General features: G+C 54.3%; 55 protein-coding genes and 1 tRNA gene (1 of these 56 running past the window's edge). 30 read left to right on the plus strand and 26 right to left on the minus strand.

The window, feature by feature from the left end; all coding sequences use genetic code 11:
* The 3 genes from rpoD to DXY10_RS14505 all read left to right on the plus strand — a co-directional run.
* Nucleotides 1–951 carry the 3' portion of an RNA polymerase sigma factor RpoD gene (rpoD, locus tag DXY10_RS06105; protein WP_115017154.1) on the plus strand. Its footprint begins 645 nt before the window's first position, so 951 of the gene's 1,596 nt are visible here — the last part of the coding sequence; the start codon falls outside the window, past its left edge; it ends in the stop codon at nucleotides 949–951.
* Between the two features lie 869 nt (nucleotides 952–1,820).
* A complete protein-coding gene (locus DXY10_RS06110; RefSeq protein ID WP_115017156.1) occupies nucleotides 1,821–2,696 on the plus strand; it encodes a hypothetical protein in 876 nt (291 codons plus the stop codon).
* Between the two features lie 462 nt (nucleotides 2,697–3,158).
* Complete coding sequence (locus DXY10_RS14505) at nucleotides 3,159–3,416, plus strand: hypothetical protein (protein ID WP_115017157.1); 258 nt, start codon at nucleotides 3,159–3,161, stop codon at nucleotides 3,414–3,416.
* A 685-nt stretch (nucleotides 3,417–4,101) separates the two neighbouring features.
* On the opposite strand, the gene DXY10_RS06125 is transcribed toward DXY10_RS14505, so the two are convergent.
* Nucleotides 4,102–4,590: a hypothetical protein gene (locus tag DXY10_RS06125; RefSeq protein WP_115017162.1), complete on the minus strand. Its 489-nt coding sequence runs from the start codon at nucleotides 4,588–4,590 to the stop codon at nucleotides 4,102–4,104.
* Nucleotides 4,591–5,668: 1,078 nt separating this feature from the next.
* Between DXY10_RS06125 and DXY10_RS15125 the strand changes: the two genes are divergently transcribed.
* Nucleotides 5,669–6,169: a DUF3104 domain-containing protein gene (locus DXY10_RS15125; RefSeq protein ID WP_371411126.1), complete on the plus strand. Its 501-nt coding sequence runs from the start codon at nucleotides 5,669–5,671 to the stop codon at nucleotides 6,167–6,169.
* Nucleotides 6,170–6,281: 112 nt separating this feature from the next.
* Here DXY10_RS15125 and DXY10_RS14235 read toward each other — a convergent pair whose 3' ends face one another.
* Nucleotides 6,282–6,704: a hypothetical protein gene (locus DXY10_RS14235; RefSeq protein WP_136989074.1), complete on the minus strand. Its 423-nt coding sequence runs from the start codon at nucleotides 6,702–6,704 to the stop codon at nucleotides 6,282–6,284.
* Nucleotides 6,705–7,412: 708 nt separating this feature from the next.
* On the opposite strand from DXY10_RS14235, the gene DXY10_RS06145 reads away from it, so the two are divergent.
* From DXY10_RS06145 to DXY10_RS06155, 3 genes are all read left to right on the plus strand, one after another.
* A complete protein-coding gene (locus DXY10_RS06145; protein ID WP_115017168.1) occupies nucleotides 7,413–7,778 on the plus strand; it encodes a hypothetical protein in 366 nt (121 codons plus the stop codon).
* Nucleotides 7,779–7,856: 78 nt separating this feature from the next.
* On the plus strand, nucleotides 7,857–8,039 hold the full coding sequence (locus DXY10_RS06150) for a hypothetical protein (protein ID WP_115017171.1): 183 nt from the start codon (nucleotides 7,857–7,859) through the stop codon (nucleotides 8,037–8,039).
* A 239-nt stretch (nucleotides 8,040–8,278) separates the two neighbouring features.
* On the plus strand, nucleotides 8,279–8,617 hold the full coding sequence (locus DXY10_RS06155; RefSeq protein WP_115017172.1) for a hypothetical protein: 339 nt from the start codon (nucleotides 8,279–8,281) through the stop codon (nucleotides 8,615–8,617).
* 49 nt (nucleotides 8,618–8,666) lie between these two features.
* Here the strand turns inward: DXY10_RS06155 and DXY10_RS06160 are convergent, their stop codons facing one another.
* On the minus strand, nucleotides 8,667–9,140 hold the full coding sequence (locus DXY10_RS06160; RefSeq protein WP_115017175.1) for a DUF6561 domain-containing protein: 474 nt from the start codon (nucleotides 9,138–9,140) through the stop codon (nucleotides 8,667–8,669).
* A gap of 83 nt (nucleotides 9,141–9,223) precedes the next feature.
* On the opposite strand from DXY10_RS06160, the gene hemC reads away from it, so the two are divergent.
* On the plus strand, nucleotides 9,224–10,174 hold the full coding sequence (gene hemC / locus DXY10_RS06165; protein WP_115017177.1) for a hydroxymethylbilane synthase: 951 nt from the start codon (nucleotides 9,224–9,226) through the stop codon (nucleotides 10,172–10,174).
* A 9-nt stretch (nucleotides 10,175–10,183) separates the two neighbouring features.
* Here hemC and DXY10_RS06170 read toward each other — a convergent pair whose 3' ends face one another.
* On the minus strand, nucleotides 10,184–10,711 hold the full coding sequence (locus tag DXY10_RS06170) for a L,D-transpeptidase (protein WP_115017179.1): 528 nt from the start codon (nucleotides 10,709–10,711) through the stop codon (nucleotides 10,184–10,186).
* Nucleotides 10,712–10,839: 128 nt separating this feature from the next.
* A complete protein-coding gene (locus tag DXY10_RS06175; RefSeq protein WP_115017236.1) occupies nucleotides 10,840–11,427 on the minus strand; it encodes an inorganic diphosphatase in 588 nt (195 codons plus the stop codon).
* Nucleotides 11,428–11,612: 185 nt separating this feature from the next.
* Here DXY10_RS06175 and DXY10_RS06180 point away from each other — a divergent pair, with 185 nt between their 5' ends.
* Nucleotides 11,613–11,792: a hypothetical protein gene (locus DXY10_RS06180; protein ID WP_115017238.1), complete on the plus strand. Its 180-nt coding sequence runs from the start codon at nucleotides 11,613–11,615 to the stop codon at nucleotides 11,790–11,792.
* A 45-nt stretch (nucleotides 11,793–11,837) separates the two neighbouring features.
* Complete coding sequence (locus DXY10_RS06185) at nucleotides 11,838–12,194, plus strand: YbjQ family protein (protein ID WP_115017241.1); 357 nt, start codon at nucleotides 11,838–11,840, stop codon at nucleotides 12,192–12,194.
* A 176-nt stretch (nucleotides 12,195–12,370) separates the two neighbouring features.
* Here the strand turns inward: DXY10_RS06185 and DXY10_RS06190 are convergent, their stop codons facing one another.
* The gene (locus DXY10_RS06190; protein ID WP_115017244.1) at nucleotides 12,371–12,709 is read right to left on the minus strand and encodes a phenylpyruvate tautomerase MIF-related protein; all 339 of its coding nucleotides are present in this window, start codon (nucleotides 12,707–12,709) and stop codon (nucleotides 12,371–12,373) included.
* Between the two features lie 39 nt (nucleotides 12,710–12,748).
* Between DXY10_RS06190 and DXY10_RS06195 the strand changes: the two genes are divergently transcribed.
* The gene (locus DXY10_RS06195) at nucleotides 12,749–13,771 is read left to right on the plus strand and encodes a hypothetical protein (RefSeq protein WP_136989076.1); all 1,023 of its coding nucleotides are present in this window, start codon (nucleotides 12,749–12,751) and stop codon (nucleotides 13,769–13,771) included.
* Complete coding sequence (locus tag DXY10_RS06200; protein ID WP_115017248.1) at nucleotides 13,771–14,427, plus strand: phosphoribosylanthranilate isomerase; 657 nt, start codon at nucleotides 13,771–13,773, stop codon at nucleotides 14,425–14,427. The genes DXY10_RS06195 and DXY10_RS06200 overlap by 1 nt, the downstream gene beginning before the upstream one ends.
* Before the next feature lie 311 nt (nucleotides 14,428–14,738).
* Here DXY10_RS06200 and DXY10_RS14510 read toward each other — a convergent pair whose 3' ends face one another.
* Nucleotides 14,739–14,903: a hypothetical protein gene (locus tag DXY10_RS14510; RefSeq protein WP_170955714.1), complete on the minus strand. Its 165-nt coding sequence runs from the start codon at nucleotides 14,901–14,903 to the stop codon at nucleotides 14,739–14,741.
* An 84-nt stretch (nucleotides 14,904–14,987) separates the two neighbouring features.
* Here DXY10_RS14510 and DXY10_RS06205 point away from each other — a divergent pair, with 84 nt between their 5' ends.
* The 7 genes from DXY10_RS06205 to DXY10_RS06235 all read left to right on the plus strand — a co-directional run bounded on the left by DXY10_RS06205 (nucleotide 14,988) and on the right by DXY10_RS06235 (nucleotide 19,052).
* Nucleotides 14,988–16,010, plus strand: a complete 1,023-nt coding sequence (locus DXY10_RS06205) for a Zn peptidase (protein ID WP_136989079.1) — start codon at nucleotides 14,988–14,990, stop codon at nucleotides 16,008–16,010.
* Nucleotides 16,011–16,212: 202 nt separating this feature from the next.
* Complete coding sequence (locus tag DXY10_RS14995; RefSeq protein WP_256359472.1) at nucleotides 16,213–16,338, plus strand: hypothetical protein; 126 nt, start codon at nucleotides 16,213–16,215, stop codon at nucleotides 16,336–16,338.
* A gap of 23 nt (nucleotides 16,339–16,361) precedes the next feature.
* A complete protein-coding gene (locus DXY10_RS06210; RefSeq protein WP_115017253.1) occupies nucleotides 16,362–16,772 on the plus strand; it encodes a YccF domain-containing protein in 411 nt (136 codons plus the stop codon).
* Between the two features lie 152 nt (nucleotides 16,773–16,924).
* On the plus strand, nucleotides 16,925–17,224 hold the full coding sequence (locus DXY10_RS06215; RefSeq protein WP_115017255.1) for a hypothetical protein: 300 nt from the start codon (nucleotides 16,925–16,927) through the stop codon (nucleotides 17,222–17,224).
* A gap of 83 nt (nucleotides 17,225–17,307) precedes the next feature.
* The gene (locus DXY10_RS06220) at nucleotides 17,308–17,487 is read left to right on the plus strand and encodes a hypothetical protein (RefSeq protein ID WP_115017258.1); all 180 of its coding nucleotides are present in this window, start codon (nucleotides 17,308–17,310) and stop codon (nucleotides 17,485–17,487) included.
* A gap of 647 nt (nucleotides 17,488–18,134) precedes the next feature.
* The gene (locus tag DXY10_RS06230; RefSeq protein WP_115017262.1) at nucleotides 18,135–18,509 is read left to right on the plus strand and encodes an AbrB family transcriptional regulator; all 375 of its coding nucleotides are present in this window, start codon (nucleotides 18,135–18,137) and stop codon (nucleotides 18,507–18,509) included.
* A gap of 204 nt (nucleotides 18,510–18,713) precedes the next feature.
* Entirely contained in the window at nucleotides 18,714–19,052 is a 339-nt protein-coding gene (locus DXY10_RS06235; protein ID WP_244281956.1) for a hypothetical protein, read from the plus strand.
* A 1,128-nt stretch (nucleotides 19,053–20,180) separates the two neighbouring features.
* Here DXY10_RS06235 and DXY10_RS06245 read toward each other — a convergent pair.
* A complete protein-coding gene (locus tag DXY10_RS06245; protein WP_115017266.1) occupies nucleotides 20,181–20,465 on the minus strand; it encodes a hypothetical protein in 285 nt (94 codons plus the stop codon).
* Nucleotides 20,466–20,841: 376 nt separating this feature from the next.
* Nucleotides 20,842–20,979 (minus strand): high light inducible protein, encoded by a 138-nt coding sequence (locus tag DXY10_RS06250; protein WP_115017269.1) that lies wholly within the window; start codon nucleotides 20,977–20,979, stop codon nucleotides 20,842–20,844.
* A gap of 220 nt (nucleotides 20,980–21,199) precedes the next feature.
* On the opposite strand from DXY10_RS06250, the gene DXY10_RS15000 reads away from it, so the two are divergent.
* Complete coding sequence (locus DXY10_RS15000; protein WP_256359473.1) at nucleotides 21,200–21,328, plus strand: hypothetical protein; 129 nt, start codon at nucleotides 21,200–21,202, stop codon at nucleotides 21,326–21,328.
* A 546-nt stretch (nucleotides 21,329–21,874) separates the two neighbouring features.
* On the opposite strand, the gene DXY10_RS06255 is transcribed toward DXY10_RS15000, so the two are convergent.
* Nucleotides 21,875–22,681 (minus strand): hypothetical protein, encoded by an 807-nt coding sequence (locus DXY10_RS06255; protein WP_115017271.1) that lies wholly within the window; start codon nucleotides 22,679–22,681, stop codon nucleotides 21,875–21,877.
* 350 nt (nucleotides 22,682–23,031) lie between these two features.
* On the opposite strand from DXY10_RS06255, the gene DXY10_RS14515 reads away from it, so the two are divergent.
* On the plus strand, nucleotides 23,032–23,169 hold the full coding sequence (locus DXY10_RS14515; RefSeq protein WP_170955715.1) for a hypothetical protein: 138 nt from the start codon (nucleotides 23,032–23,034) through the stop codon (nucleotides 23,167–23,169).
* 87 nt (nucleotides 23,170–23,256) lie between these two features.
* On the opposite strand, the gene DXY10_RS14855 is transcribed toward DXY10_RS14515, so the two are convergent.
* Nucleotides 23,257–23,748: a hypothetical protein gene (locus tag DXY10_RS14855; RefSeq protein ID WP_244281957.1), complete on the minus strand. Its 492-nt coding sequence runs from the start codon at nucleotides 23,746–23,748 to the stop codon at nucleotides 23,257–23,259.
* A gap of 13 nt (nucleotides 23,749–23,761) precedes the next feature.
* Here DXY10_RS14855 and DXY10_RS06275 point away from each other — a divergent pair, with 13 nt between their 5' ends.
* Nucleotides 23,762–24,004, plus strand: a complete 243-nt coding sequence (locus DXY10_RS06275) for a hypothetical protein (RefSeq protein WP_115017279.1) — start codon at nucleotides 23,762–23,764, stop codon at nucleotides 24,002–24,004.
* Between the two features lie 101 nt (nucleotides 24,005–24,105).
* Here the strand turns inward: DXY10_RS06275 and DXY10_RS06280 are convergent, their stop codons facing one another.
* Nucleotides 24,106–24,540: a hypothetical protein gene (locus DXY10_RS06280; RefSeq protein WP_115017282.1), complete on the minus strand. Its 435-nt coding sequence runs from the start codon at nucleotides 24,538–24,540 to the stop codon at nucleotides 24,106–24,108.
* A 644-nt stretch (nucleotides 24,541–25,184) separates the two neighbouring features.
* On the opposite strand from DXY10_RS06280, the gene DXY10_RS06285 reads away from it, so the two are divergent.
* From DXY10_RS06285 to DXY10_RS06295, 5 genes are all read left to right on the plus strand, one after another.
* Nucleotides 25,185–25,535 carry a hypothetical protein gene (locus DXY10_RS06285; protein WP_115017284.1) on the plus strand — a complete coding sequence of 117 codons (351 nt, stop codon included), beginning with the start codon at nucleotides 25,185–25,187 and terminating at the stop codon, nucleotides 25,533–25,535.
* Nucleotides 25,536–25,772: 237 nt separating this feature from the next.
* Complete coding sequence (locus DXY10_RS06290) at nucleotides 25,773–26,687, plus strand: hypothetical protein (protein WP_136989081.1); 915 nt, start codon at nucleotides 25,773–25,775, stop codon at nucleotides 26,685–26,687.
* A gap of 291 nt (nucleotides 26,688–26,978) precedes the next feature.
* Nucleotides 26,979–27,131: a hypothetical protein gene (locus DXY10_RS14520; protein WP_170955716.1), complete on the plus strand. Its 153-nt coding sequence runs from the start codon at nucleotides 26,979–26,981 to the stop codon at nucleotides 27,129–27,131.
* Nucleotides 27,132–27,361: 230 nt separating this feature from the next.
* A complete protein-coding gene (locus tag DXY10_RS14240) occupies nucleotides 27,362–27,817 on the plus strand; it encodes a hypothetical protein (RefSeq protein ID WP_170955717.1) in 456 nt (151 codons plus the stop codon).
* A gap of 831 nt (nucleotides 27,818–28,648) precedes the next feature.
* On the plus strand, nucleotides 28,649–30,136 hold the full coding sequence (locus tag DXY10_RS06295; protein WP_170955718.1) for a triacylglycerol lipase: 1,488 nt from the start codon (nucleotides 28,649–28,651) through the stop codon (nucleotides 30,134–30,136).
* A gap of 509 nt (nucleotides 30,137–30,645) precedes the next feature.
* Here the strand turns inward: DXY10_RS06295 and DXY10_RS14245 are convergent.
* A complete protein-coding gene (locus tag DXY10_RS14245; RefSeq protein WP_136989086.1) occupies nucleotides 30,646–31,026 on the minus strand; it encodes a hypothetical protein in 381 nt (126 codons plus the stop codon).
* A gap of 264 nt (nucleotides 31,027–31,290) precedes the next feature.
* On the opposite strand from DXY10_RS14245, the gene DXY10_RS14250 reads away from it, so the two are divergent.
* Nucleotides 31,291–31,557, plus strand: coding sequence for a hypothetical protein (locus DXY10_RS14250; RefSeq protein ID WP_170955719.1), 267 nt, complete (start codon nucleotides 31,291–31,293; stop codon nucleotides 31,555–31,557).
* 155 nt (nucleotides 31,558–31,712) lie between these two features.
* Here DXY10_RS14250 and DXY10_RS06305 read toward each other — a convergent pair.
* The 6 genes from DXY10_RS06305 to ftsH form a co-directional block, all read right to left on the minus strand.
* Nucleotides 31,713–31,785 (minus strand) — tRNA-Ala (locus DXY10_RS06305).
* A 79-nt stretch (nucleotides 31,786–31,864) separates the two neighbouring features.
* Nucleotides 31,865–32,482, minus strand: coding sequence for a transcriptional repressor LexA (gene lexA / locus DXY10_RS06310; protein ID WP_115017292.1), 618 nt, complete (start codon nucleotides 32,480–32,482; stop codon nucleotides 31,865–31,867).
* 18 nt (nucleotides 32,483–32,500) lie between these two features.
* The gene (locus tag DXY10_RS06315; protein WP_244281958.1) at nucleotides 32,501–33,370 is read right to left on the minus strand and encodes a carboxylesterase; all 870 of its coding nucleotides are present in this window, start codon (nucleotides 33,368–33,370) and stop codon (nucleotides 32,501–32,503) included.
* Between the two features lie 55 nt (nucleotides 33,371–33,425).
* Nucleotides 33,426–34,157 carry a putative 2OG-Fe(II) oxygenase gene (locus DXY10_RS06320; protein WP_115017458.1) on the minus strand — a complete coding sequence of 244 codons (732 nt, stop codon included), beginning with the start codon at nucleotides 34,155–34,157 and terminating at the stop codon, nucleotides 33,426–33,428.
* A gap of 101 nt (nucleotides 34,158–34,258) precedes the next feature.
* Nucleotides 34,259–35,215, minus strand: coding sequence for an ornithine carbamoyltransferase (argF, locus tag DXY10_RS06325; RefSeq protein WP_115017295.1), 957 nt, complete (start codon nucleotides 35,213–35,215; stop codon nucleotides 34,259–34,261).
* Between the two features lie 379 nt (nucleotides 35,216–35,594).
* Nucleotides 35,595–37,460 carry an ATP-dependent zinc metalloprotease FtsH gene (gene ftsH / locus DXY10_RS06330; protein ID WP_115017297.1) on the minus strand — a complete coding sequence of 622 codons (1,866 nt, stop codon included), beginning with the start codon at nucleotides 37,458–37,460 and terminating at the stop codon, nucleotides 35,595–35,597.
* 52 nt (nucleotides 37,461–37,512) lie between these two features.
* Here ftsH and DXY10_RS06335 point away from each other — a divergent pair, with 52 nt between their 5' ends.
* Nucleotides 37,513–38,394, plus strand: a complete 882-nt coding sequence (locus tag DXY10_RS06335; RefSeq protein WP_115017299.1) for a hypothetical protein — start codon at nucleotides 37,513–37,515, stop codon at nucleotides 38,392–38,394.
* Nucleotides 38,354–39,097 carry a potassium channel family protein gene (locus tag DXY10_RS06340; RefSeq protein ID WP_115017301.1) on the plus strand — a complete coding sequence of 248 codons (744 nt, stop codon included), beginning with the start codon at nucleotides 38,354–38,356 and terminating at the stop codon, nucleotides 39,095–39,097. Before DXY10_RS06335 ends, DXY10_RS06340 begins: the two co-directional genes overlap by 41 nt.
* A gap of 18 nt (nucleotides 39,098–39,115) precedes the next feature.
* Here DXY10_RS06340 and DXY10_RS06345 read toward each other — a convergent pair whose 3' ends face one another.
* The 7 genes from DXY10_RS06345 to DXY10_RS14525 all read right to left on the minus strand — a co-directional run.
* Entirely contained in the window at nucleotides 39,116–40,387 is a 1,272-nt protein-coding gene (locus DXY10_RS06345; protein WP_115017304.1) for a flotillin family protein, read from the minus strand.
* Entirely contained in the window at nucleotides 40,387–41,697 is a 1,311-nt protein-coding gene (locus DXY10_RS06350; RefSeq protein WP_244281959.1) for a flotillin family protein, read from the minus strand. The genes DXY10_RS06345 and DXY10_RS06350 overlap by 1 nt, the downstream gene beginning before the upstream one ends.
* A gap of 52 nt (nucleotides 41,698–41,749) precedes the next feature.
* On the minus strand, nucleotides 41,750–42,283 hold the full coding sequence (locus DXY10_RS06355) for an NfeD family protein (RefSeq protein WP_115017310.1): 534 nt from the start codon (nucleotides 42,281–42,283) through the stop codon (nucleotides 41,750–41,752).
* A gap of 64 nt (nucleotides 42,284–42,347) precedes the next feature.
* On the minus strand, nucleotides 42,348–43,475 hold the full coding sequence (ribD, locus tag DXY10_RS06360; protein ID WP_170955724.1) for a bifunctional diaminohydroxyphosphoribosylaminopyrimidine deaminase/5-amino-6-(5-phosphoribosylamino)uracil reductase RibD: 1,128 nt from the start codon (nucleotides 43,473–43,475) through the stop codon (nucleotides 42,348–42,350).
* Nucleotides 43,475–43,972: a DUF3122 domain-containing protein gene (locus DXY10_RS06365; RefSeq protein ID WP_170955720.1), complete on the minus strand. Its 498-nt coding sequence runs from the start codon at nucleotides 43,970–43,972 to the stop codon at nucleotides 43,475–43,477. The genes ribD and DXY10_RS06365 overlap by 1 nt, the downstream gene beginning before the upstream one ends.
* A gap of 152 nt (nucleotides 43,973–44,124) precedes the next feature.
* Nucleotides 44,125–48,471: an autotransporter outer membrane beta-barrel domain-containing protein gene (locus DXY10_RS06370; protein ID WP_115017312.1), complete on the minus strand. Its 4,347-nt coding sequence runs from the start codon at nucleotides 48,469–48,471 to the stop codon at nucleotides 44,125–44,127.
* A 441-nt stretch (nucleotides 48,472–48,912) separates the two neighbouring features.
* The coding region (locus tag DXY10_RS14525) for an autotransporter outer membrane beta-barrel domain-containing protein (RefSeq protein WP_170955721.1) at nucleotides 48,913–50,286 on the minus strand (1,374 nt) is incomplete at its 5' end.

Genomic DNA, 50,286 nt, shown 5'->3' on the forward strand with positions numbered 1-50,286 from the left:
CGCGAACCCGACAACAAAGAGTGGGCGGCCTTGGTCGAAATGCCCCTGATTCGCTTCCGCCGTCGCTTGATGCTGGGCCGTCGGGCCAAGGAAAAGATGGTGCAGTCGAACCTGCGCCTGGTGGTGTCGATTGCCAAGAAGTACATGAACAGAGGCCTGAGCTTCCAGGACCTGATTCAGGAAGGCAGCCTTGGCCTCATCCGTGCCGCTGAGAAATTCGATCACGAGAAGGGCTACAAGTTTTCCACCTACGCCACCTGGTGGATTCGTCAGGCCATCACCCGTGCGATTGCCGACCAGTCCCGCACGATCCGTCTTCCGGTGCACCTCTACGAGACGATCTCTCGGATCAAGAAAACCACCAAGGTGCTCAGTCAGGAGTTCGGCCGCAAACCGACCGAGGAGGAGATTGCCGAGTCGATGGAAATGACTATCGAGAAGCTGCGTTTCATCGCCAAGAGCGCCCAGCTGCCGATCTCGCTCGAGACTCCGATCGGCAAGGAAGAGGACTCTCGTCTCGGCGACTTCATCGAAGCGGACATTGAAAACCCTGAACAGGATGTCGCCAAGAACCTGCTCCGCGAAGACCTTGAGGGAGTGCTGGCCACACTCAGTCCACGCGAGCGCGACGTGCTCCGCCTGCGCTATGGCCTGGACGACGGTCGCATGAAGACCCTTGAGGAGATCGGCCAGATCTTCGATGTCACCCGCGAGAGGATCCGCCAGATCGAAGCCAAAGCGCTGCGCAAGTTGCGTCACCCGAATCGCAACGGCGTCCTGAAGGAATACATCAAGATAATAGCGGGGAGCATGGCAAACCCTCTAAAGCCATCAGGCAACAGGGGGTTCAGCAAAGCACTGAATGTGCGTGGGATGCATCTTTCAGAGACCAGTCCCAGTGGTCATCACTTCGGTCGACCTCCGAGTCGCCTCTACTCAGAGAGTACATAAGCCGTAGCTTATGGAAGCGAAAGCTGGGCAAGGGACAACGCTGATCCAGCACACAAGATCAGCTCACTGTGGCCTGAGTATTTGCAGGAACAGGATGCTTTCGTGGTGGTTCGGTTGAATTATTCGGACGCTCAATACTAGGAACAGCCGGAGCAGCAGCACTTGCTGTGGCATCTATGTCGATGAGCATGTGCCCACATCAGCGAAGTGGCAGGCCTAAAAAGAACAGATATTGACCTAAAAGGAGGAGTTATTAACATCACCCCAACCAAAGAGCTGCCACTGAAGAGAAAGCTCCACGAGAGAGTCATCACAATTCAGAAGTATCTATTAACCAAACTCGAGAAGATCCAAGACAAGCTCCAAACAAAGGACACCTAATCCCCTTGGTTTTCAACGCTGAGCGGTACAGATGGCGTGAGGGCATCCAATGGGAACGGAGGCTCGGAATCACACCCAAAGAAACTCTGGAAACGGTAGCTACTTGCCGGGGGGGAAGGAGATTAATGAGCGCACTATCGGCAAGCTCTTCGGTCACAGCCCAAGCAAGGACTCAATGACTGATGGCTAGGCTCAGCCGATCCCGACTCTCTGAGGAGGGCGGCAAAGCAGCTTGGCCGAGACCTTGTGGAGAGTCTCGGCACAGGGGGCTTCACAGTGATGGTGATGCCCTTGAAACAAGTTCCAGCAGTTCGCATGACGGCGGTTGATTCACCCTCAACAGCAGCTCTGAATGAAATCTTCTCAGACATACACCAGGCAACCGAGTTGCCAGCGGAAGACAGCTGAACTACACTGAACTTAAGAAAGATAGAATTTTCCAAGACAATTCTCTTTCGCTCCAGAATTAATTGGGTTGAGGCAAGGCTATGCTTCGCAGAACGTTTATTGGACTGACGACGACAGCAGGCCTTGCGCTTGCAAGTTTGGGCCGAGTCAAGCATGCCAAGGGAGAAGAGGATCATGATTCTGATCAAGACTGCTATATCAATCTTCAGGCTGTTCAAACACGCGACGAATTGATCAAGTACTTCAAAGAAAATGGCTACCACTCGATCAACCCTTTACCTCTGGTCACCGGAGTTGAATTTAATGGCGGCCTTCAATTTGATGACGACAGCTTGCGAATAGGCGCCAGAGACTATTCCATTCAAGCTTCCGCAAGAGTGGAGGATCTCAGCGAAAAAAACAAACCAGGAGCGCTGCCACTCTTCCACGTGATGGCACTCAGTCCTGCAGGCGGGATACAGCCAAATCAAAGCATTGACCTCAGCCTGAAGTTTCTCATCAATCAACTGGGCATTGTTCATGACCGATTGCGTGTCACAGGGACAAATCACCTCTCAGCTCATTTGCCGCTGCTTCAGCAGTATGGAATTCAAGAATCACAGATCCGCTTCGTTGACTTAAAAGAGGCTAGGATAGCTGGGAAAGGTTCAGGCTACTTTGAGCCTAAAGGCCATCCACGCTCACCATCTCTAGAGACATACTCGATCGAATATGTCTTACCAAGCGGTCAGGAAATTGAAATTGTCGAAATCGGCCTCGATGGAATTGGGCTTGGCCTTGGCATCGAGCGATTGACGATGGCACGTCACAATCAGTTGCTGACCTGGAAGCAAGGACTGAAAAGTTTCAGAGATGCAGTACAGGCAAGTGCCCAGCGGCAGGACCTGCCATTGCCCAGAGGGTACTTCGAAATCCTTGGACTCCCGCAACCGGATTCAGACACTGGCGATGCCTAGACACAGCGATACCCAGGGCCAGCGATCCATAATTTGCCCACCACCTGCTCCATGCCCACCTAAAGGACGACGACAAGCGGGAGTGCCAAATCAAGACCCGGCCAGCCGGGGCCATACCTTCGCGAGGTCCACATGCATGGCCTGAGATGCCATCCAAACTCACTCCCTTAGGGGATCTTATTTGGCATTGACCCTCCTCCAATGGAAACCACACCCCAAACTCAGAGCGTCCAGCGCTTTTGAGGCTGAAGGCAAGCCCCCTACTTGGGGGTTTTTTAATGGTCAATCCGGCGATGATCCCAGCACCGGAGCTCCAGCAAAGTCTTCAAAGCAATTGAGTGGAGGACTGCAGCTCGAGCACCCCAATAGCCCCCCTCAGTCGTTTGATACCGATCAACAACTCATTTGGAGAGTCAACGCAAGGCAGAAACCCCTATGACACTGAAGCGAAACTGCCGATGAATGGAATTAAGCCGCGTCGACCGCATCTCCCTGGCGCATCGCTGGCTCCCGAGACAGGACATTGTCCTCATGCTGGAGTGCGCTTACAGAGGCATCTCAGAAGACTGCCAAGATGGTGAATTATTGATGAAGATGGAGAGTTGGATCGAAGGGGCATGTCGACTCTCAGAACACAACATGAAAAACCTTCTGGCGCGAGTGAAAGAGTTTGCAGTAGAGGAGTGCGAAGACAAGTCATCAACAAAACGATTGAGCTGATGTGCACAGACATCCATACGCAATAGAGAGTTCACCTCAAAGTCTTTTGATACCAGCGAGCAGGTCATTTGCAGGAGAGAGTAAGCAAAAGAACCGTTATGAGTGGAGGATAGGATCAATCGCCAATGAAACCGAATCGAGTCGTCCGCATCGCACAGGCTCACCCATGGTTGGCAAGGAAAGACATCTGTCTCATGCTCCACCAGGCGTACGACACATTTTCAGAAGACTACAAAGGCGGGGAAATACAGATCAAGATGGAGAAGTGGACAAGTAACTTGTGCAAACTATCCGAACATGAAGCGAGAAACCTTCTTGCACTAGCAAAAGAGTTCTCTGTTGAAGGAATTGAATACAGTCAATATCCATAACGAAGAGAGACTCACCAGCCCAGCCAAAACACCCTCAAGCAAGCAGGCCCAGACAGCAAGCTTTACATTTGCTAATGAAGTTCGGTGAGAGTCCGTAGACAAGTGCTCACCAGCGCATAGGTTGGCCAATATGGAGTTTCCCTATGACGAGCTTAATTCATCTGGATGCCCCGCTTCACGACGAGATCCTTGATTGGTGGCAAGAAAGAGTTGTAGAACTTGCCCAAAAAAAGATGAACCATGATGCCGTTGCTTTGTTTGCAGAGTTTGAATTAGACAACCGGCTTCTCCTCACAGACCTGAGCGACTAGCGCTTAGCCATCGATCCCTACAGCAGAAAAACCACCTGCAATCCACTCCTCTTCCAACCGATAAAAGTCCAAGAACCATTCCTTTTTCCAATCCTCTGGGATGTCCAGACTCCAGAAATGAGGGACGACAAGGCAGGTCACTAGATGGCCTGTGTGTCGCGTGAGCTGACCAGTTTCTTCCAGATAGGGCTTGTCCTCTGGCTCGGGCAAGAGGTGACGGCACTGAGGGAGCACCACGAACTGAAACAAGCGCTCCTTATCTCCACCCGTTGCAATATCTGCTTCGGCGGCCTTGGTGAAGTCCTCTATGAATTGACTATTGACGTAATCAAGGATGGTCTCCCTACTCCATCGCTGATCAGGGTGGAAGTGATCCAAGCAGTCACCACTGTCCTCCAGGTAGCCACAGACATTCGTAAAGAGCCGGACCTTCTCATCATCAGGAAGGGCTTCAATCCAGTAAGGGTGGAGACTGAATCGCTGAGTTGTCATAAGCCTCAGTCTATTTTCCAGAGCATTGCCTCTACGGCTGTAAGACACACGCCGGAGATAACATCCGCCCCTCTGCCTGACCTTGCTTCGGCGTTGGCATGGATCACGGGGCCTTTGGCGTTACCTCAGCCACGCCCCCCTGTGAAGCACCGGAGCAAAACAAGGTTCTTGGTGTCAGCTCAACAGCTGGACTCCTTCTCCATGAACCCCATTGCCTGCTCGATGGAGCCGGGTATAAATGCGCCAGGTGCAGACAAAAAGACCGCCCCTTATGGAGCGGTCAGATCAGCCAAGTAATCCCCATCACCCGGCCCTTGTCTGCGCCACATATGTGGTACATGGCTTGAATGGTACAAGCTGAACCTTATAGATGGTGTAGCTAAAGCTGCTCTAAAGGTTTGGGTGAACTTTTAATTGGAAGCCAGCCAGCAAGGTCCAAAGCACTGCATGTAGCGGTCATCGGATGTAAGTTTGGAGACCCCATCACCCGGCCTGCCCAAAGAGGCAGGCTTTTTCTTTGGGAGACACCAGTGGTAGTGGTGCCTCCAAGGAATCAGACGCTGGATCAGAAGCGAGAGGTCACAGGGGCGAGTCGTCAGGATCACTAAATGCAGCGGATGCACGCAGACAGAGCGACGCAAACAAGAGAGACATCAGGAGTGTCACCGCGAATTCCATGCCCAACAAGCGAATTTGGCAAGAGTTTCGCCCTGCCAACAAGAAACGTTTGTGGGATTAACAACCAGACGGAGAACAGCATCGAAACCTGACACCCTTCCCTTTGCAGCTGACTTGGAACGCGAGGCGCACTCGATCAGGAGCACGAGTCCGGCTCCAGCGCATGAAAGTTGGTTGCATACGGATAGCCAAAACCCCGTTCAAGCTCTCGAACGATCTCTTCAGCCTTGTAGAGGCCAGAGACCAATTGACAGTTGTGACCTTGGTCGCAGACGCGGTATTCACCCTCTCCGATCCGATGGATCGAGGACCCTCTTGGAGTCAGGGCGATCAGGCAACTCGGTGACGTCATGGCTTGCGTTCAACTTGAGATAGAGAGCAGACAGCAGTGGAGAGGGACGTGGGGCAACCAACTTCCCTCAACTCCGCATCCCAAAGCCATGCAGGACTCGGGACCCCTCTTGTCATGACCCTGGCCGGCTTGGCGATGTCGTATCAGTTGCCACATCTGGAGCGCTCAGCCTGCAAAGACTTGGACTCCTTGCCGACGAACGGATTGCCAGACCAGCGAACACCGCTAGAACTAGCCAATTGGTACAAACGTTCTATGCCCACCAAAAAGGCTGCGGCCGCCTTGGGTCCCACGGCCGCTCGACCAGCGCCCCTTTTTCTCTCGGTGACGCCCGGTGATTTCGTCATCGTGAATCACCAGGCTGACTCCGCCCAACCCCAGAACAGCGATTGGTGGATGGGCCAAGTCATCTTCTGCGAAGGAGGCGCCAGGGACCCCAGCGCGAACAGCCTGTTTCAAATCGCCGATGTCGATGACGGGAGCATCCGATGGGTGAATGCAGACCAGGTTTCCCATATCCTGCACGGACTAGACGGGCTGAACCCATAGGCCAGGACGCCTTGCCGATGGATCGGCGCCAGATCAGGCCAGCTCACGACGTTCTCCTCACACCGCACCTGAGAAGAGCGCGCGGCTTCAATGTCTCCAGAGCCATGGAGGCCTACTGATACCAAAGATCATTGACATGGGTGACACATTCTCTGATCTGCTGTTCCGAAGCCAGTGTCATCTCATCTGACAAGGCCGAGCCACGCCTTGCAGACACCTCTCGAAGATGGTCATGGGCCTTCTGACATCGTTCCATCTGCCTGTCCATCACGGCATTCATCACCTGAGCCTCGATTCCTTGACACTCTGCAGGCGACTCCCGCACCGTTGGCTCATCAGGACTATTGATGTATTTCGTCGGTATTCGCCCACCAGTCTTAACTAAACAACGATCTATTCTGTCCGGAGCGACCTCTTCAAGTTGCTCACGTGAATCCAATCCACGCGTATAAGTCGCCGAGTCATAACCACATTTCCAAGCAGAGGCCAGCAGCCCAAAAAAGACTAGTCCGAACCATATCCTGTTCTTCTTCATCCGTTCACAGCTGCTGACTCTGATGGCTAAGAAGTGGGAATCAAAAGAGCGATCAACTGGCTTGATACTTCCATGCTTGCTGCCATGCAGAGAAGCATAGGCTTCGCACCATTCCCATCGCCTCAACGCGCAAGCACATCAAACAGCAAGGAGACGCGGCTCAGAGCGGGAGCGTTCTCATGACACCGCTTGCGCGGCTGCTATTGGTTCGTTCCATGGCAGCGCTCTGCGTTGGTTCCAACCATCTTCATCTCAAGGCCTCAGCAGAGAGAGCGGCAAACAAAGACACGATCAGGCATAGGCTCGATCGCGGCGAAGACTGATCGGTTCAAACGGAAAGAAAGCACGCATGGCCATGGCTTAATGCAGTAGTGGTTGGAAAACAAAAAGCATCAAGGCATGACCACATTCATCCAGAATGATGCCTGGAAACTAAGATCAACTCCGTTGATGCATGCGCATCTGACGAGCTTGTGAGAGTTTGCATCAAGAATCAACGAGGCATCATCGAGCGACAGACTTTCGAGTCTTGCTGATCAGAACACTCAGGAGAATCGATTCATTCATCCTAAAAAAGGAGGCACTTAGGCGCTGAAATCTGCAGGTCAATACAGGAGTGTTATCAAAGCCGTTTCTGGATCTCTTGTGGACAGGGGCTGAGAGCTGGCCACGCCCCTAAGGTGCAGGCCAGAACCACACATCCCAGTCATGATCAAACGCTTCACAAGCCTGATGGGATGTCTGTTGCTGGCGGCAACACCTGGAATGACAGCGGCGGCATTCAGTGAACGGCAACTGAACACCGTAGGAACAGAGCTCGCAAAAGGCCTGCTCCCGCTTGCCTGCAAGGGCGGCCGATCGATCAGCATGAAAAATCTGGATGAAACAATGATGCTGAAGGCCTTTCTCACTGCCGACATCAACCCCATGGACATGCCTGATCTCACAGATGACCAGGCGGGTTACTTCGTGACGGCCATGATCGTTGAACTCTCCGACGGCATGAGTCGTTCCTGCCCTCGCGTCGATCGTGTCAACGCCATCTATGGCCTACTTGAAAGCTTTTCCAACTAAGTACGACATGGGGGGCAACAAACGAACGATCACAGCACCAGTGCTCATGCCCAGCGGCTCTGTTGCGTTGCAGCAAGCATGAACGGCTTCAATCTGCTTTCCATCACGCTGCTTTCTGGCGGGTTCGCAGCCACTATCACGGTTCTGTTGTATGCCCTGAAGCGAAACCAAACCTATGAGCTCAACCGCTCCAAGCACATCCGCGTCAAACGCCAGCTGAAAAAAATGTTGCACAGCACAACCGAATTGGATCGGGACTGAGGTCTGCTGATCTCTGCGGATCAAGAGCAAAGGCTTCAGAAGCAGGGCGTGAGCAGCCGCAGCGGACGCTCAACGCAGCCAGATCCCACACGGAAAGGCTTGGTTAAGGCAACAAAGCGCCCGGATTGGCCAGCAATGGCATCGGCAAGATGCATGCTCAGGTTTAAACCCCTATCCACCGCCCGCCAGTAAAGCGACCAAACAAAGCCCCTAAGGTGTGGCGACATTTGGGGAGGCCAATGAGTTATCAATACCGCGTGGTGGGAGTCAACGTCACCCCGATTGCTGCTCCGGATCCGGTTAAAGCCAGCGAGCAGTTGAAGATGTCAAAGGAATTCATCGAGAAAGAGTTCGCCAGCCACTACCAGAGCAGTCAGGCCACCAACACGCCTCTACAAGTTCAGAACCTGCTGAACATCTATGGCAAGCGAGGCTGGGAGCATTACTACGAAGGCCAGATCGGAGATCAGGTGCTGCTCTATTTCCGGCGCGATACAGATCTTGCCGTGCCGTCAGTCGACTTCACCGCTGAAGAGATGGCCACGACCCAGATGCTGGCAGCTGAGCAGCGTCCCTGAACGGAGCGGCCCTCAGAATCAAGGTCGATGCCGACACGCGACCACGACCTCAGCCGCCCTCAATGCTTTCGGTGAACTCCTGAAACGCACGCTTGAGCCGCTCAACCGGTGTATCCGAAGGCGGGCATTCCTGATTGGTTCGAGTGGTGTACGCCTGAATCAGGCGGGGCTCTGGATCAAGGATCGAGGCCACCGCAACTTTGAAGAGAACAAGATTCGCCTGGGATGTGAGACCGGAGAGAAACGGACTGAGCATCCAGCCGCTACCGCCATCGTCTCCCTCCAACGATCCCTTCGGCTGAACCTCCAAGGGCCGCAGCAACTGATAAGCCCGATCACCATCGCGGTCGCTGGTGTTGCGTAACCGGGCGATCACCAATTGACCGCTGCAGAGGAGCAGAAGCTTGATCGTGCCCTCAGCCAGCAACGGCATAAAAGGGGCATCGGTCACGCCGGCCTGACCCGGCGGCATCGCTGTTGAGGAAGGATTGCTGCGAACGCCATTCACCACCGGCCCAGGCATGGAGACAAGCTCATCACGACGTATGGCAAATCGTAAAGCTGAGAGCACGACTGCGTAGTCTGGTCGGCTGCTAGTGACTCTCCATGGCCCTCGAGCAACTGCGCATCGCTTCCCGCCGAAGCCAGCTGGCCATGGTGCAGACCAATTGGGTGAAGGCTGAACTTGAAAAGGCCCACCCTGGCCTCGCGATTTCTGTGGAGGCGATGGCCACCCAAGGCGACAAAATCCTGGATGTGGCTCTGGCCAAAATCGGCGACAAGGGGCTGTTCACCAAAGAGCTGGAAGCTCAGATGCTCGTCGACCGAGCTGATATCGCGGTGCATTCGCTGAAGGACTTACCGACCAACCTGCCCGAGGGCCTGATGCTTGGGTGCATCACCGAGCGCGAAGACCCTGCTGACGCCCTGGTGGTGAATGCGAAGAATGCCGACTACCAACTCGACACCCTTCCTGAAGGCTCCGTGGTGGGCACCAGCTCACTGCGCCGGCTCGCTCAGCTGCGCCATCACTACCCCCATCTGGAGTTCAAAGATGTGCGCGGCAATGTGATCACCCGCCTCGAGAAGCTGGACGCCGGCAACTACGACTGCCTCATCCTTGCGGCAGCAGGCCTGACCCGCCTGGGCTTCGGGGATCGCATTCACCAAAACATCCCCAGCGAGATCTCTCTGCATGCGGTGGGACAAGGAGCCCTCGGCATCGAGTGCGTGGAGGGCAAACCGGAGGTGCTGGAACTGATCAAAGTGCTCGAGCACGCACCCACCTCCAGCCGCTGCTTGGCGGAACGCTCCTTCCTGCGGGAACTGGAGGGAGGATGCCAGGTGCCGATCGGAGTCAACACCACGATCGACGGCGACACCCTCACACTGATCGGCATGGTGGCCAGCCTCGATGGCAAGCGGCTGATCCGTGAGCAACAGAGCGGCACGCTTGCCGAAGCCGAAACGATCGGCAAGAAACTGGCCGACATCCTCAAATCTCAGGGGGCCGGGGAGATCCTCAAGGAGATCTTCGACACCGTTCGCCCCCAGTGATGGGAGGTCTCAGCGCGTGATCAGCACAGGCGTGCCCACATCCACCAGTTCATACAGCTGATGAACGTGGGCATTCAGCATGCGCACACAACCGTTGGACACAGCTGCACGGATTTTCACCCAGTGGGGCCAGGGAGTGCCGTGAATGCCGAATTGATTCTCACCCTGCTGCAGAAAACCAATCCAACGATGCCCAAGCGGTCCACCTCGACCCGTGACCGGATTGACCTCGCCTGATTTGGTGCTCTGATACTGCGGATTGACGCGCATATTTTCCACGCGGAACAGACCCGTTGGAGTTGGAGTCTTGGGGTCACCGATCGCAACAGGCCAGAGACCGAGGCGCTGACCGTTACGGATCACGCTGATCCTGCGGCTGTTCAAATCGAGATGAATCCTGGTCGCGGTCAGCGCTGGCAAGGCAGCCACCTGCTTCTCACTGGCAGCAGCAGCAGGTGGCAACATCACCGGCAGGGCCGCTGCAGCCGCCAGAACAGCTGCAGACGAACGAACAAGCGCCACAGCAATGATTGACATGAGACCAATGAGACCCGCTGGTCTCAACCTAAATATCGCTCAGAGAAAAAGCAGCTGCGACGATCTGAAGACAAAACAAAGGCGGGGTCTCCCCCGCCGATAAAACAATCTGGACAGGCTGGTCAGACTCAGTCGACCAGCTTGGGGTCGATCTCTGCCAGATAACGGGCCTCACAGCTCTTGATGATCTCAACAGCCTTGTCGTTACCGAAGAAGCCATTCACCGTGCAGGTGCCAGGCTTCTTCAGATCCTTGTAGTGCTGCCAGTAGTAGGTGGTTTCCTTCTTCCAGTGCTCGCCGAGGTCCTCAAAACTCTTGATGTGATCCATCCGCTTGTCATCGGCCAGCACAGCGATGACTTTGTCATCCACCTCACCACCGTCATCGAAGGTCATGATGCCGATGATCCGAGCCTCCACCACGGAGCCGGGAATCAGAGGCTCAGTCACGCCCACGATCTCGATATCGAGAGGATCACCGTCCTCATCCCAGGTGCGAGGAATGCATCCGTAGGCAAAGGGGTAAGCCAGGGAGGAATAGCCAACGCGGTCCAGCTTGAGGTGACCGGTTTCAGTGATCAGCTCGTATTTATTGATCGTGTTGGAGTTGAGCTCCACGATCGTGTTCAGGCGCAGCTCCGCCTCATCAGCGAATGCCGGCAACACATGCAAAAGATTCGGCATGCTGCGGCTCGGAGCCTGGTCGAGATTGGCCATGGGGGGCGTTGAACAGCGCCGCGCATCCTACGAGCCACCCCCGACAACCCAGACCTGCTGCCCACCCAACAGCTCAAAAGCTTGGTCTCAAAACCACAGCCGCCGCCGCCAAGATCAAAAGGAACCCACGGCTGGCAACAGCAGCGCATAGGGTTGAATTCCTCTTACCAGACCCAGCAGGACGAATGGTGGATCTCTACCTTGCTGCCAGGCTGCACAATCGAATTTCCAACAAGGAGTACAGGTCTCTTCTGCTCAGTCAAGACCTGGATCAACAGGAACAGAAACTACGCCAGAGCCTGCTGCGCTTGATCGAAACCGGCTCAATTCGGCTCGAACCGGACGTCGCTGTCACTCCGGCTTAAGAGAGCTAGCAGTGAGGTGGCTTGCTTCGCCGCCGCTGCCCCCTGATGCTGATCACCACCACTCCCAATGTGGAAGGCCAGAAAGTGATTCACTACCGCGGTCTGGTCACCGGAGAGGCGATCATTGGCGCCAATCTGTTCCGCGACATGCTCGCCAGCATGCGAGACATCGTCGGTGGGCGTTCCAAGGCCTATGAGGAGGCCCTGGCAAAAGCACGTCAGGCCGCCACAGACGAGATGGTCAATCGCGCCGTGAGCATGAACGCCAATGCCGTCATCGGCGTGGACCTCGACTACGAGGTGTTCGGAGATGGCGGGATGATGCTGGTCTCCGTGAGTGGCACCGCCGTGCTGCTCGATGGCCAGCCACCAAAACAAGACCTGCCACCAATCAGCCACTAACGGCTGCAACGCTCATTCAATCTTGCAGGGAGAGAAAAATGAGCACAATCGCCCAAAGCCAACCCGCCTGACCAGCCCCATCCTTAGTCCACGGGTCCCACCGCTTGGTCGGGATGGGGGCAGAGTCGAGGGTCAAACCTCGACTTTTTTTATGCGCAGTTGAAACGTCCAAGCCCTCAGCCGAAGGTCTTGCCATTCCAGCCCCAGGCCGTGGCCTTGACGTCATCAAAGCCGATATAGATGCGATTGGAGGGAATACCGGTGCGCTTGCTGATCAAGTCGCAAAATGCCTCGGTCATCGCTGGCGGTTTCAAAGCTCCGATCGACTTGACCTCCACATAAGCGCAGGGATCGCTGCTGCCGGCAAAGGTCATCGGCACCCCCGTCTCCAGCAGAGTCATCACATAGGCCTCAGGCTTACCGGTCAGCTGCGCGAGGGTCGACGAGAGTTCCTTGAGGACCCCATCAGCATCGGCCAGCGATGACAACGATGTGCGGACGTTAATAAGGGGCACCGTCGGTCTGGCGAGGATGATTGCATCCTGCCATCGTCATTGAAGAGACCGATTCGGGACACAGTGTTTCTCTCTGATTACACCCGACCTGAAGCAGAGCACGTGTTGGCCGCAATGCTCAGCATCGCCCCAGATGACGGTAACCCCCATCACCCGAGCAAGGGCTTTGCCCTGTCGGTGCGGGATCACCTTCTTCAGCATCCGGAAATCGCGCTCTCCTGCTTACCAGCCAGCACGCCTACAGCCCTTAACCGCAGCCTGAGCCAACCACACAAGGCCCGACAGGCCATGCAGTTGCTCGTCTTAATGCCCTATCTCAGTGGCGACCTAGACGGCGATGCGATCGGCAGAGTGGAGGCCTATGCAGAGGAGCTTCATCTTCATCCCGACAGCCTGAAGGACCTGAAACTGATTGGCGAAAAACGGCTAAAAAAAGCCCTCTTTGACTATGGCCGCCGCGCACTGAATGCATTTTTTCCGGGCAATGCCCTGCAGCAACTTGCAGCATCTCTACGCGAAGTGCACACGATGCTTGGCGACCGTCAACAACTGGCCCGTTATCTCGCCTTAGAACATCAACCTCAAGGCAGTCTGGGCAGGACAATTCACACCTTCTACAACGATCGTGGCTTTCACTTCCCTGGGGAAAGGGGAAACCTTGGTGAATTCGCTGTCCGTCACGACTGTGTTCATATTCTCTGTGGTGCCAACACGGATATGAAGGGAGAAATCGCGGTTGGTGGGGTGGAGGCAGGCATGGCACGCACACCCTATGGCTGGGAAATGCTCGCAGAGGTGATCATCGATTTCCACATGGGGATCGCCTGGAGCCTGCCACCAGGGATTGCCCCTGGAACCATGAATTTCGACCCTGAGATGGTGAGCCAAGGGCTGGCCATGGGGGCCGCGATGCACTGCGATCTACTCAGTGACTGGAATTTCTGGGATGACATCGAGACGCCTTTGCTCGAACTGCGCCAACGATTCGGCATCAACGGCGTATCAATCATCGACATGCCAGCGCCTGGCAACCACCCCAATGCCGCATCGGTGTATTGGTGATGCGCGTGAAGATCTGCGGCATCCGGAGCAGCGACGATGCCCTACAAGCAGCCCACTTGGGTGCCGATGCCGTAGGGGTGCTGGTAGGGCAAGCCCATCCGAGCCCCGATTTCATTAGTGCACAGCAGGCCCACTCCATTCTCAGAGTGCTCCCCCCATTCGTGAGCGGTGTGCTGGTGAGCCATGCCAGCGACCCTGAGGATCTACTGATGCTGATCGAACAGGTGCAACCAACGGCGGTGCAGATCCACAGCACGATGGCTGTGGCGTGTGTGGCAACGGTGCGTCGCCGTCACCCAGGACTGACTCTGCTCAAAGCGGTCCATGTCAACGGAGACGAGCCGCTGGCCATGGTTCGCCGCTATGCCGATCTGGTGGATGGGGTGGTGGCCGACAGCTGCAACGACGCCACAGGACAGGTGGGTGGCACTGGTCTCACCCATGACTGGGGATTGAGCTCCGATCTGGTCAAGCAGAGCAAGCTCCCCTTCCTTCTGGCCGGAGGGCTCACTCCTGAGAACGTGCAGCAAGCCATCGCCAAGGTCAGGCCCTGGGGAGTGGATGTGAACAGCGGCGTGAAGGGAGCCGATGGATTCAAATGCCACAGGCGGATGAAAGAGTTCATCGACCGTGCCCGCGACCGTCCTCATGCCTAGATCCCCTTGCCGAGAGCCCTGCTGTTGTGGTCAGGGCCGATAGTGTCAAGACAGCTTTTCTTGCCGTCGCCGTGTTGAGGCCCAACGATCCACGCTTCTGGAGAGCCCTTGTCGGTTTGGTGTCGCTTGGAGTGAGCTGCACGTTGGCATGGCTGATCCTGCAGCTCTGAAGCCCAAAGCCCTACAGAACCTGCAAGCAGGTCGGAGGACTGGTTCCCGACCCCGGCAAGCCTTGGATAGGCGATGCAAGCAACAACAACGGAGCTTGGCGCTGACGATCTGACTGGCTTAGCGCTCGTAGCGCTAAAGACTCAGGCCTTGACCTTGCGGAACTGGCGAATCTCACGCCCCAGCTCCCTGATCCCATACAGGATGCCGATCAGCGTGAGCGTTGAGATGCCAGTGATCACAGCAGTGTCCCGCAACGCCGATGGATCAGCGATCAGAGACGAGATCGACGAGGTGAAGACGGACATAGCAACACCAGAGGAGCTTCTGTCTTGTTAGCAACGATGGTTCAATTCAAATCAGTACACCGCGTGTTATCGATGCGGATCGCGATGGTCCGACGCCCGCTCACCGCCCTGGGGGTGGGCATCTTGCTCGTGCTGCCGGCGATCGCCAAGACCCCACAAACCGACCGCAAGCCCCGCTCTGACTTGAATCAGGCCCCTATGCCGTCGGTGAAATCGCTGCTGAACAAGGTGCGGGACTTCCGTCCCGATATCGCCAGTGGCAGAACCTATGGAACCTATGTAGGCGCACACCACAAACTGCTGGGCTTGTACTGGCGCCAGGTGGCCCGCGACCGCGTGGAAGATTTGCCACTGGTCACCCTGATGGGCCGGAACGGTCGCTTCTCCGGCTGCGGCCGTAGCCGGAGCGTCAATGCCTACTGTCCGGAAAGCAACGAGATCATCCTCAGCACCCGCGGGATGCCCCGATCCCAGCGCTTCTCAAACGTCAGTCGACACCTGCTTGCCCTCACGGTGCTCGCCCATGAATGGGGCCACCATGTCAATCACCACAGCAGCCGTGGCAGCTACAGCAAGCGCGAGGAGGATGCGGCCGATTGGCGCGCAGGACGTTATCTCGCATGGCTACTGGACAACGAGGCGCTAGGGGTCAAGGACTTCACCGATGCAGCCAATCTCTTCTTCAGCATCGGAGATTTCCACTTGGAGTCTCCACACAACAATCCCAAAGCCCGCTATGAAGCCTTCATTGCCGGCGTTGGCAGCGAACTGAAACCCGGACTGCGCCGTGGCGGCTGGACGATGGACACAGCCGAAACCTTCTCGCGGGTGACCAACAGGAAAGGCAACAGACGCGGCGAAGACGACAAACCTGCAGGGCCCAAAACCGTCAGGGCCGAGGTCTACCGCTTTGAAATTGAACGGGGGGGGGCAGATCGCCGGCAACGTGTTCGGCGCGCTTCTCGGGGTGGTGAACTGCGGCATCGGATCGGCCTCATCCTGCGCCAACTCTCTGAATCAACAAGGCAAAGCCAAGCCGGATGGCTGGTACCGCCTGCGCACCATGCGAATCAATTGCAGTCGCAAAGATTTCGACATCGATGGTGATGGCCTCCGCCGCCAACCGTTTCAAGGAGACCGCAAAGGCCAGGCCGCCGTGATCGCGGCACGCGCCTGCAAGCGACCATCACCAGGGAGCTAGGGCAATCCAGGCAGGCCTGAATCAAGGCAGCCAACACAACGGCAGAGAGCACCCATCGAAAGCCAGCAGGATTGCTTCAAGGTGTAGGCAGAGCCCTAGGGAGGCGCCATGATCCATGCACGCAAGGGCGACACCATGAATGGCAAGCTGCTGGTAATGGCGATGTTGCTATCGCTGCTCGGGGTGGCCATCTACGAATCAGTTCTAGTCAGGGGGCTGAGCCCGATTCACTGACCCGATCGCCTCAGACGAACCCCATGATCACGCTGCTGCTCAACCTTCTCTGGCTGCTGCTTGGAGGTGTTGTGATGGCTCTGGGCTGGTGGTTGGCGGGCCTGATCTGTGCCCTCACGATTGTGGGTTTGCCCTGGGCACGTGCCTGTTTTGTGATTGGGAATTTCGCGCTCTGGCCTTTCGGTCAGGAAGCCATAAACCGACGAGAACTGAACGGTCGCCATGATCTCGGCACAGGTCCCCTGGGGCTGGTGGGCAATGTGCTGTGGTTCGTCGTGGCTGGTTGGTGGCTGGCGATCGGTCACCTCAGCTCAGCCCTGGCCTGCTTCGTCAGCATCATTGGCATTCCCTTTGGGATCCAGCACATCAAACTGGCTCTGATTGCCCTGGCGCCGGTCGGGATGACGATTCAACCGATCACAAACAAGCGCTAACCGATTGATAACGACAGGAATGGAATGCTGAGGCTTTAATTCCTGCGCGAGAGGAAGCGCCTGTGACTGATCTCACGCCACGAAGTGATCGATGGCGGGAAGCAGACCAAAGCCTCGCCATAGCTTCAAACGCATGCCAAATGAAGACCGCTATGAAATGCATTCCCGACTCCGTCTCCGGAGTGCGGCTGGCAGCCTATGCCGCGAAGGCAACCTGGCAAGGTCATGACGAGAGCACAAGTGACTTGGCCAGACAGGTGCAATACATCTGCAATGACCTAGAGCTCATCCTTGGCGAACTCGATAGTGCAACCTTTGGGGGCTTCGAGAAGCATCAGCAACGCGCGCTTCAGGGCAGCAAAGCTGCTCTGAAAATTGCAATGCATCGGCTCCGGCAAACAACGGCTTCAAGGGATGCCAAGACCAGAAAACGACTCAGACGCGCTGGTTGACATTGTTGATGTGCTGACCTGATCCACCTTGACGTTGCCTGGTCACCACGGTGTGGTGAGAGCAAAGTGCCAATCGTCTTGCGATGGAAGACCCCAGACAAGACACCCTTTTCAACGACGAAGCACTGACCCTGATCTATCAGCAGCATCGCAACGACTCGCTGCAAAATCTCTGTTTCTGCGATGCCTGCAAAAGGATCCGCACCCAGATCAACCAGCTGAAAGTCGCCGAAATCCGTCACGCTTTAGGCGAAGCCTGCTGAGACCGATATGGACCCCGACGTGCGCCAATTCGTGATTCTGCAATTACTGGTGATCGTAGTGCCGGTAGGGACCCTCTTTGCCATTTGGATCGCGATGCTGGGGCGAGAACGTCGATAACTCGACCTTGATTGACTGAACCAACGTTTCCACCCATCGCCAGACTGATCCTGCCCATAGGGTGAAAGCTGACTGCGCCTGGGTTAAGCGCTAAGCACTTGTGCCGCGTGTGCCGCGAAGCCAGATCAAGGGCCGGCACGTTGACATCACAACCAGCCGCAACGTCTTGCTTGGGATGAACAGACAAATGAAAGCTGAAGCGGTGCACCATTGGAAACTGATTAAGGCCATCACCCTGCCGATCAAGACCCTCAGACTTCTGCCCCAGAGGACTGCTCGGTGCAGGATTTAAGGCAATCACGACGCTCTAACGGATCACGAGCGAGCCGCTGGTCAGCAGAAAAAGCACTGAATCAGGCCTGCAGAAACGACCCAAGCTGAAGGAAAGAGGTACGACTAATCCCGCACCTGGGCCGGACTCGACGCTCAAAACAGAGAACGGAAAGAACGGCCACTGACGGGGTGGAGATCAAATACTTGACGAGAAGAGATCGATACTGCATTAATAGATTAATCGGAGCTCTAAAGGATGCTTACTGGATCTGATCTACTGACCAAAGTCAAGGACTTAGGCGACGTCTCCAAGACAGACCTGGCCACTGCATGTGGCTATGTGTCTGACAAGAAGGATGGTGGCCAGCGCGTCAACTTCACTGCTTTCTACGAAGCCCTCCTCAATGCCAAAGGCATCGACCTTGGCACCGGTTCAGCTGGCATCGGCAAAGGTGGGCGAAAGCTTTCTTATGTCGCCACTGTGCAAGGAAACGGCAATCTTCTGATTGGCAAGGCTTATACTGCAATGCTTGACCTTGAGCCTGGCGACACCTTCGAAATCAAGCTTGGTCGTAAGCAGATCAAACTGATTCCCACTGGCGCCTCAGACGAAGAGGGTGGCGAGGAATAATCCTCCTATCAATTCTGCTCTGCGCTTCTTTTGCTTCCCCCTGTTGACCAATCAACAGGGGGATTTTGATGACTGAGCCCGATCAAGCGGTCCTTGCCTTGTCAGATTGGATCGCCGATTCACGACACCTGGAGGAAGAGCATCATTAACAAAAGGCCGATACTGAGCTCAGATCAGTTTGAGCGAGCCCTTGCTGCCGCAACATTGACAACTGACGAAGAAGCATTGATCGACTTTGTGAGATACACCGGAGTGATCGATGCGTTAATCCTCAGGAAAGGCTTGTCCTTAGCGGCAAAACCACCAGCACTCTGCCTGCTCGCTGATGCATGCGAAAAAGTGGGCAGCGCGATACCTGATCACTATGCAGAGATCATGAGGTGGTCTGCGGCCGTTAGCCCTGACTCCATTGCCTGGAGAGGAAATTTGTTATGCGGTCTCGCCTACAACAGCGATGGCATCGAGCTTTCACCCAATGCAGGCACGACTTTGTATCACACCTACGTTGTTCATCAAGAACTGTTTACGGGCTTAGGCTTTTAATCAGTCGAACACACTAAGCGCGTGCAAACGGCCAAAAGTCATAACCAAGCCTGTTCAGAATGTACGTGTGAGTCGGCTTTCGTCGCCCCCAAGCCAAACAAAGCCGAGCACAGATATCAGTCAGTGCAAAAGGCCATCACTCAATAAAGATATTTCACTAGGCAAGCTCCAGACCAGCCTCGGTACTGAATCTGATTTGCAACAGCTCGCACAATCCTAACCTTATAAGAATCAACTCCTGTGACATATTGATTTCCCAATCTGGAACAACCGATCCATTTATAGCCGGGAGGATCAGTCTTCACAACACATAACCCTGGCCGACTCCCCCTTGGCAATTGACCAATGACATCATTGGCTTGGGTGGGGGTGAATCGGACCAGCCTTTGCTCCAACACATGCTCACCCGTGGATTGAAGAATGACTGAATCGCCTATGGCAAAGCACTGAGCAGGGAAACTGGGCTCCACTTGTGCTTTTGCTGTTAACAAAAATGAGAGGCTGATCAACCCTGCCGAAGCGAGTGAACCCAACAGTTTCATGCCACCACGGACCACACCATGATTTGAACATAGAGCTGCCAAGCCCTGAGCGCAGAGGTCCAAGTGCAGAGGTCCAAGTGCAGAGATCCAAGTGCAGACTGACGCGCTGGGAAAACTGGGATGAAGGACAAGCCATGCAGCCCTAAGCAGCCATCGATCCTCCGCAGTGCGATTCCACTCAGTAGGGGCCATGACGTTGTGGACAGAACTGCGCAGCCTTGACTGGAACCAAACCGATCCTTAGTGGTGAACACAAAGCGGGAAAACAAGCGGAGACTGGTCAGAAGAGCACCAGCGCTGGGACTTGACAGATCCCTGGGCGGCTCCTGAATAGAACCGGCCAAAGGGTTGAACCAAATGTTGGATCAGAAGCTTGAGCGCCTATTTCAGGAAGCCGAAGAGCATCTGCGTAATCAAAGCTGCCGTTCGCGGTATGAGCGTTCCGTCATTCGATTGCCAGATAGCCGTCGCGGCATCTGGTTCGGAGACGACAAGCGAGCTGCCTGATCCACGCACCACAGCAAAGAACTCGTGAACAAGCTGGCCGTGATGGACAACATGTTCACGAGTGCTTGTCGCTTGAGCTTCAGAAGCTCAGATAAAGGCCGGGTCCACGACCATCACCAAAGAGACTCAAGCCAGCTCCGGGAGAGATATAGCGGCGCTCATAGCGATAGCGAGGGGCATAGCCATGGCGACGCAGAGACCGGTTATGGCGCTCCAGCCGTCGGATTTGACGTTGCTGACGGCGCAGCTGTTGCCTGTATTGAGACTTAGAAGCGGCTTCAGCGGGAGGGGAGAGCAAGGCCGTCGTACCGGTGCCCATGATCAGCCCTGCGGCTGTGATAGCTGCGATTGATTGGATAGACATGGTTCTGATGAATTGGATGAAGAGGAGGTCATCCCTCCGATGGCTTCACCCTCTCCACCGATGTGGTGAGAACGACCCCACAGGACTGGTGAAGTCCTGGTGAATCAAACATCAAGTTGAAACTGCTTTCAGCTTGACGGAAGACGACTGGGCAAGTGATCGCGTATTGAGCAGAGAACAAGCTTCGGCTCTGTCACAAGACAAAGCCGAATCCCTCGCTAGAGGAATTCGGCTGCATCAAGCAACGAAACCCACAGATGGTGAATGGCGACGTTTCCACCCACACCCAGAGCCGCAATGAACATGGCAAAGCAAAACAGCTGAGCATGTTCTGCCTCGTTAGCAGGCGCCCAGACGTCAGGCTCAGCAAGACGTTTCAACCAAGACCAACCTGGGAGAGAATCCCCTGGCCCGTCAGAAGCTCAGTACTGAGACCAATGATGAAACCCATCATGGCGAGGCGTCCGTTCCACTGCTCAGCAAAGGCAGAAAAGCCGAAATTCGAATCGCTCATCAAAAACGAAGAAACTTGAACCTTTGTAACAGATCGTTGCGCCTCGGCGCGTAGCAAATGCGCTCTTAGGCTCACCTTGCTCTGGCAGCCACCCAACCAGATGAGCAGATCAGATCAAGCCAAGGGCGGCCCAGCACAACGAGCAGCCTTAGCCGGAGTTCGCAATCAGCCATTGCGGCTCGTTAGACCAGTGGTCAAGGCCTTGATCAAGTGAGACGCGGTGACACGAGACAAGAAAAAGCAGGCTCTTGAGGAGATGATCCGCAGAGCAGCCGAAAACCTCAACCTGAGCGAAGAAGAAGCGCGTGCTCACATCAACGAGCAGTTCAGGAAGCTCAAAGGCGAGTGAGCAACGCGTGGAGATGCAGCGATGCAGCTCGATCAGCTAGTGAACCCGACCTTGATCCAGCTCCCTCAACGCCTCATACGCAGCCCACAGCCCCGTCTGAAAGCTGCAGCTATGGCTCTTGTCGCACACTCGATATCTGCCAAGGCCTAGAGCATCGATCGTGGAGCCCTTGGACGTGCAGCAGATTCGACTCACAAAAGCCATGTTTGACCTGATTCAGGTTTGAGATGGTCTATCGCGAGGAGAAGACCCAACTCAAACGACCGTTACCCATCTAAATTTACCTATCCAAGGGTATAAAAAGCCGCATACACGCTTGGATGGGACGCGGCAACAAATCCCTTAAAATCGTGCAAGACGAGGCGCCCAATCACATCGAGAAGATATTGGCGACTCCCATGCGCAAGAACAACACCGATATCACTGGTATCAACTGATGCCTGACCAAAACAGGATTGCCGCAACACCTGTTTACTGCAGGATCGTTTTCAAACAGCTAGTACAGTCGTCACTCACAAGGTGGGGGGTTAAGCCATTGCAAGCGAGTCAAGACTTCGGATCGAGCTGGTATGACTTCCGAGGCAATTCAGTGACCTTGTGAGGACCGTACTCTCTGATGGCCTGCAAATAGCTTGGATCAGCAGCCAAGTTATCAGCAAACTTGTCGTTGACAGCCAACTGATCATACCAGTGAAACAATCTCTCCTTAAATTCCTCCTCAGAGTATGAGCGGAGACCTTTTTTGACTTGCATGTGTAGAGCATGATTCTTTTTCTTCACACCTTCGTAGGCCTGTTTATCTGGAAGGTGCGTCATTCTGTACTGCCCTTTATACAAGAACGGAAGCCTCAGAACATGTTTCACCAGTTTCCAATGTTTATTTACAGCGGTCTTAGATTCACTAAGATCCCAGCCAGAAGATTCAATCTCAGCCATCATCAACTGGAAGCAGATCCTGGTTGCTGTATTTCGACTGACAGTTGCTGAGTGGTGAGCAACCTTAAAGACCCCGTTCCTTCCCATGTGCGGCAGGATCTCGAGTCGTGTGGTTGCACCCAGTGGAGGGCAGCTGATTGTTGCGAAATAGAGACTACGCGGAAATGCAGCAACCTTTTTAGGGAGAGGCTGCCCCCCTTCCAGTTGAAAGGCTTGTGTCACACGAGGCCCTCCAATCTGAAGCCTATGAATGGTTTGCCCATCCTTATCAAACGCTTGCCTTGAAACCACCCTTCCTTCAAGGGTGATGAAGTTTCCGGCGAATCGCTGAAACCAATCAGTCGCACCTGGGATCTCTGTAATGAGCGGGCAAGGGCTCTGGATCTCCTGAGGGGTGTCCGTAGCGGTGCTGTCCATTGCATCACCCTATGCAGGCGAAGCTGTTCTGCCCTTGGCCACAGCTCGGCAATGGCCAAGACTGGCTCAGCATCAAACCGACAGAGGGCTGCGGTGATGAGCGATCGGGTCTGGGACCTGCAGGAACACCTCCAAGCCAATGGCCTGGCAGGGCCAACACCTGGGCTTGAACCTGGCAACAAAGCGGCCCTGAAGCGCACCAGACAACCAGACAACTCTGAGCCACACCTTCAGGCCAAAGCAGCAGTGACAAGGATCACAGCTGTCAATGAGCAAGGTCATCGCCTTGACCGGTGAATGCCGAGATGGTGTGTGCATCGGAGGGATACCTCCACCACCACCCAAAAATCATGACCACCTCCCTCGTCACCAAAACCACTGAAACCGTCCAAGAGCTTGAAGCAACCGAGCAGGAGCTTCAGCTCGAAGAGCTTGAAGCCATTCATGGCGGACGGGCATTCACTCGCGTCTTCCAGTCAGGTCTGTGAATCGTTGATTTCGAGATCAACGCAAGAGTTCCAACAGTTCAGATGCTCTGATCAGCCCATGCCCCCCTCCTGAGTCGAGCAGGGGGGCTATCGCAGGTTTGCCATCTTGTCGACACTGGAGCCAATCACCTCAACAACAAAGGCCTCCAAACCGTCATCATCGACGCCAGAGTTGAGCCTGAACAGGAATGCATTGACCCACGCCGTTTCCTTGTTGTTTGTTTCATGGCCACGGTCTACAAATCCAGGCTTCTGCCTGAAGAGATACAGAAGGATATCCAACACATTCTGCGGCGAAAGATTCTCAGGGTCGATCGAGGGTAGAGATTCCCGGACATCCAGAAATGAGATGGAGGCGGTGTAGTCGAAATCCTCTGGAACCACGGAGAGATCTTTTGTGAGTGATAGAGGGATCGTAGCGGTAGGCCAAAGTTCGAACGAGTACTGAGATCCTGCTTGCAGCCTTGAGGGAAAAGGTGCTTCAACTCTGAAGCCAAAATGCACACCAAGACGACAATGACGAGGTGTCAAAACCAGTCTCTGGTCCGGTTCCTTCACCGCTAACTGTTCGGCTTTCACCCCCCAGGATCCAATGACCACTCCTACCATCAAGGAACGTTGGCCCCCCAAAAGGACGCAGTTCGACCTTAAACAAGCAACGGGGTTTGAGGCGCTGAAAGTCGTTGCCATGAACACCCTTCTCATGATCAAAGAGAAAGAGCTGAAGGCTCGTCGCCTTCATCGAGCTCAGCTTTACTTTACCGCCCATCCAGAGGGTATTGATTACAAATCAGCCCACCTATCACCGGCAAAGCTTGCGTCCCTAGCAAAGTGAACCATTGGCTTCATTCAAAGAGAAGTTACCCCGCTAAAAGCGGGGTTTTGATTAATGTCTAAGGTCCAATTGGAACTCAGCCAAAACCAATCTGCATGAAATCATGCAGGCATGTCCATCTCTCGCTTTCCATCTCTCATCGGTGAGTGGCCGGCGGAGGCTTTTCTATTGAGACGAGCTGACGCAAAGCATCCCTCTTTAAATCTGATGTGGGTTGAGTTGACCAGTTGTCTGCACGGCATCCCATAGAGGAACAGCAAAAAGCTCGACAGACATTCCGCATCCCTTCTCAGCCGGCCCAGATCTGCATGGTCAATCAGAGGAAGACGATCACCGCGATGATTGGCCAAATTGAGCTCATCGCTGAGAGAGAACATCCGACGTCGCACACCGAGGGGGGCAAAGGCACCCTGCGTGGTCACCCGCTCAGGTAGGAGCTGAATGGCATGAATCGCGGCAATCCTTCCTCCGATGACAGTCTCCGAGAGGGCAGGAGGAGAAGGAGGGCGCCCCTGAGGTCTGGATTTGCAGGCCATTCGCCGCTCTGAGAATCGACCTAATCCGTGATCAACACCACAGAACGAAGCGTGAGTGCAATTAACGACATTGCGATCAAGAGGATCGTCAGCCGAGCCAGTCCAAACCGCTGTCCACCATCCGGCGCCTGGATCTTTTGGGCAATCTGCCAGACCATTAAACCAATGCCACTGGCCTCAATCACCAGCAATAGCGGCCGGTTGTGGAGCAGATTTGGACGTCATTTCGCCCAGCCTTCGTCAGCCTTCACCACCAGGTGATGGGTTGGCCAAGCATGTCCATAGCGGTCTAAGGGTGCCCAAGCGGTGTGCCCCAGTACAGGATCGATCCAACGCATGGGCCGAGATCCACGAACAGCACCACTCTGACGTCAGGGCGAGCACCGACCTGAACCAGACATGCGTGATTCAGCATGAGGGTGGCTGGGTTCACTGTTTCTTGTTCTTGCCATTGATCAGAGAGTTGGTTTAGTGGAGCAGCTTCTGCAGAGGTATGGCCCGCGTTTTGAAGGACTCCTGGATTCCTCTGTCGATTGCAACCCTTTCGCTAACAGCCTTGGTCTGGCTTGAACTGACTGCGTCGTGATCGCTTGAGCAGGTTGGCATCAACCTGGCCTACTGCGCATCGGTGATGGGGCCAAGTGATGTCATCGATCGGAGGCGTGGGAATCAATCTGGCCATTCAAGATGCCATCGCAACAGCGAACCTGCTGACGGAACCACTCAAAAAAGGATGCATCAACACCCATGCGCTCGCGCAGGTGCAATCTCAACGCCAAGAGGCAGTGCGCTCCATCCAGACCGATCAGAGCCTGATCCAGAACCGCATCATCAAGCGAGCGATGCGTGGTGATCAGCCCTTGCGTTTGCGGATGATCTTGAGGCTTCTGCTGCGACGTCCTGGTGTTCGTGATTGTCCTGCACGCATGCTCGCTTTCGGCAAACATCCAAAGAGGATTTCAACGAAACTGATTGTGGCCCATCCCTCGACCTGATCACAAACTTTTCAGCGTGGCACTATCAGTTCGGATCGACAAGCGCCAAGAGATTTTTTTTGGGTAGTTCATTGTTCGATTGCTCATACCTAGACAAGTTTTCAGAGCGGCAGGAGGGTGACAGAGAGGAGGCCTGATGAATGGAACGCAAAGAGCACTGACGGTTCCGAGCAAAAGCAGAAATGAGACAACTTATAGGCTGAATATTGAATATTATTTATGATGCACGTTTTTCGCTTGGCAGTTGCCACACTGTACCCACAGGCTCTTAACTTGCCCGCAAAGATCACCATGATACCGCCTATAAGAACTCTTATAATTGGCCTGCTGTGCCTCTCGCTTGCCATAGCGACGCGGTTGGTTCTGTCACCTGTTCAGCAAATCGAAGCGACTGTAGATCTCCAGACCTGGATTTTTTATGGCTCTACTTCGGAACACATCCACGCAATAACCGCTTGTATTTTTCTCGTTCTCTCTACTTGCGCCATTATCGCCAAGAAGACATCCAAAGCCCATCGACTGTTTGGCAAGCTTGCAATTACCACATTACTTATTACATGTGTTTCCGCAGCTGTTCTTTTGGGCTACTTAGCAATTCAGAGCTCTGGCAATATGTTCAATTCAATTGTGGCAAGAAACGAAAATATGGCAATCTTCTTGATGCTTTTGTCAACTGGAATTTACGGAGGCCTGGCTGGCTACAGATGGACAGCATTCAGCCAAAGCAAGCATGACATTGACGTGGCCTTTGGCTTCATGGCAATCACTATTTCTTTACTAGGAATTGCGATGGCCCCACTGGTCGCCTTCATCAATCCGTTGAACACAACGAACGACACTGGCTTCCCCCTGACTCCTTTCATGGCAGGTTTTCTATTAATTAGCCAATCCGTTTTAATGCTTTCATTTGGCATCGACGATCTACATTCTTTTCATTCTGGCCAGATCTCTTATCAACAAAGGATTGCTAAGCATGTGTACCGAGTAATGACAGCCGCAGGAGCTGCGGTAACAGCCGTCTTCATCGTTCACCTGGGGCCTGCATTCGCAGATAACGATCAATTATTGTGGGCATTGTACATCATCCCACCCACCATTTTCGCCTTACTGACTTCATTCATATTATCGAAGCACCGGCTCTCCAAAGAATGATTTAGCACGTTCTACTTTGAGCAAGCTATTCCAATTTAGCTTCGTCAACCGAGCGAAAGCGGATGACAATAATTTTCCAGAAACAGAAGCCAGGTTCGTTGTATTCACACCAAGAATCACAAGCAGTCTCAAGAGGAACACAGGGTGGCTGAGCACTTCACCAGATCGTCACCACAACTTGCCGACAACCGCACCACAGCAGTGCGGTTGAACTCACCAGAACGACTGTGACCTTGAAGGAGTCGAGGGAGCAACAGCCCACACACCACTCACCTCTCTCACTTCAAAACCATGACTGAACTCAACACGCAAGCCCAAATCATCGAGCTCACTGACGATCTGATTAAAAACATTTCTGGAGGTCTTGACGTGATGGAACCAGAGCCGGGGGAGATCCCTCTGGATGACAGCTGGTATTACAAGAGACAAGTAGCCCGCTCTTAATCTCGCTACCCCGCCACCCGCGGGTTTTTTGTTGCTTGTGTCGGCGTGTCAGCGCCGAGGGGATGGGCCGAACTCGCCGATAACGATGCTAAAAAGGCCGCCTGGTGCCTCCTCCCCCGCGAAAGCCAGCAAAATCAGATCTGCTGCATCGAGCGAGGCGGAGTATGATCTTTTGAATGAACTAAAATAACTATAGGTCCTTGTTTAACACCTTGCCTCGAGCCAATACGATGAAAAATTCATTCATTCTCTTTCTGCTTTTAATTGGAGCAAATGCTGCAGCACTTGCTTCCTCCAATGCGGTAGAGACTGGGTTTGCAATGCCATCGCTATCGCCCACAGACGGTGGAGACAAGCAAAGCAATATTTCATGCGTTTATTACAACAAAAGGCTGCTCTGCGATGTTCATGATCATGCTTGGAAGGATTGGGGCATGGGTCAGCAGTGGGGTTCAATCGGAACTAGATTTATGCTTCCTCAGCAGGGCCCGGCACAAGCAATAAGAAGCTCTGATGCGATCACTGGAGGCAATATTTTGAATTACGGAACGCGCATTGAATTCGGTTCAATCACTTGTAAATCCGAGAGAATTGGCCTTACTTGTACCAACACAACTGGGGGCATGATGCACTTAAACCGTGATTTTTATATACTGAACAAGCCAACAAGTTCGATACCAAAATGAGCCCTTGGCGATCACTATATTATAGCAAATAAAACCATTAATGCCGGAATGACATTACCAGTGAAGCTGATGCTTTCAATCTTGTCTATTACCGAGATCGTTTAATCAGGATGCGCAGAGAGGGGAGGAATGCGACTCTCCAGACCATTGCCCTCAGTTGTTTTTACGAGGGGAATGTGATTGAACTCAATCCAACTTTGCTGACCCTAATAAACTTTACCTGGTTGATGTAGCGAAGCAAGTCAATCGACAGGCGGGACATCAGAACAGCAAGGCGAAATTTCGCGATTGCTTGTCATCACGTATAAATAAATTCTTGGTGAAAGCTTCATGAGAGAAGACTGAGAGATTGATCATTTTTTCCACATCAACTGTTGATAACTAGGCTGCATTGTGGAGATTTAGGTGAATTCGGGGCAAAGGAGCCTCACCCGATTGAGGTCTCTTTGACCTTGTGGCAGCTCTATGTATTACTCCGCGCGGAATAGGAGTCGACTGGCAAGTCTAAACAACGGAGTTCGACCAATCGATCACAAACCAATGAATGCGGAGTCGACAGTGCTCAGCCCCTGCTCGATGCATCCATCAGCTCTGCCGTGCGCAATTAACGCTTTACAGACCCAACAAATAAGAAAACTAGTACTTAGGAAGCATGCGGAAAGTAGCACAACTTTTAGGGGCACGAACAGACCAGCTCCGCATCATGCGCGGACTGAGGGCTGATGATGAAGGACGGTATCATGAATTCAGCTGTGTCTACTTGAATTTATTAATATGTGGATTCCACTGGTGAAAAGAAATAACCAGTATTCAACCTGGAAACGTTCATCCTTGTCTGCTGTAGCAATGAGACATACATTTCGGACCATCATTTCAATTGTAATGACAGGAACGGTCTCAAGTTGTGCAAATATTAAGGCCATTTACTCGCCTGCAGTCGGACCAATGAGTAACGATATGGCAGCTGCATTAAAAGATTCAAATCCATTGATCATTATTCCAGGTATTGGCGGATCAAAACTGATAGATCTTAAAAATGGAAAGGTGGCTTGGGGAGATCTTGGTTTTAATGCATACTGGCCATCCACAGAAAAAGACAACAAATTACTAGCCCTACCTTTGCGGCCTGGAGTGGATCCTTCTCAACAAGAAATCAACAGAATTGGGGCAAAGTCAGTACTCGATACCGTTAAACTTAATTTCCTGCCATTTAAATCACAATCAATCGATATCGATATTTATCGCACCCTCTTTAAATCATTGGTAACGGCTGGATATGTTCCAGAAACTATTAATGCAGAAAACTCTCATAGGCTGTCGCCATCAAGAAAACCTATTTATCAATTTTCATATGATTGGCGAAAGTCAAATGCATACAATGCTCAAAAGCTTAATGAATACATTGAGACCTTGTCGACACAAGGGTCATTACAAGCTCAACAACAAAAACCACTTAAATTTGATCTTGTTTGCCATTCAATGGGGTGCCTTGTTGCACGCTACTATCTGCGATATGGCGGTCAAGGATTAGGTACACGCCAAATGCCACCGAATCTCGACTGGCGTGGTGGTAAAAAAGTGGAAAACATAATCATGGTCGCCCCACCGAACAAAGGTTCACTTGACACTTTGTTCGATTTAATTGAAGGCTTTCATCCCACACGATTCAAAATTTTAAAATATCCTGCTGCTGTTATTGGGACCATGCCTTCTATGTACGAGCTTATGCCAAGGCCTGATATTGCCAGAGCAAAAAACCAATATGGAGAAACTATTGATTTAATGAATCCTCAACTATGGCAAACAATGAAATGGGGGCTTCTAGATCCAGAGCAGGAGAGGATCCTCAAACAAATAGCTCCCGGATATCAATCAGGCTCCCAGAGATATGAATATGCAATGTCAATGCAGTCAAAGCTACTGAATGATGCTCAGCTCTTTCATTCACGCCTTGACATTAAATCATCGCCACCGAAAGATCTCAATTTCTGGCTTTTTGCTGGTGTCGGTGCACTAACTGATTCCCAAATCACAGTCAATACAACCACTCGTAAGTGGACCAAAAAAAGTACGGAAGCAGGGGACGGTGCTGTGACTCGTCCCAGCGCCTATGCAATGACCGATGCAACTTCTGCGGAAGAAGGAACGATTATCGACTGGAGTAACGCTACATTTCTGTACTCAGATCATATGGGATTGGTCCAGAGCAACGCATTTCTAGTCAATTTCTATTACACACTTTTTTGGCGGAAATATTTATCGACTAAATCAGGGAATCGAGATTTATATACTGAGAAAGAAGACTTCAACGGGCAGTGAGGTTGGCGGGCGTGAAACGGACATCGCGTGCCCAACGAACAAGGGATTGCCTCTACGTGACACCATCTGAGCAGAGATAATGCAAGATCTGAGACACACTGCTGCAGTTGGCTAGTGGATTAACAGCAGGGGTAAAAATCTCCTATGACGAGGCATTCGATACAAGAATTTCAGCTTATCTTGAAGTTCGATTTGGTGGCCCAAGTACAACAGCAGCGACGAAGAAAAAGTGGAAGGATCCAACAATTAATGCGTTAACAACATCACCCAAGCAAAGGGATGTCAGGGCACATGACTTTTTAGACCCAATACGGAAATCATGCAAGCTCATGGTAAGTGCATACAAACTATCTTTGGACAACAATGTCTTACACTTTGCCAACTCGTCACCATCATTGTACTGCAGGTGCATTCCGACACGTCAATTTTTGACAAGTGATACCCCCCGGGCGGGGTAAGACTGACTTCGCCAAGAGTTACTGGCTGTAAGCGGAATCAGCTTTGCCCATTCACCATTTGGCATCACACTCGTATGTGCCCTTTCTGTAGCTATAAACGTCCCTTTCAAAGCTCACTCTCTCTTTAGACCAAGTAGGAGCCTGAGAAAAAGTGATGCCAGAGGATGGTGAGGTCCAATTACGGACACTCGCGCCAGGGGAACGAACCATGCTCGTTTTGTTCCCGTTGGGAAAAGTCAGAACAAGGAAATCAGACAATGGGTTACGTAGATCATCCTCGTTTGGCGCAGCTTCTTTGATGCTCAATCTTCCCAACACATCGCAATTCAATTCAACCACCTTAAGCTCTTTTGCTCTAGACTCAAGCCCTGCGGCAACTAGACTAAAAGCAGTAATTGCAGTGAATAAGTGAAACAGTTTAAAATCTTTCATTGTTGAATAATAGATTTTAGCAATTTAGCATTGTCTGCTTAATTGGATAAGTACTTGGGTCGCCGTGTCGAAGCATTTCATTCAGCTCAGGCGGTAGCCGGTAAGGCTCATGCCCCAGGGCAATAAAAACCGCGCACTAGGTGGGGCGTGATTGGCATGCGGTTGTTTATCGGGAACGATCGGGAATACTTAATCCCACTGACATCCACAAGAAAACAGCATCCTGTCTCGTAGTAATATAAGGTGAAGCTTACGCTAATTGCCATGAAGTACAAACTATTACTTTCTCTTTTGCTGATCGGATCCGCAAAAGTTTCTGCAGCCGTTTATACCACCAAGCCTGGATCCAAGTTTCACACTGAACCAAATGGTGAAAGGATCAATATTGGAGCTGAAATGATTGAGACACCAGCTCTTGAAAAAAAAGATGATTGGTGCTTTTTTAAGCTCCGAGACGGCAGAGGAGCTGCTATAAATCCACCAGCGGGATGGACTCTTTGTAGCAATTTGGACAAGTTTGTTGGAAATTGAGCATGCTCTATTAATGTTCATGATGGCTTCACAATGACCCCTACTTTTCCCTTGCGGGTTTTGCATTGAACTATCTAGCTAGGTCTAGATGCATCAGGGAGCGCAAATAAAAATGCCCACCAGCAAAGAAGCTAGTGAGCGACTTAGAAATTCAATGGAGCCAAGGAGACTCGAACTCCTGACCCCCTGCATGCCATGCAGGTGCTCTACCAGCTGAGCTATGGCCCCATGGTCGTTGGCTGCGCCCTTGAGCACGTCCATCGACGTGAGGAAGCTTACACCGGCAGGGTGCGTACTCCGTCAGGCATCAAACCTGCCGCCAAACGGCAACAAGCTTGCCCTGAACCTGCACCTGGTCAGCGGGGAGCTCAATCGGCTCATAGGCAGGATTGGCGGCTTCCAGTCGCACAGTGCCCCGACTGCGATGGAAGTGTTTCAGCGTGGTGCCACTACCTGGAACCAAGGCACTCACGATCGTTCCCTCCCGCAGCCGAGACGCCTCAACAACTGGCTCCATCAGCACCACATCACCATCGGCGATGTGGGCATCCACCATCGAATCACCATTCACCGTGAGGGCAAACAGTCCCTGCGTCTCCAACACAGGAACCAAATCGAGGCGCTCCTGTACATCATCAAAGGCCTCCACCAAACCACCTGCTGCCACAGCACCGAGCACCGGGATACCAGACGCCAGTCCCCCCAGGAGCTGAAGGGTGCGGGCCTGGCCCTCCTGCCAAGTGATCCAACCTTTCTGCTGCAGATGACGCAAGCGACTCTGCACCGGCGCAGGCGAACGCAAGCCCATCGCCTGCATCATCTGGCGTATGGAAGGGCTGTGGTGATTGACACCGATGTAGTCAGACAGCCAGTCGTACAGCTCTTGCTGCGCGGGAGTAAGGGGCTCAGGGGTTCCAGCAGGCACCTACGAAGGTCCGATCGGTCAATACATTTGTACCGGTGCATCGCCAGGATTGCAAGGCCGAGCTGGCAATTCTGGTGATGCCAGCGACGACAAAAAACCGAGGCTGCGCTCACACACCAGGGGCCACTCAGCATCGGCGGTGATCGCGTGACTACTGCGCTCGAGCCAAACCAGCTGTTTCGATGAGGCCCCAGCCTGGTCAATCAGTCGCCGCACACCACGCTCAGTCACCACGTTGTCGCGCCGACTGGCGATCACCAGCATTGGCTGATGGACTGCAGTCAATTGTCGACGCACCTGAGCGATCAAACGCAGCACCAAACTGCTACAGATCACTGGATAGCGGTCATACGACCAAAGCCGATCGACCGTGGTGGGGTCTGCGTAGTCGCAGGGGGGCTTGGCCACTGTCTTCACCAGTCGGGTCAGCAGTGGAGCAAAAAAGCGCCGCACGTCTCGACTGCCGATCGGCGGTGAATACAGCATCAACCCACGAATTTCAGGGAAGCGCAGCGCAGCTTGCAGCGCCAGGATCGATCCCATCGAAAGCCCTCCCAGCACCACCTGCTGCCCACGGGCCAGCTGGGAACGCAGTACCCCATCCACCTGATCGACCCACTGCTGCGGATGGACCGGCAGCAGGTCATTCAATTGCGTGCCATGGCCAACAAGTAGGGGCACCTCGACCGCGTAGCCCTTGGCATGCAGCGCAGTGGCGAGCAATGCCATCTCCGCAGGGGACCCGGTGAATCCATGCAGAAGAATCACGGTGACTGATCCACCTGCCAACGAGATTGGAGCCGGGCTGGCCTCAAAAACACTTGCCATCTCCTCGTCTCCAGGGCGAACAGATCTGATCCATCCGTGCAGCGTGGCAACAAGCTGCACGGATCAACACGCAAGCCATCAAAAGCTCATTTCCAGAAACTTCACCAGAGCCGGGTCAGAATCCTTTTGCGGAAGGTCGATGGCTGGAAAGAGAGACATTGTCGACACCTTGCGTCGACTTCCGGGGCTGCTGAAACTGACCGGATGATGGGGCTGCATGCGCTTGGGAATTGGGCACAGCAACAGCATTAAACGCCAAAGACCAACGCTCCCCATCACCACGGAAAGGCATCACAGAATGGGGCTGCCAGGCAGGGAAAACATAGAAGTCGCCTGGAACGGGCAGTACGTAATGCGACATGCCAGTGCGGAATGACTGCACATGCCACTCTTCAGGCCCATGAAAACAAAGCTGGCCGTCAAAGCTGTTGGCGGTGATCTGTGGAGGCACAGCCAGAAAAATCACACCCGAGAAACTGCCCCCATGGGTGTGGGTGGGGTTGTAATCGCCAGCCTTTTGACAGTTGAGCCACAGATCAATGGGCTTGAGCTCGTAACGACCAGGAATCCAGGGGCCCCTCCCCTGGGGAGGCTGGCGGTCCATGACATGGCGGATCCAACGATCACAGGAAGGGAGCAGATGCTCAACCATCAACGCCTGTACACCAGGCTGATCCGGTCTTAATTCGCGCTGTTGACTGAGCTGCCCAGCCAACTTGACGGACGCATCGGCACTCCCTTCTGGATTCTCCAGAACGGACTGACTGACGCTAAGAAGCGTCTTCAGAAGTGAATCCGGTAACTGGCCCTTGAGGATCGAGCGCGGGAAAAGATCCAGAACCTCCACGGGCAGCGAGTCAATCAACCATCATCGTGCCATTGATCGAGCCAATCGCTTGGTTCATCAGGAGCGAAAACTCCGACCCAAGCGAGCGTGCCAGTGAAGGCTTACAACCCCCCCATCAATGCTGCCAAGAGAGCTTGCTGGGCATGCAAACGATTCTCAGCCTGATCAAAGATTCGGCTGGCACTTCCCTCCATCACCCCGGCACTGATCTCCTCGCCACGATGGGCAGGCAGGCAATGCAACACGATGGCGTCTGGTTCAGCTTCTGCCACCAAGGCTTCATCGAGGCAAAAGCCCTTAAAGGCCTGTTCGCGCTCGGCCTGCTCCTGCTCCTGGCCCATGGATGCCCAGACATCGGTGTACAGCGCCTGGGCACCCTTGACTGCAGCCACTGGGTCACTCGTCACCGTGATCTCCGCACCAGCGACAGCAAGAGCCCGTGCCTGATCAAGGACTCCTGGCAGCGGCTCGAAGCCTTCAGGGCAGCCAATCCGCACATTCACACCCAGCAAAGCGCCGCAGATCATCAGCGAGTGGGCCACATTGTTGCCGTCACCCACGTAGGCCAAGGTCTGCCCCTGCAGCTCCCCGAAGGCCTCCTGCATCGTCAAATAATCAGCCAGGGCCTGGCAAGGATGCTCCAAATCGGTGAGGGCATTGATCACCGGGATCGACGCCCAGTGGGCGTAGTCGACCAACTCTTGCTGGGCGAAGGTGCGGATCGCCAGGGCATCACAAAAACGACTTAACACCCTTGCGGTGTCTTCCAAAGGCTCGCCGCGACCGAGCTGGGTCACCTGAGGATTGAGGTCAACGGTCTGGCCGCCAAGCCGGGCCATTGCCACCTGGAAACTGACACGGGTACGGGTGGAGGCCTTGGTGAAGATCAGGCCCAGAACCCTGTTACCCAAGTCGATCCGACGATCGCCCGACTTCAACTGCTGGGCCAACTGCAGCAACGCGGCGGCCTGTTCGGCACTGACATCCTCTGACGACAGGAAATCTCGGCCGCTCAGAGGCGAGAGAACGGAAGCGACCCCCTGAGTGGCGGTGACCATGGATGTCTTCTAAAGGAACTTTATCGGGGATCAGCCCCCCTCTCGTCAAGGGGATGGGGATCACCAGAGACGAATCAGGAGGCACGGATACGTTGACAAACAGAGTGTGCGCCACCGAAATCACCTTGGTGAGCTGAGAAGCGCAAGCCGTGTTGCCGTACTTCAGAGCGCGCTCCAAGCCATCGCCAAGCTCGGAACAGCGGGTCTTCTCAGTGGTGACTGGCACAGAGTGCTGCGAGTGGAGAGTTGATGGTGGCCGCGCCAAAACGGCCTCGACAGACCGACACGCTGCCAACAAAAAAGCGGACCCGAAGGATCCGCCTGAATGGGTTGTCTCAATGGGTTGTGTCCGCTCAAGCTGTAACCGCTTGATGCAGCATCAACTCGGCATCACGCTTGCGGCGAGCATCTCCTTGAGCTCATCGCCTTCGATCACCTCCTTCTCAAGGATCTTCTGAGAGATAGTCTCCAGGAGAGCCATGTTGTGGCGCAAGATGCCAAGGGCCTGTTCATGGGCTCGATCAACCAGACCGCGCACTTCCCGATCAATGGCCTGAGCGGTGGCGTCACTGACGGTGCGACGGGGATTGTTGCCACCGCCAAGGAAGCGCCCACCGCCCTGTTTGTCATAGGCCAAGGGGCCGAGGGTGTCGCTCATGCCGTAGGTGCCCACCATCTGCTCAGCGATGTCGGTGGCGCGCTGCAGGTCGTTGGCAGCACCAGTGGTGATTTTGTCGAAGACGATCTCTTCGGCAGAACGACCGCCGAGCAGGGTGGCAATCTGACCTTCAAGGTCTTCGCGTGAATTGAGGAAGCGTTCCTCTGTGGGCAGCTGCAGGGTGTAGCCCAGAGCACTCATGCCTCGCGGAACGATCGAGATCTTGGCCACCTTGCTGCCACCGGGCATCAGGTGGCCCACGATGGCGTGACCGACTTCGTGATAGGCCACAACCTTCTTCTCATCGTCCTGGAGGACGCGACTCTTTTTCTCCAAGCCAGCCACGACCCGCTCGATTGCCTCACCCAGATCCTGCTGTTCCACTTTGGTGCGCTTGGCACGGGCAGCAAGCAGAGCTGCTTCATTGACCAAATTGGCAAGGTCGGCGCCGGCGAAACCACTCGTGGCTTGCGCGATGAGGTCGAGATCGACACCATCAGCCAGCTTCACCTTGTTGGCATAGATCTCGAGAATGGTCTTACGACCAGAGAGATCAGGACGATCCACCAGCACCTGACGGTCGAAGCGACCAGGACGCAGCAATGCGGCATCGAGAACCTCGGGCTGGTTCGTGGCTGCTAGCACAATCACCGGCTTGTCTTTGGACGCGAAACCGTCCATCTCAGTCAGTAGCTGGTTGAGGGTTTGCTCCCGTTCGTCATTCCCCCCAACCACACCCATCGAACCCGAACGGCTCTTGCCGATGGCATCGAGTTCGTCGATAAAGATGATGCAGGGGGCATTCTTTTTGGCTTGTTCGAACAAGTCCCGCACCCTGGCGGCACCGGCACCAACGAACAGTTCAACGAACTCCGAGCCGCTGATGATGAAGAAGGGCACACCCGCCTCTCCAGCCACAGCCTTGGAGAGCAGGGTCTTACCGGTGCCCGGAGGCCCAACCAACAGCACACCCTTGGGAATGCGCGCACCGATTTCGGCGTAGCGCTCGGGGGTCTTGAGGAAGTCAACGATCTCTGTGAGTTCGTCTTTCGCTTCATCCACACCAGCAACGTCGTCGAAGGTGATGCGCGACTGCTCGTCAGGGACGTAAACCTTGGCCTTGCTCTTGGTGAAGTTGAGGGCGCCCTGAGCACCACCGGCACCCATCGAGCGACGCGCGAAAAACTGCAACACCAGGATGAAGATCAGGGGGGGGACCACCCAGCTGAGAATCGTGGTGAAAATATTGGGCTTCTTGGGAGGGGCAGCGGCAAACTCAACGCCCTTGTCCTCCAGGCGCTGTGGCAGATCCATATCGAAGATCGGTGTGGTCGCCAGCACAGCGGGTGCACCCTCCTCCGGAGCACTGAGCTCATAGCGGATCTGATCCTGAGTAATGAAGGCCCGTTTCACGGCCCCGTCATTCACTTGATCAATAAAGAGTGAATAGGGCACTCGCGGCACCTGCTGCATCCCCTGATTGGGAACGAAGCTGCTGATCAACAACAAGACACCAAACCCGATCAATACCAGGTTGATGATCCCGAATCGCCTATTTGGCTGATTGTCGTCCTCGCGAATCGGCATGGCGTCAGATCCGAGTTGAGCGTCCAAACTAAAGCGAGCTTTTGGCTGCTGGTTGGCTGCACAGGGTGGAGAACCGAACGTTCGGGCTGAGTCGCTTCAGCTGACAACGCACTGGCGCAGCCCCTGGGGCATCACCGCCTGGCGCAACCGCACGGGCATCTGTAGCAGCCGGCGTCTACGCAAAGGCCATGGCCCCCTAACCCGTGGCCACTTCCAACAGCTGAGTGCAGCAGGGATGATGCAGGCGCTCGTGCAAGGCAAACAGCTGAAACGCCTGGAGGTGCGCACCGCCTTGGCCTTCATTGCCGGCCCACTCCTGTTCGCCTTGGGGGCCGGATTGCCGCTGGCGCATCAAGGCAATGCCTCACTCGCAGCAGGCTTGCTGGCGATCGGGTCCGTGCTGTTCACGGCAGGCGGCTGGTGGCAGGTTGAACAGGCGCTTTTGGCCGTGCCGTCTCTACCGGACGACGCCAAACCCTGGCAATGGTGTGGATTGCGTTGCAGCCTCGACCAGAGCCTGGGAACGGTGCTGTTCAACATCAACACCTTTTTCTTGTGGGGATGGCCCCAGCCACAGGAGCAAAGCTGGCTGCTGTTGGCGGTGCTGCCAAATCTGCTGGGATCCATCCTTTTCCTGGTTTCCGCCGCAGACGGATTACTTGAAGTGGGGCATGGCCGATTGCTCGTCTTCGAGCCCAAGCACCTGGGCTGGTGGATCGCGATGGTGAATACGCTCGGCTGCCTGTGGTTCATGCAGTCAGCATTGGCGTCATTGCCGAATGCCCTGCCCAAGCTCACCAGCTTCAACAACCAAATGGCCCTTCAAACCACTTTGCTGGGGTCGCTTGCCTTCGCAATTGTTGGCATCCTCAGTCTGGCGGAATGCTCAGAAGATGAGGTTGCTGAACCAAGGTCCAACGTCCCACAGGCGTGAGGGGATTTATGAGCTCCTCTTGGCACTGTGCCTTCTGGTGCTTGTGAGTTTCGCCTTCCCGTCCATCTCCTGGATGGGATCGGTTGGTTATTCGTTGATCGCACTCTTGCTCACCCAGCTTGTGGTGCTGAAGATGAGCAAGCGCACTTGGAAAGACAAGCTCTACCAACTCCTTGGGGTGGTCGCTCTGGTGAGCCAACTGGTGTGGGTAATCACCCCTGTGAAATGGACCATGACCGGCGTCCCGCTGGTGCTGAGCTGGAGTGTGCTTGTGGGCTGGAGCGTGGTTCGGCTCGTGGAGAAACTGGCCAAAGAACGGCACGTCACCCATTCGATGCTGATGGGCGCAGCAGCCGGTTATCTCCTGCTCGGACTCACAGCAGGGTTGGTGATGAGCGCTGTTGAGACCATCCAACCCCACAGTTTCACCCCACTCGATGTGCCCGCGCATGGGCTCAGCGGCGGGGACGCCAGCGTGCTGGATTCGGCCCCAGTGTTCGCCCGCATCAATTATTTCGCCTTCATCTGTCTCACCACTGTTGGTTTTGGCGACATCAAGCCGGTCCTGCCTCTTTCACGCATGCTTTCAGTCGCCACTGGCATCGCAGGGCCGCTGTATCTCGCGGTGGTGATGGGGGTGCTGATCAGCCGCTACAGCCGTGAATTGGGCGGGGGCAAGGGCGATCAGCACAGCAACGAATGATCAGCCGTTGCGCATGGCTTAGTCCTGCGCATAGCTCGTCGGAGGCATGGAGGTGGAATCAGGCCCAGACTGACCGTTGCTCTCAGACCGGTTCGGCGTCAAGCGCAGGCCGGTGCTGTCCTGAAGCTGGCGCAGCAAGGTGGCAAGCGACAGATTCATCTGTCCTTCCCGTTCACCAATCAGGGCGACCTCCTCCACCTCAATCGGCTTCACGGTGTCGCTCAGCATCGTGAGCAGCGGCTCCAGTTTCTGGAGAAGGAACAGGCGCTTGGCATCCGAACCACTGCGCTTCAGAGAGGTGACCAAATCTTGAAGGCCCTCGGCCTGGGAACGCCCCTGCTCCACGATCGTGGCAGCAGCGCCTTTGGCCTCCGCCATCATCGTTTGACATTCGGATTCAGCCGGCGCAATCACATCCGCTTCAAGCTGCTGCGTTACCTGTTTGATGCGCGCCTCCTGCACCGGCAGCTCCGCCTCAGCCCTTGCCAACTCGGCCCCCACTTCTGCTTCCACCTCCGCCACCAAGGCATCGCGACGGGTGAGCGCATCCTTGATCCGTTTCTGGGCATTGGCGGTGGCCACCGCCAATTCCTTATCGAGCCGGCGCAGGGAGGTGATGCGAGCGTTCTCCGCTTGCTTCACAGCCGATTGCGAGGTGGCCTCAGCCTCAGCGATGCGCGAATCCCTCTTCAGTTCGACCAGCTGCTTGCGACCAATCGAATCGAGGTAGCGCACGTCATCAGAGATGTTCTGAATCTGCAGCGTGTCGAGCACCAGCCCGAGCTTTTGCAGATCGTCCTCCGCCTCCTCCAGCAGGGTGCGCGCAAAGGTGATCTTGTCTTCATTGAGTTGCTCGGGAGTGAGGCTGGCCATCACGCCGCGCAGGTTCCCTTCCAACGTCTCCTTGGCGATATGGCGAATCTCGTCCTGGCTTTTGCCAATCAAGCGTTCGATCGCGTTGTGGATCCCAGGCTCATCACCGGAGATCTTGATGTTGGCCACACCCGCCACGTTGAGCGGGATACCCCCTTTGGAGTAGGCGTTCTCCACCCGCAACTCGATGATCATGTTGCTGAGGTCGAGGCGCATCACCTCTTCAAGAACAGGGATCCGCAAGGCACTGCCTCCCCGTACCGTGCGATACCCCACCTTGCGCCCATCGCCAGTGGTGCGGCCCAGGCCGGCGAAGATCAGCACTTCACTGGGCTGACAGATGAAATAGAGCTGACGCAGCAACACCACGAAAGCCCAAAGCCCCGCAGCGCCGGTCAAGCCAAAGGCGACAAACATCAGTTAACTCCGGTGGAAGACAGGGTGCCGAGCAGATCCACGCCAAGGATGTCCTTGACCTGCTCGAAGAATTGGCGCACCACCTTGTGATTCAGCGCCACAAGGCTGGCCAGGGTGGACGCGTCATCACCATCCAGGGCGGTGATGCGCTTGAGATGCAGCTGAGCGGGCAAACGCGTGGCCTGCTGAAGCACCATCTCAATCTGCTGCAGCAGGAAGACCAACTCGGCGGTACTGCCGGCGTCTTCCCACACCTGGGTGAGCAGATCGTTCACCAGGGCACTGGCCTTCACGTCTTCGGCGGTGGCGGCGGCACGGCCGCGGGCGCGCAGCTCCTGGGCCTTCTGGAGCGCCTGGGAGGGCAGAACCGCTTCGGCCTTCAAGCGCAAGCGTTCCAGTTCAGCACGCACCTTCTGCAACTGTTGCTCAGCCCGAGCCCGGGCCTCCAGCTCAGCCGCTTCGGTGCGTTCCTCCTCGGAGCGAGCGTCCTTCTCCATCTGGGCCACCTTGGTGCGCACGTCGTTGTCTTTTTCAAGCACGACTGTTTCCGCTTCAGTACGCACCACCTCTGCCACCTCCTCCATCTCGGCCTCGATCCGTTCGGCCTGACCAATCGCCTCGGATTCAGCGATCTCGGCATCACGCACAATTTGGGCCACACGGCGGCGGCTGATCGAATTGAGGTAGTCGACGTCGTCAAAAACACTCTGGATCTTGAGCGTGTCGAGCTGCAAGCCAAGACGACGCAGATCCTCCCCGACATCATCAGCAACCTGCTCCGCAAAGCGCAGACGGTCTTCATTCACCTGCTCGGGCGTGAGCTGGGCCAGAACGCTGCGCAGGTTGCCTTCAAGGTTCTCCTTGGCCACCTGCACAATTTCCTTGTTATCCCGGCCAAGGAAGCGTTCGATCGCGTTGTTGCGAACCGCTGGATCAGTGCTCACCTTGACGTTGGCAATCGCCTGAATGTTGAGAGGGGTACCGCCCTTGGAATAGGCGTTGCTCACCTCCACCAGCACCGGCAGGAGCGTCACATCCATGCGCCGAGCCGTCTCCAGGATCGGCTTCACGAAGGTGCAGCCACCATTGGCAACCACCCTGTAGCCCTTCATCCCCTGGGCACCCTGGTTGGATTTCGAACCGGTCACCACAAGCATTTCATGGGGGCGACAGATGCGGATCATCCAGCGGCTGATCAGGGTCAGCGCCACCACCACTACAAAAACAGTCGAAGCGACTGAAACAACGGCCCCGGCAGGGTTGTTACTGGGCTGGCGTTGGGCCAGAAGTGGCAACGGCTGCGTTGCCAAGCTGGGCTGCATAAGTGCGGCTGAAACTTCTTCTGCCTTAGCCAGGGTGGAATCAGTCGGCCATATCAAGAGGGTCAACGATCAGGGTGTTGGCTTCAGCCCTCAAAATCACCGCCCGATCGCCACGCTCCAAGGGGCTGGAGGCGCTGCGCGCTGCACGCCGCAACAAGCTTCCACGAACGGAGACTTCAACGAAACCGCGCTGCTGGTCACTGAGCGGAAGCGTCACCGTCGCCTCCAGTCCGATCAGGTCGTCCACCCGAACCACGGTGTTGGCTTCACGACGTGCCATCAACCGCAAGGCCAGCGCGGCGGCCCAGCCGAGCCCAACCCCGAGCAGCAGAGCGAGCGGCAAGGTGAAGGGTGAGGCACCAGCACCCTGAAACAACTGCAACAACAGACCGCAGAGCCCAAAACCAGCCAAGCCAAAAGACCAAAACGATGTGCTGAACAAAACAGTCGGCTGTCCGCCTTCGGCGATACCGGAGGCGCCATCACCCCCGAAATCCACATCGGCCTCACCGGCAATCGACAAGCTGATCAACAGCCCACCGGCGATCAGGCAGAACAGATAGGTCCAAGTCATCGCCGCAAGCCGGCAGAAGTTCCATCATCGAGGCAGCGGTGCATCCAGGCCAGCCAAAACGCCATCAATCGATGGAATCACAGCGAAGTCTGGCCTGCAGCAACAGGTCGTCTCCAAGGGATTGGGCGGAGTCAAGCGCGAGGGGGACAACCTGATCCATCGCCGTCAGTCCAAGGTCGCCTAGAGGCGTGCGGGCCAGCTCACCACCCATCAGCTTGGGGGCAATCACCACGGCGAGCTCCTGCACGCAGCCCTGCTGCAAAGCGGCAGCTGCGAGCGAGGGGCCGCATTCCCAGAGCACCCGATTGCAGCCCCGGGCAGCCAGCAGCGGCAGCAGGGCTAACGGGTCACAGCGCTCGAAGGACTGCACGGCCACACCGGCTTGTGCCCAAGCCGCCCGAAGCCGCTCTCGGCCAGCCCAATCAGACGATGCTTGGTGGGCCACCAGGGTGGAGGCCTCCGACTGGTCCCAGAGTTGGGCCTGTTCAGGCAAATCCAGACTGCGGCTGAGCACCACACGTAAGGGCTCGGGCTGACGCTGGCCACGACTGGTGAGCAGAGGGTTATCAGCTCGCAGGGTGCCGCCGCCAACAATTACCGCATCACAGCCGGCCCGTAGACGATGCACCCACGACCGTGCCGCTGAACCGCTGATCCACTGACTCGCTCCATTGGGCAGGGCCGTGCGGCCATCCAGACTCATCGCCCACTTGAGCACCCCCCAGGGCCGACCGGTTTGTACCCGGTGCACAAAGGCGCGGTTTTGATGGGCGGCTTCTTCCTCCAGCACTCCGGTGATCACCTCAAGGCCGGCGTCACGCAAACGCTGAAGGCCACCACCAGCGACGCGGGGATCGGGATCGGAGAGAGCCACCACCACTCGGGTGATGCCAGCAGCGATCACCGCCTCAGCGCAGGGGGGCGTGCGGCCGTGATGACAGCAGGGTTCGAGCGTCACCACGATCGTGCCGCCGCGGGCGGCGTCACCGGCTTGCGCGAGAGCACCCACTTCGGCATGGGGCTCACCGGCACGCGCATGGAACCCTTCCCCGACCAACTGGCCATCGGCGGCAAGCACCACAGCACCGACGAGGGGGTTCGGGCTGGTGCGGCCTGCCGCAAGGCCTGCCAACTGCAGCGCCCGCTGCATCCAAGGGATCCAGCGCTGTTTGGATGGATCGGTGGCAGCCATCACGTCAAGGGATCGTTCTGCACCTGACGCCATTCAGCCACGACGTAAGGCGGCACGGGAAGATCGTTCAGCACGCCGGGAAGAAACAAGCGCAACGGTCGGTTGTTGCGCAGGTCGCCGAGCAGAGGATCAAGGTCGAATTCAGCAGCGGCATCACGACCATCACCTGCGAGGGCGGGGTTCTCGAGCGTGATGTCGGGCAGCTGCCACTGCTTCACACCGGCCTTGACGAGGAGCGGCGTGGGGTGATCAAGACGCACTCTGCCCGGATATCCGACGATGCGTAGCACCACTGACTGGCCTGGCTCGCCGGTGCGATAGGCCACCGCCTGCCAACTTTGATAGTCGAGATCGCGCAGACTCTCAAGGCTGCGCAGCATCGGAGCACCGGCTTCATCGCTGTGTTGATGCACCTGAGCGATCGCCACAGCGGGGGTGATCAGCAACAGGAGCAGGGCAACCAGAACGGACAAGACCAGACGAGGCACCAAACGCATCAAGCCAGACAAGAGGTGACTCCATCATCGGTGCTGCAGCTGGCGGCTGGAGGGCGACCAGCCAGTGGGAGTGATCAGACCATCTCTTGATTGAGGTGTGATGTGGGGCAAAGACCTCAGGTCACACCTCAATCAAAACCAACGTCACTGGTTCAGAACTGCCACTCCAAACCTCCCGATGCCCGGTAATCGGTTCCCCTAGTGCCACCCCAGGCTTCAATGCCGCCACGCACATACACCTTGTAGGAGCTGCTGTTGATGTTGGCAATCGTGTAATCCAGACCGCCTTCAACCAGCACGCCGTTGGTGGCTTCATGGGTGGAGTTGATATCCGCCGTGTCATTTGTAAAGCGATAGCCAATCGTCTGCTTGCTCAGGTTGCCGTTCCAGTCACCCAGCCAACCCACGCGCACTGAGGGAACCAACTCTGAGGTCTCTCCTGTCTTGATCGGATAGGCGAATTTGATCGCCAAATCCGTCTGCAGATACGTCGTGGAGCGATCCTTATAGGTGAGATTCAAATCACCTGCGCCACTCTCAGTGAAGCGATTTTCATTGTTGAAACTCCAGGTGGAGGTGAACTGGGGCTCAATCAGGAAGTCACCGGCTTCAAATGGCGCACCGACGCGGAATGCAAGGCCATAGCTGGTGGCACTCTTCGTGCCGGATGCCGTCTCATCACCAAGCTGACTGGTGATTTCGATGATGTTCCGCTTTTGGTTACCGCTGAATCCAGTGGCACTGAACAGACCCTGCACATAGAAATTATCCGTCCAGTAGTCGGCACGCACACCACCACCCCAGCCATCGGAGTTCCAGGAGCCACCACCGGCCAAAGCACTTTGCTGGATCAAATTGATGTTGCCGTAATTCACGAACGCGCCAACCTGGATCGACTCCGAAACGGAGACGTCGAGACCCAGTACGCCGCCACCTGAATTGACGTAATAGGGATTGGTGAAGTCGTCGTTGTAGCTATCGCGATCATCACCACCAAAGGCGCGGAACCAAGCGCGAACTCCCTCGCGGCGAGCGTACTGCGCCGTCAGGGATGGATCCTCCACAAACCCTGCTGCCTCAAGCCGCTCAACCATCGTGCTCTCCTCCTCCACAACATCTGTGTTTTGAGCAATGGCACGGTCCAGTGCCTGCTGAGCATCCTCATCACTCACTTCGCCACTCTTGCTCCACAGTCCGCGAACCGGAGGAGCGGGATCCTCCTCAATCACCTCTTGTTGTTCAACAACCGTTTCCTCGATCACCACTGGATCAAACTGACGCAATGGCAAACGCTCAAACAACGTGTCGGCCAAAAGGTTGTTGTACGTCGCCATACCGCGACCAGGGCCATCAATATTGCGTGGTGCCAAGCCAGAGATGAATAGCTTCGCGAATGTTTCGTCGCCAATAATGGGCAACCCAATCTCATTCAAGACGTCATCCAGGATCTGATCAACAATGTCTGTACCAGGGCTGCCAGGGTCACAAATGGCATCCACATATCGGTCTGGGCTCGAGCAATCCAAGTCAGCAAGCACTTCAGGAGCCGACTTCTTATCAACAACGAGCTGCAAACTACCTTCCTGGAGATAAACATCATAAATCGTGCTTTCTTCAATTCCTTTATCTTTACCAATACCACTGAACTTGTCTGTTGTACCGTCGTATTCAAGCTCTGATTTCGCAGCCAGCTCATTCATCTCTCCCTGACTTGCAGCAGGTGCATCAATCACTGTGTAGGTCCCCTCTGGATCGTGTTGATCAGCAGCTTTAATCAGCAACGAACCACCTTGATAGTCAAAACTATCAGCAGTCAGTGGTGCTGAATCCTTACTTTCAAGGCTGGCAACAAGCCGACCAGCTTCCATCACAAAATTTTCGAAGATTGCATGCTCAGAGTCAAGGATTTCAATGACACCACCCTTGAGCGTCATTGTTTCAATCCCAGATTCCTTGAAATTGCCGTCGTAATCCCAAGTGCCGCTCGTCTGCTCAGCTTGTTCGAAATTGCTAATTTTAGCTGCCCTAAATGGGTGGAGCTTATTATCCGAAGATCCAAACCGAATCAAATCATCACCCTCCCCGCCATCGAGTATTCCAGAAAGAGTCAGATTTGAATTAGTTTCAAAAATATCATTACCTCCCTTCATATCAATATTGGCCGAAGTCGTGATCTCGATCGAGCCAGTGTTAATAAATTCATTGGCATCATTATTACCGAACAAAGAAGCCACTGTGATTTCACCAGCATTATCCAATTGACCGACGGAAAGGTCTCCCCCCAACACTTCTCCAGCATTATCTAACTCCTCACTCTCCAGAGTATCGAAACTCATTTCACCACTATTATCAACTTGATTCACCAAAAGGTGACCTCCAACAACCTCTCCAGCATTCTCCAATGAATTACCAATTAGGGAATCGAAAGTAATCGAACCACTATTATCCAATTGGGCCAATGAAAGACTTCCTCCAACAGCCTCTCCCGCATTCTCGAATGAATCGCCAACGAGGGAATCAAAAGTAATTGCACCACTATTATCCAGGTCCTTCACACTGAAAACTCCACCCTTAACTATTCCAGACTCTTTAATCACAAGATCCACGGCCTGTTGTGACGTCTCACCAAAATCGATAGTTCCAGTCTTTACTGTAGTTTTACCGCCCAGCCCACTCAAAGCGTTATCACTAGAAATTGACAATGTGCCGGATCCGTCTTTCGTGAAATTGCCAGCTCCTGAGATATCGCCAGAAAAAGTTGTTGATGTGTTGCTGCCACCAGCGGTAAGTGTGATGCCTTTAGCTAATTCAACCGAACCAGCGCCAGCAATGGAGCCAATGGTATCGGTGGAATCAACGTCGTAGGTCGCTCCACTCGAAACACTCACAGCCGCTGCATCGTCTAAAGAGCCACTGACCTTTAAAGTTCCTCCTTTAATCGCTGTAGTACCTTCGTAAGTGTTAGCTCCAGACAGAGTTAAAATTCCACTACCCGTCTTTGCAAAGCTGCCATCACCAGAAATCACACCCGAAAAGGTAGAATCTTGATTTAATGCACCGACAGTTAAAGTTTTATTGGCATTATAAAGCTTAACGCTACCCCCTCCTGATATCGACCCAATCGTGTCATTGGTAGCAGCAATATAATTAGCTCCTTTCTGAATAGTGACAGCTGCAGAATCATTCAAACTGCCTCCAGACGTCACCAGCAGCATTGCGTTTTTGGAAATATCAACAGAGGTCGTTCCAGCCAATGATCCTACTACCTGTAGCACTCCAGAATCAACCTGTGTATCTCCTGTATATGTATTTTTCCCAGACAAAGTAAGCATGCCTTGACCCAACTTTGTGACACTGCCCTGAGAATTACCACCATCAACAATTCTTCCATCAAAAGTAAAATCATAGTTACTGCTTATACCTCCCCCAATTGACAAGTTACTATTCAAGTCAAGCTCAACCGTACCTTGTCCCTGAAGCAAGTTGATCGTATCGTCAGCTCGGAAAGCAATTTTTGCATTTTTTTCTACAAAAACGTTCGTCTCATTGCTAAGGCTTCCTGTTTTGCCTATCTCTAAAGTCCCTTCACTTACAAAAGTTGCACCTAAGTAAGTGTTGATTCCGCTGAGGGTAAGGCTACCCCCTCCAGTTTTTGTGATTCCACCTGCTCCATAGATAGATCCTTGAATCAATGGCCTAATGTATTTATTATTTTCATCTTTAGCAGATCTCGTCAAACTACTATCAACGTAAAGTGTCAGCCCCAAAGCGGCCCCATCAGTCTCAATATCGGATTGAATATGAGCTCTTTCGCCAACAAAGCCAATCGTTCCATTGTAGGAAAAAATGTTAGTGCCTAAAGCAATATCATCACCTTTGAGCTCTAGAGTTGCACCTTTTGAGATATTTATTTGTCCGGATGGGCTAGCTCTTTTGTCCTCAATAACCAGCGTCCCTTCTTCAATCTGGGTTCCACCTGTAAACTCATTATACCCAAACAACTTGGTTTTACCCTTGCCAGTAAACGTCATGTTGCCTTTACCATCCAACCGACCATAAAAATGGGGATGTTTGCCATAGTTATCAATTGTATTATCATAGTTATTACCATTATTGATCTTAAATCCGCCCAAATCGGGGTCCAAAAACCACTCATCACTATACCAAAGGTCTCCATTCTCAAAGCCCTTAAAACTTAGCGTTCCTCCGTTAAAGACAGGAAGGATAGCGAAAGGATCCATACCATTATCTACTTCTCTCCATGAAACTACCCTGCCTGTGCAGATCGTTGGGTCAAAATACCCTTCCCCCCCTTCACATGCCATCGCTTTTGGCGCAAGTGTCAACGAAACAACCACACCAGCAGAGAAAACCGAAGCTGCGGTCGCGAAAACGGAAACACCTGAGCGTCGGGAGAGGCCGAAAGTATCGGCAAATTTTTCGGCCATCAGAACAGAAATATCTAATTGCAATTTAGAGAGTTCGAACCAAAGCGCCAACGATAACCTAAATCTTACACAACTCAGACGAGACCAAAAGCGAGAATATAAGGATTCTGTTGCGGCCGGGATTGCTTGCAGAAAGCGAGGATCAGATAAAACCACTAGGCACTAATACTCATCATTTCTTAGCAGAACAGATTCAATCCAAACCTCTCAATTTTAAGAGTCGCACTGCTTCGTTTTCACGCTTAGTCCGAGTACTGAAATTGCTAACGACGCGCTCGAGGAATCGCCGGTCACACCGTTTGCATCGTCCACCAGCTCCAAATCGCCATCGCACGGAAACGAATGGCAAGCCTTAATCATCTTCACCACCGTGAACGCTAGCGGTGTGGGGAACGGCAATCCACCGGCGGACACCTGCCACAGCTGGGCAGATCGCTGCAGCTGTTGGCTCTTCAGCCATCAGATGAAATTAATTGGCGATGCCGAAGTTGATCAGAACTGCCACTCCAAACCTCCCGATGCCCGGTAATCGGTTCCCCTAGTGCCACCCCAGGCTTCAATGCCGCCACGCACATACACCTTGTAGGAGCTGCTGTTGATGTTGGCAATCGTGTAATCCAGACCGCCTTCAACCAGCACGCCGTTGGTGGCTTCATGGGTGGAGTTGATATCCGCCGTGTCATTTGTAAAGCGATAGCCAATCGTCTGCTTGCTCAGGTTGCCGTTCCAGTCACCCAGCCAACCCACGCGCACTGAGGGAACCAACTCTGAGGTCTCTCCTGTCTTGATCGGATAGGCGAATTTGATCGCCAAATCCGTCTGCAGATACGTCGTGGAGCGATCCTTATAGGTGAGATTCAAATCACCTGCGCCACTCTCAGTGAAGCGATTTTCATTGTTGAAACTCCAGGTGGAGGTGAACTGGGGCTCAATCAGGAAGTCACCGGCTTCAAATGGCGCACCGACGCGGAATGCAAGGCCATAGCTGGTGGCACTCTTCGTGCCGGATGCCGTCTCATCACCAAGCTGACTGGTGATTTCGATGATGTTCCGCTTTTGGTTACCGCTGAATCCAGTGGCACTGAACAGACCCTGCACATAGAAATTATCCGTCCAGTAGTCGGCACGCACACCACCACCCCAGCCATCGGAGTTCCAGGAGCCACCACCGGCCAAAGCACTTTGCTGGATCAAATTGATGTTGCCGTAATTCACGAACGCGCCAACCTGGATCGACTCCGAAACGGAGACGTCGAGACCCAGTACGCCGCCACCTGAATTGACGTAATAGGGATTGGTGAAGTCGTCGTTGTAGCTATCGCGATCATCACCACCAAAGGCGCGGAACCAAGCGCGAACTCCCTCGCGGCGAGCGTACTGCGCCGTCAGGGATGGATCCTCCACAAACCCTGCTGCCTCAAGCCGCTCAACCATCGTGCTCTCCTCCTCCACAACATCTGTGTTTTGAGCAATGGCACGGTCCAGTGCCTGCTGAGCATCCTCATCACTCACTTCGCCACTCTTGCTCCACAGTCCGCGAACCGGAGGAGCGGGATCCTCCTCAATCACCTCTTGTTGTTCAACAACCGTTTCCTCGATCACCACTGGATCAAACTGACGCAATGGCAAACGCTCAAACAACGTGTCGGCCAAAAGGTTGTTGTACGTCGCCATACCGCGACCAGGGCCATCAATATTGCGTGGTGCCAAGCCAGAGATGAATAGCTTCGCGAATGTTTCGTCGCCAATAATGGGCAACCCAATCTCATTCAAGACGTCATCCAGGATCTGATCAACAATGTCTGTACCAGGGCTGCCAGGGTCACAAATGGCATCCACATATCGGTCTGGGCTCGAGCAATCCAA

The organism is Synechococcus sp. UW140 (assembly GCF_900474295.1).
In the GTDB taxonomy this organism is placed as follows: Bacteria; Cyanobacteriota; Cyanobacteriia; order PCC-6307; family Cyanobiaceae; genus Synechococcus_C.

Coding starts and splice junctions, on each gene's coding strand:
- DXY10_RS06110 (WP_115017156.1), top strand. CDS start 1,821: ATGCTTCGCAGAACGTTTATTGGACTGACGACGACAGCAGGCCTTGCG.
- DXY10_RS14505 (WP_115017157.1), top strand. CDS start 3,159: ATGGAATTAAGCCGCGTCGACCGCATCTCCCTGGCGCATCGCTGGCTC.
- DXY10_RS06125 (WP_115017162.1), bottom strand. CDS start 4,590: ATGACAACTCAGCGATTCAGTCTCCACCCTTACTGGATTGAAGCCCTT.
- DXY10_RS14235 (WP_136989074.1), bottom strand. CDS start 6,704: ATGAAGAAGAACAGGATATGGTTCGGACTAGTCTTTTTTGGGCTGCTG.
- DXY10_RS06145 (WP_115017168.1), top strand. CDS start 7,413: ATGATCAAACGCTTCACAAGCCTGATGGGATGTCTGTTGCTGGCGGCA.
- DXY10_RS06150 (WP_115017171.1), top strand. CDS start 7,857: ATGAACGGCTTCAATCTGCTTTCCATCACGCTGCTTTCTGGCGGGTTC.
- DXY10_RS06155 (WP_115017172.1), top strand. CDS start 8,279: ATGAGTTATCAATACCGCGTGGTGGGAGTCAACGTCACCCCGATTGCT.
- DXY10_RS06160 (WP_115017175.1), bottom strand. CDS start 9,140: ATGCCTGGGCCGGTGGTGAATGGCGTTCGCAGCAATCCTTCCTCAACA.
- hemC (WP_115017177.1), top strand. CDS start 9,224: ATGGCCCTCGAGCAACTGCGCATCGCTTCCCGCCGAAGCCAGCTGGCC.
- DXY10_RS06170 (WP_115017179.1), bottom strand. CDS start 10,711: ATGTCAATCATTGCTGTGGCGCTTGTTCGTTCGTCTGCAGCTGTTCTG.
- DXY10_RS06175 (WP_115017236.1), bottom strand. CDS start 11,427: ATGGCCAATCTCGACCAGGCTCCGAGCCGCAGCATGCCGAATCTTTTG.
- DXY10_RS06180 (WP_115017238.1), top strand. CDS start 11,613: ATGGTGGATCTCTACCTTGCTGCCAGGCTGCACAATCGAATTTCCAAC.
- DXY10_RS06185 (WP_115017241.1), top strand. CDS start 11,838: ATGCTGATCACCACCACTCCCAATGTGGAAGGCCAGAAAGTGATTCAC.
- DXY10_RS06200 (WP_115017248.1), top strand. CDS start 13,771: ATGCGCGTGAAGATCTGCGGCATCCGGAGCAGCGACGATGCCCTACAA.
- DXY10_RS14510 (WP_170955714.1), bottom strand. CDS start 14,903: ATGTCCGTCTTCACCTCGTCGATCTCGTCTCTGATCGCTGATCCATCG.
- DXY10_RS06205 (WP_136989079.1), top strand. CDS start 14,988: ATGGTCCGACGCCCGCTCACCGCCCTGGGGGTGGGCATCTTGCTCGTG.
- DXY10_RS14995 (WP_256359472.1), top strand. CDS start 16,213: ATGATCCATGCACGCAAGGGCGACACCATGAATGGCAAGCTGCTGGTA.
- DXY10_RS06210 (WP_115017253.1), top strand. CDS start 16,362: ATGATCACGCTGCTGCTCAACCTTCTCTGGCTGCTGCTTGGAGGTGTT.
- DXY10_RS06215 (WP_115017255.1), top strand. CDS start 16,925: ATGAAATGCATTCCCGACTCCGTCTCCGGAGTGCGGCTGGCAGCCTAT.
- DXY10_RS06220 (WP_115017258.1), top strand. CDS start 17,308: ATGGAAGACCCCAGACAAGACACCCTTTTCAACGACGAAGCACTGACC.
- DXY10_RS06230 (WP_115017262.1), top strand. CDS start 18,135: ATGCTTACTGGATCTGATCTACTGACCAAAGTCAAGGACTTAGGCGAC.
- DXY10_RS06245 (WP_115017266.1), bottom strand. CDS start 20,465: ATGTCTATCCAATCAATCGCAGCTATCACAGCCGCAGGGCTGATCATG.
- DXY10_RS06250 (WP_115017269.1), bottom strand. CDS start 20,979: ATGAGCGATTCGAATTTCGGCTTTTCTGCCTTTGCTGAGCAGTGGAAC.
- DXY10_RS06255 (WP_115017271.1), bottom strand. CDS start 22,681: ATGGACAGCACCGCTACGGACACCCCTCAGGAGATCCAGAGCCCTTGC.
- DXY10_RS14515 (WP_170955715.1), top strand. CDS start 23,032: ATGACCACCTCCCTCGTCACCAAAACCACTGAAACCGTCCAAGAGCTT.
- DXY10_RS06275 (WP_115017279.1), top strand. CDS start 23,762: ATGACCACTCCTACCATCAAGGAACGTTGGCCCCCCAAAAGGACGCAG.
- DXY10_RS06280 (WP_115017282.1), bottom strand. CDS start 24,540: ATGGCCTGCAAATCCAGACCTCAGGGGCGCCCTCCTTCTCCTCCTGCC.
- DXY10_RS06285 (WP_115017284.1), top strand. CDS start 25,185: ATGTCATCGATCGGAGGCGTGGGAATCAATCTGGCCATTCAAGATGCC.
- DXY10_RS14520 (WP_170955716.1), top strand. CDS start 26,979: ATGACTGAACTCAACACGCAAGCCCAAATCATCGAGCTCACTGACGAT.
- DXY10_RS14240 (WP_170955717.1), top strand. CDS start 27,362: ATGAAAAATTCATTCATTCTCTTTCTGCTTTTAATTGGAGCAAATGCT.
- DXY10_RS14245 (WP_136989086.1), bottom strand. CDS start 31,026: ATGAAAGATTTTAAACTGTTTCACTTATTCACTGCAATTACTGCTTTT.
- DXY10_RS14250 (WP_170955719.1), top strand. CDS start 31,291: ATGAAGTACAAACTATTACTTTCTCTTTTGCTGATCGGATCCGCAAAA.
- argF (WP_115017295.1), bottom strand. CDS start 35,215: ATGGTCACCGCCACTCAGGGGGTCGCTTCCGTTCTCTCGCCTCTGAGC.
- ftsH (WP_115017297.1), bottom strand. CDS start 37,460: ATGCCGATTCGCGAGGACGACAATCAGCCAAATAGGCGATTCGGGATC.
- DXY10_RS06340 (WP_115017301.1), top strand. CDS start 38,354: ATGAGGTTGCTGAACCAAGGTCCAACGTCCCACAGGCGTGAGGGGATT.
- DXY10_RS06345 (WP_115017304.1), bottom strand. CDS start 40,387: ATGTTTGTCGCCTTTGGCTTGACCGGCGCTGCGGGGCTTTGGGCTTTC.
- DXY10_RS06355 (WP_115017310.1), bottom strand. CDS start 42,283: ATGACTTGGACCTATCTGTTCTGCCTGATCGCCGGTGGGCTGTTGATC.
- ribD (WP_170955724.1), bottom strand. CDS start 43,475: ATGGCTGCCACCGATCCATCCAAACAGCGCTGGATCCCTTGGATGCAG.
- DXY10_RS06365 (WP_170955720.1), bottom strand. CDS start 43,972: ATGCGTTTGGTGCCTCGTCTGGTCTTGTCCGTTCTGGTTGCCCTGCTC.